The 57671-nt window shown below is 37.0% G+C and carries 53 protein-coding genes, 1 tRNA gene and 1 other RNA gene (1 of these 55 running past the window's edge); 30 read left to right on the forward strand and 25 right to left on the reverse strand.

The window, feature by feature from the left end; translation table 11 throughout:
* The 11 genes from A9G08_RS11745 to A9G08_RS08855 form a co-directional block, all read left to right on the forward strand.
* The coding region (locus A9G08_RS11745) for a hypothetical protein (RefSeq protein ID WP_176701541.1) at positions 1-1317 on the forward strand (1317 nt) is incomplete at its 5' end.
* A gap of 352 nt (positions 1318-1669) precedes the next feature.
* The gene (gene rnr / locus A9G08_RS08810; RefSeq protein ID WP_065563339.1) at positions 1670-4072 is read left to right on the forward strand and encodes a ribonuclease R; all 2403 of its coding nucleotides are present in this window, start codon (positions 1670-1672) and stop codon (positions 4070-4072) included.
* On the forward strand, positions 4073-4819 hold the full coding sequence (gene rlmB / locus A9G08_RS08815) for a 23S rRNA (guanosine(2251)-2'-O)-methyltransferase RlmB (protein WP_065563340.1): 747 nt from the start codon (positions 4073-4075) through the stop codon (positions 4817-4819).
* A 13-nt stretch (positions 4820-4832) separates the two neighbouring features.
* Positions 4833-5450, forward strand: a complete 618-nt coding sequence (locus A9G08_RS08820) for a hypothetical protein (RefSeq protein ID WP_065563341.1) — start codon at positions 4833-4835, stop codon at positions 5448-5450.
* Positions 5451-5643: 193 nt separating this feature from the next.
* The gene (locus A9G08_RS08825) at positions 5644-7716 is read left to right on the forward strand and encodes a BglG family transcription antiterminator (RefSeq protein WP_065563342.1); all 2073 of its coding nucleotides are present in this window, start codon (positions 5644-5646) and stop codon (positions 7714-7716) included.
* A 42-nt stretch (positions 7717-7758) separates the two neighbouring features.
* The gene (locus A9G08_RS08830) at positions 7759-8061 is read left to right on the forward strand and encodes a PTS sugar transporter subunit IIB (RefSeq protein ID WP_065563343.1); all 303 of its coding nucleotides are present in this window, start codon (positions 7759-7761) and stop codon (positions 8059-8061) included.
* A gap of 21 nt (positions 8062-8082) precedes the next feature.
* The gene (locus A9G08_RS08835; RefSeq protein ID WP_065563344.1) at positions 8083-9372 is read left to right on the forward strand and encodes a PTS sugar transporter subunit IIC; all 1290 of its coding nucleotides are present in this window, start codon (positions 8083-8085) and stop codon (positions 9370-9372) included.
* A gap of 14 nt (positions 9373-9386) precedes the next feature.
* On the forward strand, positions 9387-9794 hold the full coding sequence (locus A9G08_RS08840; RefSeq protein WP_065563345.1) for a hypothetical protein: 408 nt from the start codon (positions 9387-9389) through the stop codon (positions 9792-9794).
* Positions 9795-9805: 11 nt separating this feature from the next.
* On the forward strand, positions 9806-10663 hold the full coding sequence (locus tag A9G08_RS08845; protein WP_065563346.1) for a class II fructose-bisphosphate aldolase: 858 nt from the start codon (positions 9806-9808) through the stop codon (positions 10661-10663).
* Between the two features lie 16 nt (positions 10664-10679).
* The gene (locus tag A9G08_RS08850; protein WP_065563347.1) at positions 10680-11288 is read left to right on the forward strand and encodes an AAA family ATPase; all 609 of its coding nucleotides are present in this window, start codon (positions 10680-10682) and stop codon (positions 11286-11288) included.
* Positions 11289-11526: 238 nt separating this feature from the next.
* A complete protein-coding gene (locus tag A9G08_RS08855) occupies positions 11527-11772 on the forward strand; it encodes a hypothetical protein (protein ID WP_065563348.1) in 246 nt (81 codons plus the stop codon).
* A 239-nt stretch (positions 11773-12011) separates the two neighbouring features.
* Here the strand turns inward: A9G08_RS08855 and A9G08_RS08860 are convergent, their stop codons facing one another.
* From A9G08_RS08860 to A9G08_RS08925, 14 genes are all read right to left on the reverse strand, one after another.
* Positions 12012-13472: a catalase gene (locus tag A9G08_RS08860; RefSeq protein WP_065563349.1), complete on the reverse strand. Its 1461-nt coding sequence runs from the start codon at positions 13470-13472 to the stop codon at positions 12012-12014.
* A 227-nt stretch (positions 13473-13699) separates the two neighbouring features.
* Positions 13700-14239 (reverse strand): 5-formyltetrahydrofolate cyclo-ligase, encoded by a 540-nt coding sequence (locus A9G08_RS08865; RefSeq protein ID WP_065563350.1) that lies wholly within the window; start codon positions 14237-14239, stop codon positions 13700-13702.
* 28 nt (positions 14240-14267) lie between these two features.
* Positions 14268-14450, reverse strand: a non-coding RNA gene (gene ssrS / locus A9G08_RS08870) — 6S RNA.
* Between the two features lie 65 nt (positions 14451-14515).
* Complete coding sequence (gene zapA / locus A9G08_RS08875) at positions 14516-14800, reverse strand: cell division protein ZapA (protein WP_065563351.1); 285 nt, start codon at positions 14798-14800, stop codon at positions 14516-14518.
* A gap of 7 nt (positions 14801-14807) precedes the next feature.
* Positions 14808-16670, reverse strand: coding sequence for a 1-deoxy-D-xylulose-5-phosphate synthase (dxs, locus tag A9G08_RS08880; RefSeq protein ID WP_065563419.1), 1863 nt, complete (start codon positions 16668-16670; stop codon positions 14808-14810).
* Positions 16671-16685: 15 nt separating this feature from the next.
* Positions 16686-17558, reverse strand: coding sequence for a (2E,6E)-farnesyl diphosphate synthase (gene ispA, locus A9G08_RS08885; protein WP_442902917.1), 873 nt, complete (start codon positions 17556-17558; stop codon positions 16686-16688).
* Positions 17548-17787 carry an exodeoxyribonuclease VII small subunit gene (gene xseB / locus A9G08_RS08890; protein WP_065563353.1) on the reverse strand — a complete coding sequence of 80 codons (240 nt, stop codon included), beginning with the start codon at positions 17785-17787 and terminating at the stop codon, positions 17548-17550. Before xseB ends, ispA begins: the two co-directional genes overlap by 11 nt.
* A 76-nt stretch (positions 17788-17863) precedes the next feature.
* Positions 17864-19219, reverse strand: coding sequence for a DNA recombination protein RmuC (rmuC, locus tag A9G08_RS08895; protein ID WP_065563354.1), 1356 nt, complete (start codon positions 19217-19219; stop codon positions 17864-17866).
* A gap of 2 nt (positions 19220-19221) precedes the next feature.
* A complete protein-coding gene (epmA, locus tag A9G08_RS08900; protein WP_065563355.1) occupies positions 19222-20196 on the reverse strand; it encodes an elongation factor P--(R)-beta-lysine ligase in 975 nt (324 codons plus the stop codon).
* A gap of 63 nt (positions 20197-20259) precedes the next feature.
* A complete protein-coding gene (gene mdoH, locus A9G08_RS08905) occupies positions 20260-22614 on the reverse strand; it encodes a glucans biosynthesis glucosyltransferase MdoH (RefSeq protein ID WP_065563356.1) in 2355 nt (784 codons plus the stop codon).
* 21 nt (positions 22615-22635) lie between these two features.
* A complete protein-coding gene (locus A9G08_RS08910; RefSeq protein ID WP_065563357.1) occupies positions 22636-24195 on the reverse strand; it encodes a glucan biosynthesis protein G in 1560 nt (519 codons plus the stop codon).
* Between the two features lie 19 nt (positions 24196-24214).
* The gene (locus A9G08_RS08915) at positions 24215-24871 is read right to left on the reverse strand and encodes a hypothetical protein (protein WP_065563358.1); all 657 of its coding nucleotides are present in this window, start codon (positions 24869-24871) and stop codon (positions 24215-24217) included.
* Positions 24872-25037: 166 nt separating this feature from the next.
* Positions 25038-25277 carry a YecH family metal-binding protein gene (locus tag A9G08_RS08920; protein WP_065563359.1) on the reverse strand — a complete coding sequence of 80 codons (240 nt, stop codon included), beginning with the start codon at positions 25275-25277 and terminating at the stop codon, positions 25038-25040.
* Between the two features lie 192 nt (positions 25278-25469).
* Positions 25470-27413, reverse strand: a complete 1944-nt coding sequence (locus A9G08_RS08925) for an exoribonuclease II (protein ID WP_065563360.1) — start codon at positions 27411-27413, stop codon at positions 25470-25472.
* Positions 27414-27536: 123 nt separating this feature from the next.
* Here A9G08_RS08925 and A9G08_RS08930 point away from each other — a divergent pair, with 123 nt between their 5' ends.
* Entirely contained in the window at positions 27537-28274 is a 738-nt protein-coding gene (locus A9G08_RS08930; RefSeq protein WP_065563361.1) for an alpha/beta fold hydrolase, read from the forward strand.
* On the opposite strand, the gene A9G08_RS08935 is transcribed toward A9G08_RS08930, so the two are convergent.
* On the reverse strand, positions 28271-28972 hold the full coding sequence (locus A9G08_RS08935; RefSeq protein ID WP_065563362.1) for an HAD family hydrolase: 702 nt from the start codon (positions 28970-28972) through the stop codon (positions 28271-28273). The genes A9G08_RS08930 and A9G08_RS08935 overlap by 4 nt on opposite strands.
* Positions 28973-29174: 202 nt before the next feature.
* Here A9G08_RS08935 and A9G08_RS08940 point away from each other — a divergent pair, with 202 nt between their 5' ends.
* Positions 29175-30062 carry a LysR family transcriptional regulator gene (locus A9G08_RS08940; RefSeq protein ID WP_176701542.1) on the forward strand — a complete coding sequence of 296 codons (888 nt, stop codon included), beginning with the start codon at positions 29175-29177 and terminating at the stop codon, positions 30060-30062.
* Here A9G08_RS08940 and A9G08_RS08945 read toward each other — a convergent pair.
* From A9G08_RS08945 to A9G08_RS08960, 4 genes are read right to left on the reverse strand one after another with little or no spacing between them, the layout of a single operon-like run.
* A complete protein-coding gene (locus A9G08_RS08945) occupies positions 30034-30372 on the reverse strand; it encodes a type IV pilus modification PilV family protein (protein WP_176701543.1) in 339 nt (112 codons plus the stop codon). The two genes, A9G08_RS08940 and A9G08_RS08945, sit on opposite strands and share 29 nt — an antisense overlap.
* Positions 30365-30805 (reverse strand): DUF2509 family protein, encoded by a 441-nt coding sequence (locus tag A9G08_RS08950; protein WP_065563364.1) that lies wholly within the window; start codon positions 30803-30805, stop codon positions 30365-30367. Before A9G08_RS08950 ends, A9G08_RS08945 begins: the two co-directional genes overlap by 8 nt.
* On the reverse strand, positions 30789-31352 hold the full coding sequence (locus A9G08_RS08955; RefSeq protein WP_065563365.1) for a prepilin peptidase-dependent protein: 564 nt from the start codon (positions 31350-31352) through the stop codon (positions 30789-30791). The genes A9G08_RS08950 and A9G08_RS08955 overlap by 17 nt, the downstream gene beginning before the upstream one ends.
* Positions 31346-31822 carry a prepilin-type N-terminal cleavage/methylation domain-containing protein gene (locus A9G08_RS08960; protein ID WP_065563366.1) on the reverse strand — a complete coding sequence of 159 codons (477 nt, stop codon included), beginning with the start codon at positions 31820-31822 and terminating at the stop codon, positions 31346-31348. Before A9G08_RS08960 ends, A9G08_RS08955 begins: the two co-directional genes overlap by 7 nt.
* 218 nt (positions 31823-32040) lie before the next feature.
* Here A9G08_RS08960 and dapD point away from each other — a divergent pair, with 218 nt between their 5' ends.
* From dapD to bglX, 3 genes are all read left to right on the forward strand, one after another.
* On the forward strand, positions 32041-32865 hold the full coding sequence (gene dapD / locus A9G08_RS08965) for a 2,3,4,5-tetrahydropyridine-2,6-dicarboxylate N-succinyltransferase (protein ID WP_065563367.1): 825 nt from the start codon (positions 32041-32043) through the stop codon (positions 32863-32865).
* A 93-nt stretch (positions 32866-32958) separates the two neighbouring features.
* Positions 32959-33450 carry a YajQ family cyclic di-GMP-binding protein gene (locus A9G08_RS08970; RefSeq protein WP_065563368.1) on the forward strand — a complete coding sequence of 164 codons (492 nt, stop codon included), beginning with the start codon at positions 32959-32961 and terminating at the stop codon, positions 33448-33450.
* Positions 33451-33702: 252 nt separating this feature from the next.
* Complete coding sequence (gene bglX / locus A9G08_RS08975; protein WP_065563369.1) at positions 33703-35976, forward strand: beta-glucosidase BglX; 2274 nt, start codon at positions 33703-33705, stop codon at positions 35974-35976.
* A 157-nt stretch (positions 35977-36133) separates the two neighbouring features.
* Here the strand turns inward: bglX and A9G08_RS08980 are convergent, their stop codons facing one another.
* Positions 36134-36598 (reverse strand): NfeD family protein, encoded by a 465-nt coding sequence (locus tag A9G08_RS08980; RefSeq protein WP_065563370.1) that lies wholly within the window; start codon positions 36596-36598, stop codon positions 36134-36136.
* Between the two features lie 73 nt (positions 36599-36671).
* Positions 36672-37580: an SPFH domain-containing protein gene (locus tag A9G08_RS08985; protein ID WP_065563371.1), complete on the reverse strand. Its 909-nt coding sequence runs from the start codon at positions 37578-37580 to the stop codon at positions 36672-36674.
* Between the two features lie 565 nt (positions 37581-38145).
* On the opposite strand from A9G08_RS08985, the gene A9G08_RS08990 reads away from it, so the two are divergent.
* The 11 genes from A9G08_RS08990 to truB all read left to right on the forward strand — a co-directional run bounded on the left by A9G08_RS08990 (position 38146) and on the right by truB (position 51254).
* The gene (locus A9G08_RS08990; protein ID WP_065563372.1) at positions 38146-39708 is read left to right on the forward strand and encodes an anthranilate synthase component 1; all 1563 of its coding nucleotides are present in this window, start codon (positions 38146-38148) and stop codon (positions 39706-39708) included.
* Positions 39708-41339, forward strand: a complete 1632-nt coding sequence (gene trpD / locus A9G08_RS08995; protein ID WP_065563373.1) for a bifunctional anthranilate synthase glutamate amidotransferase component TrpG/anthranilate phosphoribosyltransferase TrpD — start codon at positions 39708-39710, stop codon at positions 41337-41339. The genes A9G08_RS08990 and trpD overlap by 1 nt, the downstream gene beginning before the upstream one ends.
* Before the next feature lie 15 nt (positions 41340-41354).
* Entirely contained in the window at positions 41355-42737 is a 1383-nt protein-coding gene (trpCF, locus tag A9G08_RS09000; RefSeq protein WP_065563374.1) for a bifunctional indole-3-glycerol-phosphate synthase TrpC/phosphoribosylanthranilate isomerase TrpF, read from the forward strand.
* A 23-nt stretch (positions 42738-42760) separates the two neighbouring features.
* Complete coding sequence (gene trpB, locus A9G08_RS09005) at positions 42761-43954, forward strand: tryptophan synthase subunit beta (RefSeq protein WP_065563375.1); 1194 nt, start codon at positions 42761-42763, stop codon at positions 43952-43954.
* On the forward strand, positions 43951-44757 hold the full coding sequence (gene trpA / locus A9G08_RS09010) for a tryptophan synthase subunit alpha (protein ID WP_065563376.1): 807 nt from the start codon (positions 43951-43953) through the stop codon (positions 44755-44757). Before trpB ends, trpA begins: the two co-directional genes overlap by 4 nt.
* Positions 44758-44975: 218 nt before the next feature.
* Positions 44976-45052, forward strand: a tRNA-Met gene (locus A9G08_RS09015).
* Positions 45053-45237: 185 nt separating this feature from the next.
* Entirely contained in the window at positions 45238-45699 is a 462-nt protein-coding gene (gene rimP, locus A9G08_RS09020; RefSeq protein WP_065563377.1) for a ribosome maturation factor RimP, read from the forward strand.
* Between the two features lie 16 nt (positions 45700-45715).
* Positions 45716-47191 carry a transcription termination factor NusA gene (gene nusA / locus A9G08_RS09025; protein WP_065563378.1) on the forward strand — a complete coding sequence of 492 codons (1476 nt, stop codon included), beginning with the start codon at positions 45716-45718 and terminating at the stop codon, positions 47189-47191.
* 17 nt (positions 47192-47208) lie between these two features.
* Positions 47209-49857 (forward strand): translation initiation factor IF-2, encoded by a 2649-nt coding sequence (gene infB / locus A9G08_RS09030; RefSeq protein ID WP_065563379.1) that lies wholly within the window; start codon positions 47209-47211, stop codon positions 49855-49857.
* 64 nt (positions 49858-49921) lie between these two features.
* On the forward strand, positions 49922-50299 hold the full coding sequence (rbfA, locus tag A9G08_RS09035) for a 30S ribosome-binding factor RbfA (protein ID WP_065559531.1): 378 nt from the start codon (positions 49922-49924) through the stop codon (positions 50297-50299).
* A gap of 64 nt (positions 50300-50363) precedes the next feature.
* Complete coding sequence (gene truB / locus A9G08_RS09040) at positions 50364-51254, forward strand: tRNA pseudouridine(55) synthase TruB (RefSeq protein ID WP_065563380.1); 891 nt, start codon at positions 50364-50366, stop codon at positions 51252-51254.
* 25 nt (positions 51255-51279) lie between these two features.
* On the opposite strand, the gene A9G08_RS09045 is transcribed toward truB, so the two are convergent.
* Entirely contained in the window at positions 51280-52326 is a 1047-nt protein-coding gene (locus A9G08_RS09045; protein WP_081299551.1) for a LacI family DNA-binding transcriptional regulator, read from the reverse strand.
* Positions 52327-52500: 174 nt separating this feature from the next.
* Here A9G08_RS09045 and A9G08_RS09050 point away from each other — a divergent pair, with 174 nt between their 5' ends.
* Genes A9G08_RS09050 through dnaB form a run of 3 tightly spaced genes read left to right on the forward strand, consistent with a single transcriptional unit; the run spans position 52501 to position 55747 of the window.
* Positions 52501-53508, forward strand: coding sequence for an aspartate-semialdehyde dehydrogenase (locus A9G08_RS09050; RefSeq protein WP_065563382.1), 1008 nt, complete (start codon positions 52501-52503; stop codon positions 53506-53508).
* Positions 53495-54286 (forward strand): tRNA pseudouridine(38-40) synthase TruA, encoded by a 792-nt coding sequence (truA, locus tag A9G08_RS09055; protein WP_065563383.1) that lies wholly within the window; start codon positions 53495-53497, stop codon positions 54284-54286. Before A9G08_RS09050 ends, truA begins: the two co-directional genes overlap by 14 nt.
* A gap of 33 nt (positions 54287-54319) precedes the next feature.
* Positions 54320-55747, forward strand: coding sequence for a replicative DNA helicase (gene dnaB / locus A9G08_RS09060; protein ID WP_267362479.1), 1428 nt, complete (start codon positions 54320-54322; stop codon positions 55745-55747).
* A gap of 35 nt (positions 55748-55782) precedes the next feature.
* On the opposite strand, the gene A9G08_RS09065 is transcribed toward dnaB, so the two are convergent.
* The 3 genes in view from A9G08_RS09065 to A9G08_RS09075 are tightly spaced (each overlapping or abutting the next) and all read right to left on the reverse strand, a layout consistent with a single transcriptional unit that may run on beyond the window.
* Positions 55783-56613 carry a metal ABC transporter permease gene (locus tag A9G08_RS09065; protein WP_065563385.1) on the reverse strand — a complete coding sequence of 277 codons (831 nt, stop codon included), beginning with the start codon at positions 56611-56613 and terminating at the stop codon, positions 55783-55785.
* Positions 56610-57464: a metal ABC transporter permease gene (locus A9G08_RS09070; RefSeq protein ID WP_065563386.1), complete on the reverse strand. Its 855-nt coding sequence runs from the start codon at positions 57462-57464 to the stop codon at positions 56610-56612. The genes A9G08_RS09065 and A9G08_RS09070 overlap by 4 nt, the downstream gene beginning before the upstream one ends.
* Positions 57465-57671 carry the final stretch of a manganese/iron ABC transporter ATP-binding protein gene (locus tag A9G08_RS09075; RefSeq protein WP_081299552.1) on the reverse strand. The gene runs 690 nt beyond the window's last position, so 207 of the gene's 897 nt are visible here — the last part of the coding sequence; the start codon falls outside the window, past its right edge; its stop codon occupies positions 57465-57467.

The raw sequence follows: 57671 nt of genomic DNA on the forward strand, positions 1-57671 counted from the left end.
CATGCATTGACATCACAGACAACTAGGAATGCGATACAGGGTAGTGTACCTTATCTGACTTTCGACGGTGGTCGTACTCGTGCAGTTGATGCTAACGGTCTGCTTGGGATTACACTATCTAACGGAACTAATTACACGCCTTCTACCAATTTATCATCTACAACCCCAATCGTCTTGCCGGTTGAGGGGCAGAGTTTTGCTGATATTCGTATGTTCGTTCCTACTGATACTAATTCAGTCGATTTAAGTACTCTTATCGGTCCTCCTAATAATTATTGGGGGGATGATGATGGTGATTCAGACGTTACTGCTACAGGTTCTTTAAGTTTATCTATCGTCGATAAAAACGGTCAAACGGTATCACGTAATTCCGTGTTAACAATTTGTAACGCACCTTATAGGATTAAGTTATCCAGTACTAACGGTACATTATCAACTCGTTATGGCGTTCCTAATCGTAGTGATTTCAGTGCCCGTAGTGAGACTTATTACGTCAATCCAAAGGCTTCGCCTGTGGTTTGTTTCGTCAGACCTAATTTAATGTATGGTAAGCTTGGTGATGATCCTTATGACCCATCTTGGGATTTTGCTGGCCCAGCTTCGATGTGGGACCCTGATAGGGGGTTTCTCACTCAAAAAACAGACCCTCTCTATTACGGTCAAAACTTTCCTACTACAGGTCTTAATGGATTGTACTTTGATTTAGATATTAGTGGTAGTAGTCAGCCATTGTCTTGGTCTCCTGTTTCTCTGGGTGGTATCACAGTCACAATGTCTAATCCTACTGCTACAAGCGTACGCGTTACTTTAACTGGTCCTTACGCTACTCTATCCCAGCATACTTCATCCAGTCCTAGTCCTATTTCTAAACCTACTTTGCCTCAGACCTTCGAGTTGGTCGGTCGTGATACTAATGGTACTCCAGTTGTTAAATATGGTTTTACTTTGAAGCAGTGGTTCGTGAACCGTGGTTCTAAGAGGGACACTTATTCTAATACATTATTTTGGTGTAATCGTATTGGTTATCGAATGCCTAGCGTAAGGGATTTAACCAACGCGGTTCGTACAGAATCTCCTGCTATCTCTGGCGCCACCCCTTCCTCACGGGATAATCATTATATGCGTCATATAGGTTCTGGTTTTTTCGCTGAGTGGGGTCGTATGTTTGATTATTCAACCATTGGCCTCACCAACTATTGGCTCTGGACTAGTGACCCGAGTGGTAGTAGCCAGTTTATCGTGTACACATACGACGGTATCGTGGGTTGGGCCTACGACAACAACGACTACAGCTACGGCCTTTGCTCCCATCCTTAGTTTTTATTTCTTCGTCCTTAATCCTTAGGCTGGGGGTGGGAGTGATAAAAAATAGTATTAGGTGATTAAAAGTAAGCTGACTCAAGGAGTCAACGTCGTTTAGCCATAAAAAGCGATTTTGCGGCTAAGCGACGCTTCAATTACCCGCCTCGGCGGGTTTATTTTTGAGTTTTTTATCGCAAAAAAAGTTGAGGAGCGGGGTTTTTGTAACGATACAAAGCCGAACAACCCTCTTTTCATCCCCTCAAACATTAAGTAACCCTTTTTTTAAAGTTCCAAAAAGTAATCTCCATTTTAAGTTATACAACTCTATGTTATCCTTAACGCAACATTCGATCACAGGACGTTCTATATGATAAAAGATCCATTTTATGATCGTGAGGCGAAAAAGTATGAATCGCCGATCGCCAGTCGTGAACTGATTTTGGATTATCTTACCAAAGAAGCAAAACCAGCAAGTTTAGAAAAAATAGCTAAAGCCGTATCAATCAAATCTGACGAGCAAAAAGAGGCTTTACATCGCCGATTGCGAGCGATGGAACGTGATGGTCAGGTGGTTTACACGCGTCGTAAATGTTATGCCTTACCTGAAAAATTCGATATGGTTAAGGGCAGTGTTATTGCACATCGTGATGGTTATGGCTTTTTACGGGTTGAAGGTAAGCCGGAAGACTATTTTTTGTCACACGAGCAGATGAAAAAGGTTTTACAAGGGGATGTTATTTTGGCTCAGCCAATCGGTAGTCAATACCGTGGTAAGACTGAAGCGCGAGTGGTGCGGATTTTAGAGCCACGTACTAATCTGATTGTTGGTCGTTATTTTATTGAGCAAGGTGTTGGTTTTGTGGTGCCGGATGATAGCCGTTTGAATTTTGATATTTTAATCGCTGGCAAGCCAAATCGTACGGTTAGAATGGGCTCAGTTGTTGTGGTTGAATTGCAGCAAAGACCTGAACGACGCCAAAAAGCGGTCGGAGTGATTAAGGAAGTGCTTGGCGAAATAATGGGCACGAATTTAGCCATCGATATTTCATTACGTAATCATGAGATCCCTTATGAATTTCCAAAAGCGGTTGAAAACGCGGCTAACAAGTTTAGTGAGCAAGTGCCTGAAAGCGCTAAGAAAGGCCGTAAGGATCTACGTGATTTGCCGTTAGTAACCATTGATGGTGAAGATGCACGAGATTTTGATGATGCGGTCTATTGTCAAAAGAATCGTGGTGGTGGTTATCGTTTGTGGGTAGCGATTGCTGATGTGAGCTATTATGTACGAACCGGTAAGGCGCTTGATAAAGAAGCTTGTTTGCGTGGGACTTCAGTCTATTTTCCGTCGCGCGTGGTTCCGATGTTGCCGGAAGTTTTATCCAATGGCCTTTGTTCGCTCAACCCACAAGTTGATCGCTTGTGTTTAGTGTGCGAAATGACCGTGTCGAATAAAGGGCGTTTGACCGGTTATCAATTTTATGAAGCGGTGATGAATTCACACGCGCGTTTAACTTATACCAAGGTAGCTAAGATTTTGGAAGGTGATAAGGATTTGCGTGAGCATTATCGTGAGTTGGTTCCTCACCTTGAGAATCTTTATGGTCTTTATAAGGTGCTTAATAGTGCTCGAATTGCCCGTGGCGCAATCGGGTTTGAGTCGGAAGAGCCTAAATTCATCTTCAATGCTGATAAACGTATTGAGAGCATTGAGTTAGTTCAGCGAAATGAAGCGCATAAGATCATTGAGGAGTGTATGATTTTGGCCAATGTTGCCGCAGCAAAATTGGTGATTGATGCTGAGATTCCGTCGCTATTTCGTGTGCATGATAAACCGGATGAAGATCGCATAAATAATTTACGCAGTATTTTAAGTGAACTTGGTTTGTCTCTCGGCAAGGGTACCAGTCCAAAAGATATCGCTAAGTTGATGGTTGAGGTTGAAGCAAGACCTGATCATGAGATGTTGCAAACGGTCATTTTGCGCTCAATGAAGCAAGCAATTTACGATCCTGAAAATCGTGGGCACTTTGGGTTAGCACTTGAGGAGTATGCGCACTTTACTTCGCCAATTCGTCGTTATCCTGATCTGTTATTGCATCGTGCGATTAAATGGGTTATTGCTGATCAGCAACATAGTAAACAACATGATAAAACCGGTGGACACCGTTATACGACTAGCGAGATGCTCTATTTTGGTGAACACTGTTCAATGACTGAGCGCCGAGCGGACGAAGCGATTCGTGATGTCGTTGATTGGTTGAAATGTGATTATATGCAAGATCATGTCGGCGAGGTATTCAATGGCACTATTTCGAGTGTTGTTAATTTCGGCTTTTTTGTGCGATTAGATGATCTATTTATTGATGGTTTAGTGCACGTTTCATCACTCGAAAATGATTATTATATTTTTGATGCATCACGTAATCGTTTAATTGGTGAAAATACCCGTTTTATTTATCGTTTAGGTGATAAAGTTCAAGTAATAGTCGTAAATGTTAACCCTGACGAGCGTAAAATTGATTTTTCATTGGTTGGCAGTAATAATAAGTCACAACGCCAAGGTAAGACAGCCAAAGATAAGGCGAAGAAAGTCGATAGTGATGCTGAACTGCCAGTTAAGCGCAAAAATAAAAGCCAAGCTAATAGTAAAAAAACGGGCGCAAAGGTTGTCGTAAAGAGTAAAAAACGCAGTAAGCCAAAAACAGCTGCTAAAAAAACGTCTAAATCAGCATCGACCTCAAGCAATCAGAGAAAAAAGAGTAAAAAATAGATGAGTGAAACAGTTTACGGTATCCACGCGATTGAAGCTTTGTTAGCGCGTGCACCAGAAAGAATTATTGAAGTTTTTATCGTTAAAGGCCGAGAAGATAAGCGCCTTAATGCCCTTGTTCGTGAGTTGGAGCAGTTGGGTTTAGCAGTAAAAGTGACCAATAGGCAGTATTTAGATGAAAAAACGAAAAATGGCGTTCATCAAGGTATTTTGGCGATGGTTAAACCAAGCCGTGGTTATCAGGAAAATGATATTCCATTATTAATGGAGCAAAATTCCAATCCAATTATTTTAATTTTAGATGGTGTGACTGATCCACATAATTTAGGCGCTTGTATTCGTACTGCCGATGCCGCTGGTGTGAGCTTTATTGTTGTGCCTAAAGATCGTTCAGCACCACTTAATTCAACCGCTCAGAAAGTTGCATGTGGCGCGGCTGAAAGCGTGCCAGTGGTTAGAGTCACCAATCTGGCGCGTACTATGCGTATGTTACAAGATGAATATCAAGTTTGGATTGTGGGCACTGCCGGTGAAGCAACCAGCACACTTTACCAAACTGACTTTTATAAAAATTCAACAGCATTGGCCTTAGTGATGGGGGCAGAAGGTGAGGGGATGCGTCGATTAACCAAAGAGCATTGTGATGAGTTAGTCAGTATACCGATGGCTGGTATTGTTTCTTCGCTTAATGTGTCTGTTGCTACCGGCGTTTGCTTATTTGAGCTTGTTAGACAAAAAAATAAATAGTTAGAGTTATAGTATGTTAGGATTTTTGAAAAAGCTTTTATCAGGGAATAAAGAAAAAAATGCTCCGTCGCTGTCTGAGCGAGATTTGAATGGTCGTAATCGTGTCGGATATCCGACAATGCAATTATCGCGTGAGATTGATAATTTAGTTAAATTGAAATACCGTCCTCTTAAACGTGTAATTAAGGTGTATAGAGACACGCTGTTTTTTAAATGGGGTCCTGCAGTTATCAATAATACTTTATCAGATGAGCAGTTGGCTAATTTGTCCGGACGGAACGTTCAGATGGTTTATTTATTGCTGTTTCGTGATATGTTAAGACATATTTCAGGTTTAGCTAAATTTAGGCATTTTGCCGAAGATTGGCCGGAACAATTTGCGAATGAGTTATTAGATAATTGCAAAATGCTAGGCGATAGTGATGATGTTGATGTCGCTAAAAAAGAAGCGTTATTTGCTAACACTGAGCTTTATAATGTTGATACTCCCATCGATCCTAAACACCCAGAAAATACGCAAATCCCTGATTGGACAGTACCATTAGCGGAATTAATTATGCTGCCACCGGATATGATTTATAAGTGTCATCGTCCTTTAATGGCTGCAATTGACCGTCGCAAAAAGCGCTAACTTTAACGATTGATTGAGTTGAAGCTGTAATATCGATTCACTCAATCAATTTTGTTAACTTAATTTACTTCCTTCCTTAAATAGCACTATTTATTACCAACAATTTTGCAATTTATCTTTGCAAAAATACCCACTAGGTAAGCAAATTCATCTCACTTATACTTAAATTAAGAAGTAAATAGGTGAGAAGTTTATGCGAAGTAGAACCATTGAATTATGTAAAAAATTCATTTCAATCGACTATCCATTAACCATTGAAATGCTTACAGAAGAGTTTCAAATTAGTGCTCGAACTATTCGTAATGAAATTCAAGAAATTAATGAGTTTTTATCTAAAAGACATTTCACTTTAATTACTACTGTGCGTAATAAAGGGTTTATCATCAATGCTGATCAAGAGCAGAAACAGCTGATTCACGATGCGTTATTGGGTGTGCCATCCTCTACCGTTTTAAGCAAAGATGAGCGACAGTTTGATTTGTTATTGTCGATTGCTTTTGCTAAAACGCCTGTTATTTTAAGCCATAAAGAAGCTGTCTATTTTGTTTCAAAAAGTGTATTAGATGAAGATATTCGTAAAATCAAAGTACGATTAAAAAAATATGATATTGAATTAATTAGCCAACCGAAGCAAGGGATGCAATTTGTTGGATTAGAGCGCTCGATTCGCTTAATGATGTATGAAGCTATTAACCAATTTGCCGGCAATTTAGAACTAGATAAGCCTTTACCTGAATTAAGCTCAATACAGCAACATTTGTTTAATTATATTCCTCAATCACTGATTGATAACTTATTGCAGTTAGCGCATCAAACTATCAGTCAGATACATGATGAAATTTATGTCCAACAAATTGTGATTTTTACCGCTATTTGGCTTGTTCGTAATCAGAATCAACATCATCTGACAATGGTCAGGACTGACTTTAATAATAATGAACAAGGACAAATAGCGAACTTTATTCAGTTGGTGTGCCAGTACTTTGCGTTGCAGGTAAATTGGCAAGAACGCCAATATATCATTTACATGCTAGAGGCATTTAACACTAAGGATATCAATAATTATGTCGAATGGCTTAATGCGCAGTTATTAGCCATTAAATTAGTTAATTATGTAGAAGAAAAAACGCTAATCCCGTTTTCAACTAAACAAGAACAGTTATATGAAAACCTTTGTAAGCACTTAGCCGGGCTGATTGCCAGAGTGAGTAATAATATTCATATTATTAATCCATTGCTCGATAGTATTAAACAAAATTACGGTGAAATTCATGCTGCGATTACCACTTTTATGCATGAACTTGAAACAAAACTTAGCCATAAGATTTCCGATGATGAAATTGCTTTTTTGACAATTCATTTTTCAACCTTTGCCAGTGCCATTAACCAAGATCGTAGTTACTATTTTAAAGCAGTGGTGTTGTGTTGTCATGGTATAGCAACTTCTAATCTGCTGGCACAGACACTTAAAGAGTTTTTTAGTATAGATGTATTAGCAATCTTAGGGCGTAACGATTTAAATTTGTTGGAGCAACTTGATTTTGATTTAATATTTTCTACCTTTCCTTTGCAACATTTTGCTCATCCAGTATTAGTTTTAGAACCCATATTAAAAGAAAAAAATCATCCTATCATTAAAGATTTTTTAACTAAACATCGTGCTAATCAACGTATCAATTACCTAACGGATGCAACGGATCTGTTCTATTCACTTGTTAATTTAATTAAAGAAAGTGGCGGTATTGTGTCCGAGCCTATCTATAACCAACTTGAAAAGTGTTTAGCTCTCAATAATCTTAAAATCAATAAAAGGAAAATCCAGCCTATGTTGAAAGATATTCTTACTGATGATGACATTTTATTACATCAAGATTGCCATGATTGGCGAAAGGCTATCCAAATTGCTGCTGAACCATTATTAAAAAAACAGTTTATTTTACCTTCTTACGTCGATGCCATGATCACATCGGTTGAACAATATGGTCCTTATATTGTGATTGGGAAAAATTTAGCTTTAGCGCATGCTCGACCTGAAGACGGAGTAAATCAATTAGGTTTGAGCGTAGTGACGATGAGCCGCCCAGTAGATTTTGGTAATGATGAAATGGGGCCAGTGAAAATTATATTTTGTTTAGCCGCTATCGATTCGTTTTCTCATCTCAACATTATGCGCAGTTTGATTGAATTAATTAATGATGAACAAAAACTGGAGCGTTTAACCAACTGTCATAGTGTAGCGCAATTTAAGTCAATTTTATTTAATTAAGCAAAATCGGATTAAATACCTAAATCTGAAGGAGAATAGAACATGAGTAATTTAACCATTATATTTGTTTGTGGTGCAGGGTTAGGCAGTAGTTTTGCTGCACAAATGGCAACCGAAGATGTTTTAAAAGCTAAAGGTATTGACGCTAAACTAGATCATACCGATATTTCATCAGCAGCCTCAACTAAAGCCGATATCATCATTACAGCCGAAAATTTCCGCCCTCAGTTTGCTAAATTCAATATCAGTGAACAAACCGCAGTGGTCTATCTTAAAAATATAGTATCTAAAGCGGAAATTGATGAGAAGTTAAGTCCAATATTGCAACAAAAGGGATTGCTTTAAATCCATTAGAAGGAGAATACCATGAATGTGATTAACTTTATTATCGACAATATTTTAACTCAAGCTTCGATAACCATTAGCTTAATTGCTATGTTTGGGTTGATTTTACAACGTAAATCTGTTGGACAAATTATTTCAGGCTCACTGAAAACCTTATTGGGTTTTCAAGTGCTCAATGCCGGGTCAAGTATTATTGTGGGAAGTTTAACCTATTTCGGTCATATTTTTACCGCTGGATTTGATATGCAAGGCATTATTCCTTCTATTGAAGCGATTAACGGGCAAGCAATGAATCAGTTAGGATTAGGCCGTGATATTGCACTAACATTTTTGATGATCTTTATTTTTAACATCCTTATTGCTCGTTTTACCCGTTGGAAATATATTTTTCTAACAGGGCAGGCCATTTTATGGATGGCAACAATGACAACGGTATTTGGTAGTTTTGCCGGATTGTCTGGGGTAACACTAATTTTGGTTGGCGGTTTTATTGGTGCACTTTTTGCTGTATTTATGCCGGCCATTGCCCAACCCATTATTCGTAAAGTGACAGGATCAAATGACATTGCATTAGGACACTTTTGTACAATCGGTTATTTATTCGAGGCTGGTGTAGCTTATCTGGTAGGGGAGCGAGGTGAAAACAAGCGCTCAATTGAAGATATGAAGTTGCCTAAGTCATTTGAATTTTTGCAAGATACTTATTTATCCGTCATGGTGGTTATGATCCCACTTTATATTATTACCGCTCTTTTCGCCGGTGAAGCGTATGCTTCAACCTTATCCGGCAGTCAAAATTACGTCATTTACGCCTTTACCCAAGCGATAATTTTTGTCGTCGGAATCTATGTATTACTTGCCGGTGTGAGGTTATTACTCGGTGAAATTGTGCCGGCATTTAGAGGAATTGCCATGAAAGTTGTTCCGAATGCAATTCCGGCACTTGATTGTCCAGTATTTTTCCCATATAGCCCTAATGCAGTTATCTTAGGTTTTATTACGACATCTATAGGTACAGTGATTGCAATGTTGACTTTACCGGCATTTGGATTGGCGATGATTTTACCGGGAATGTTAACCAACTTTTTTGCTGGTGGAACGGCAGGTATCTTTGGTAATGCAGTTGGTGGTCGCCGTGGGGCGCTTATCGGCGGTATTGCTCATGGGATATTCATTACGCTGTTGCCAGCATTACTTGTCACCATTTTTAATCAAATGGGGTTTATCAATGCAACAGCAACTGATGTTGATACTGTCACAGTGGCACTGCTTTATGCGTGGATATTAAGCCCAATATTGAAGCACTTTTAGTTGAGGAGTATGACATGTTTAACTTTTTTAAAAAAAAGGCGCCTAAAACAAATTTAGCCCCCGACTCAGAGGTTAAAAGCAGTCTGACAGCACAGCAAATGGAACAGATTGAGCAAAAAATTAACCAATTATTACAGCAGCTCGAAAAGAACGAAGACTTACTGATGTTAGCCTCATCATGTGAACAAATCGGCCTGCTTTATCATCAATTAAATCATATTGATTTGGCTATTGAGTATTTAGAAAAGAGCCAACAGCATAAGAAATCAATTGGCGACGGTTATAAAACATTAATGAATTTGTATAACTCTAAGCGAGCTCAAGCCGCTCAGCATGGCTCATTGGCTGATATCGATATTTGGATGAACAAAATGGATGCTATGCGTAATATTGCTAAACAGATGACTATTCAACGAGATTAAAGGAAATAATTATGTACACCACACTTAAAGATGTAACTTTATTAGCCCAAAAATTAAATTTCACTGTTGGTGCGTTTAATACGCATAATTTAGAAATGTTACCTGCGATGTTACAGGCTGCAAAAGAGGTTGGCGCACCAATTATCATCCAAACAAGCGTTGATACTGCAAGGTATATTGGCTTTAAAGTTTTAGTTAATGCAGTAAAAGCTATTGTAGATGAAGAGATAGTGGATGCGGTATTACACCTCGATCATGCTAAAAATTTTGATGATATAAAACAAGCAATTGATAGTGGATTCACTTCGGTTATGTTTGATGGCTCTTCACTACCATTTAAAGAAAATATATTAAAAACCCGTGCAGTGGTTGAATATGCTCATGCTCATGGTGTATCAGTTGAAGGAGAATTAGGAACAATCGGGGGGACCGAAGAGGGAATTCATGTTGATGTTAACGATAAAGTTTATACCAAACCGGAAGATGCACTGGCATTTGTAAAAGCAACGGGAATTGATGCTTTAGCCATTGCTATAGGTACTAATCATGGACAATTTAAGTCAAAAACAGAGGTAAATATACCGTTATTGAAAGAAATTCATGCTATGGTTGATATTCCTTTGGTCATTCACGGTGGAACAGGGGTCAAAGAGGAGGACTATCCGGAACTGATTAATAACGGTATTCGTAAATTTAATGTTGGCACGGAGTTATTAGTTAACTGGACACAAGTTGCAAAAGATAAATTTGCCCAAACTGAAATTAATCGATCATTACGTCATAATATTATTCCAGCTAATGAGGCCGTGAAAGAAATAGTGAAGCATAAAATGCGTTTATTTCTTAACAGTAATAAATGTCTAAACTAAGAGGAGGCGAGTTGATATGCGTAAATATCTAATTTTACTCGCTGGCTGCCCCTGTACAGGAAAGACTTATCTGGTTAATAAATTGCAACAACAATTTACAGACAGTTTTGTGATAACACCCGATGAGGCTAAAGTTTTATATGCTGACTCTGTCGGTTTCAATTCGAAAGCTGAAAAGCAGGCGCTTGAGCACAAAGTTTGGCATTTTTATTATGGTGTTTTACAACTGTATATGGATGCAGGTAAACACGTTATTATTTCTGAGTATCCCTTTAGTGATAAGCAGAAACACCGGTTGAGTGAGTTGGCGCAAAAGTATCATTATCAAGTGATCACAATTCGCTTAATTGCTGATTTTGAGGTGTTATGGCAACGTCGTTATCAACGAGACCGCTCACCGGAACGGCATTTGAGTCATATTATGCAGCACTATCACTATGGAGATAAACTTGAAGATCGTAGTTTGGCCGACGATTTAGTCACTAAATCACAATTTTATCAAATCTGTCAAACTAGAAAGTACGACGAGTTTGCTTTGGGGCAATTGCTCGAAGTGGATGTTACCCATTTTAATCAAGTTGATTATTCGGGTTTATTGGAAAAATTGAAACAAATCGTTAAATAGTAATTTTATTAGATCATAAATGCCGATTAACGTTAATCGGCATTATATTTAGGGTGATAAGCAAATAAATCAGATTTGATTGTAGGAATATGCAGTTATGGATCAATAGTGAAATAGGTTAATTTTATATCTTCGTTTATCTTCTCAATAACATTTTAAATACAAAAAATTCTTTCAATTTAGCAATCAAAGATTATGATAAGCCATTTCTAATCAGTCAAGTTGAATGAGCTAAACAATGAAAAGACTGCTATTTATTTTTATTGTTTTTATGTTTGTAGTAAATGCTAAGCCTCATTTGGATCATGAAAATTATGGCAAGTGGGAGATGTTGACCGAGTTAAATAATAAAAATGTGATTTATGAGTCTTGTTATTGCGGTAATCGTTTTATAAATTATCAAAAAGGTAAACTGGATGATTATACCGGGCAAGAAATGATTTCATGTGAGATAAAATCGAGCTACTTTAAAGGCGGCAAATAATTTATCGATTTAGAATCAAAATGTAGCTACTCTGATAGCATAAGTTATGAAGTTAAGGATGAAAATACCTTAATTTGGCATTTATACAATTCAATTTCTTTAGTAATGACTAATCAGCCCGATAAGTTTGACAAGGTCTTTGAAACATGTGATGAGAGACAGTAAAGCTATTAACATTTATCTCTATCAAGTCAAAGGTCAATGCCGACACAATGGTGTCGGCACGATTATTTTACTTTTTAGCTTTTGATTAGATCAACTTCAACACCTAACCCTTTTGCTACACCTGAACCATAATCGGGATGGACTTTATAGAAGTGTTTAAGCTGTTTAATTTGAATATCACGATCGACGTTTTTCATTGAAGTGACAATATTATCAATCAGCAGTTGTTTTTGATCTGGACGCATTAAATTAAATAATGCACGTGGGTGCGAATAGTAATCACCATCAACACGATGATCGTATTTATCCATTGTGCCGGCAGGGACATGCATCGGTGGCTCAGCATACTGGGGTTGTTGTTTAGGTGCACTATCAACACTATTTGGCTCATAGTTTGGTGCATTATCTGGCGTATAAAAGCGCATAGCTCCGTCACGTTGATAATTGTGTACCGGGCATTTAGGTGCATTGATTGGTAATTGTTGGTAGTTTGTACCGATACGATAACGGTGCGCATCAGCATACGCAAAAATTCGCCCTTGTAACATTTTATCCGGTGATAAGCCAATACCAGGTACAATATTACTTGGTTCAAATGCGGATTGTTCGACTTCAGCAAAATAGTTTTCCGGATTACGGTTAAGCTCCATAACACCGACTTCAATAAGCGGAAACTGTTTTTGCGACCAAACTTTAGTGACATCAAACGGGTTTTCTGGATGGTTATTGGCTTGTTCTTCACTCATCACTTGTATATAAAGTTGCCATTTAGGGTAGTTACCTTGTTCAATGGCATTAAAGAGATCTTCTTGCGCTGAATCAGGGTTGCTACCGTCGAGTTCTGCGGCTTTTTTAGGATGAATATTTTTAATGCCTTGTTCCGTTCTAAAATGCCATTTTACCCAAGTTCGTACATTATCTTTGTTGATTAAACTATAAGTATGGCTACCAAAACCATGCATATGTCGAAATCCGTCTGGAATGCCCCGGTCAGAAAAAAGAATTGTTACTTGATGAAGTGATTCTGGCGATAAAGAGAAAAAGTCCCACATCATTTGCGGATCTTTTAAGTTGGTCTTAGGATCGCGTTTTTGGGTGTGAATAAAGTCTGGGAATTTGAGTGCATCACGAATAAAAAATACTGGCGTGTTATTACCGACGATATCCCAGTTACCTTGATCTGTGTAAAATTTTACTGAAAATCCACGTGGATCACGTGCCGTGTCAGATGAACCACGTTCACCGCCAACAGTTGAAAATCGAGCAAAAACGGGAGTTTGTTTGCCAACTTCGGCAAAAATGCTGGCATAGCTATATTGAGTAATGTCATTGGTGACGGTAAATGTTCCGTGTGCGCCAGAGCCTTTGGCATGGACTCGTCTTTCCGGAATATTTTCACGGTTAAACTGAGCGAGTTTTTCGATTAATTGATAGTCGTCAATCAATACCGGTCCACGAGGGCCAGCAGTGCGAGAGTTTTGATTGTCGGCAATAGGGGCACCATTATTGGTGGTGAGTTCTTTTTTTTCTGACATTGCAATACTCCTTATTAGATTGTAACTTTATAGTTAAAGAGTTGTGATTGATTTTATTGAAAAACTAATTTACTAAGGAATAAGATAAAGACGGTGATGCGTGTAAAAAAAGATATTGCTCGATTTATTATATAACTAAATTGGCTGTTAATTGTAGAAAAACGAATTAATTATTTTTTAATCTAGTAATGAGCGATAGTGAATATAAAAATGGGTCCTTAACCAGATTAAGCATAAATGATTTCCGGTAATTTAACATCCCAATGCTGATTATCAACATGATCAACTTTTTGGCAGGCAAATGCTAGCCCAATAGGATAAATTTGCTGTTGTTGGTAGTTTTCAAGCAAGCGATCATAATAGCCACCGCCCATACCGATACGAAATCCTCGGTCATCAAAAGCCACAAGTGGCGTAAAGATGATATCAAGTTGTTCTATATTTATGATTTTAGTTTTATCGATTACTGGTTCTAAGATACCAAAGCTATTTTTTACTAGTGGTGTATTTGGGGTGTAATTTAAGAAGATTAGTTTATGTTCAGCAACTGGGACAGGTAAATAGACCGATTTATTTTGTTGCCATAGATATTCAATAATCGGTTTAGTATCGACTTCTCCATCAAATGATAAGAATATTGCAATATGTTGTGCTTGGCTGACGGCTGGATGTTTTTTTATTTTTTGGTAGATTATGGCTTGTGCGTTGTCGCGTTGTGCCTGAGATAATTCACGTCTTTTTTGACGTATAGTTTGCCGAATGTCCATAAGTTTTTATTTGAAAGAGAGAAGGAATAAAGACTCCAAGATGCCGTTAGGGGCGTAACCCTTGAACCCGAGGTTCAAGGTGAATAGCATGTTTTAATTTTTAGGTTTCCTAAGTTAATTAGGCATACACACCAATTAAAAATCACACCATTCTAAATTAAAGATTATCGGCTCAGGGGACTAACCCATATCGCGAACATCTCAGAGATGTTTACTATGATACAAAATTTAGAAAATCATACAATAGTCTTTGTGGTTTATTTACATTTCATCTAACTAATTGTTAGTATTTAATGCGGAATCAAGTAATTGCTGTAGCATTTTTAGTCGATTTGCAAATTCATCGCTTTTTTCTTTTTCTTTCGTTAGTTCGTAAGAGATATTCAATGCAGCAGTCATGATAAGTTGATCGCTTCCAACTTGGGGGGATTTTTCTCGTAAATTTGTTAATCGCGCATCTAAATCTTTAGCTGCATTTGTAAGTGCGTCAACTTCATCGACTGGACAATTAAATTTTAACGTTCGCCCAAAAATCTGAACGGTGACAGCTTGATTTTCCATATTTAACCTATAGTTTGATAAATTTATTAATTTTGTCGATTATATGTTTAGCGTTTAATCCGACTTCATCGCGCATTTCTTGCTGTGAGCCTTGCGGGATAAAAATATCAGGCAATCCGATATTTAAAATATCACATTTTATTTTTTTCGATAACAAAAATTCATTAACAGCGCTTCCTGCTCCACCTTTGATGCTGTTTTCTTCGATGGTGACCAGTATATTATGGCTTTGGCTAATGTGCAAAAGGACTTTTTCATCAAGTGGTTTTACAAAACGCATATCTATCACTGTAGCATTTATTTGTTCGGCTACTTGTAAAACTTCAGGTAATAGTGTGCCAAAATTGAGTAAAGCGATCTCTTTGCCCTCTCGACAGCATTTTGATTGCACTAGTGGTATTGTTTTTAGTGGCTCTAAATGTGCGCCAGTGCCTTCGCCTCGAGGGTAGCGTACTAATGCTGGTCCATCATGTAAATAGCCTGTGTAGAGCATTTGTCGGCATTCGTTTTCGTCACTTGGGGTCATGATGACTAAGTTTGGAATACAGCGTAAAAAGCTTAGATCGAACGCACCTTGGTGGGTTTCACCATCAGCCCCCACAATGCCTGCTCGGTCTATCGCAAATAAAACCGGTAAGTTTTGGATGGCAATATCATGAATGACTTGATCGTAAGCTCGTTGCAAAAAGGTTGAGTAGATAGCAACCACTGGTTTTAATTCGCTAATAGCAAAGCCGGCAGCTAATGTAACTGCATGTTGTTCAGCAATGGCGACATCAAAGAATTGATCTGGAAATCGTTTAGCAAATTCAGTCATGCCAGAACCTTCGCTCATGGCTGGCGTGATTGCCATTAGGCGTTTGTCTTGCTCTGCTATTTCACATAGCCAGTCACCAAAGATTTTAGAATAAGTTGGGGTAATTTTATTTGTGCTTGGTAATATTCCTTCATTTGGATTAAATTTAGGAACGCCGTGCCATAAGGTTGGGTTTTGCTCGGCTGGAGCATAACCTTTTCCTTTCTGGGTGATAATATGCAGTAATTGTGGGCCTTTTAGTTGTCTGACTTTTTGTAAGGTGGCAACTAATGTTTCAATATCATGTCCATCAACAGGACCAATATAGTTAAAACCTAATTCCTCAAATAAAATAGCCGGAGTGACTAAGCCTTTTAGGTGCTCTTCCGTTTTTTTGAATAGTTCTTTTAATGGTGGAATATTGGAAAGCACTTTTTTACCACTTTCACGAAGTGAGGTGTAGGCTTTGCTTGATAATATTTGTGCCAAGTGTTGATTAAGTGCACCTGTGTTTTCTGAAATGGACATATCGTTGTCATTAACGATAACTAGCATATCTGGTTTTATGTGCCCAGCATGGTTCATCGCTTCAAATGCCATACCAGCAGTTAAGGCCCCATCACCAATAATAGCGGCGACTTTTTTACCTGACTGTTTTTTTTGCTCTGCGATGGCAATACCCAGCGCTGCACTTATTGAGGTTGATGAATGCCCTGTTGTTAATACATCATATTCACTTTCATTTCGGTGAGGAAACGGGTGTAATCCGTCTTTTTGGCGAATAGTTAGCATCTGATCGCGTCGACCCGTTAGAATTTTATGTGGATAAGCTTGATGACCTACGTCCCATATAATTTTGTCAAATGGTGTCTGATAGACGTAATGCAACGCGACTGTTAATTCGACCACACCAAGACCTGAAGCTAAATGACCACTAGATTGGCTGACACTGTCTAATAAAAATTGTCGTAGTTCCTGACTAATTGCTGGCAATTGTGCGAGAGGATATCGCCTAAGATCCGCAGGTGAATTGATTTGCTTTAATAGAGGATATTTGTCTAAATTCATTTTTATCATCTAGTTATTTAGTTAACTATTTCGATTAATAATAAAACCAGCAAGGTCTTGTAATGGTTGGCTATTATAAGGTATTTGCGTCAGACTATCGATAGCTTGTTGATATAACTTGTGTGTCATGTCGATGGCATTTTGTAAACCCATCAATGCTGGATAAGTGCTTTTTTCCAACTTAAGATCAGAGCCTTGTGGTTTACCCATCAGCTCTTGTTCACCAATGACGTCTAATATGTCATCTTGTATCTGGAATGCTAGTCCAATTGCTTTAGCATAGTTGTCTAACATTGGGTAATAGAGTTGAGCTACCTCATCGCATGAATAAGCACCGAGTCTTACTGCCGCTTGAATTAAGGCGCCAGTTTTATAGTTATGGATAGTTTGTAAGTGTTCCAACGTGACTGTTTGGTGTTCTGCTTGTAAATCCAGTGATTGACCTAAACACATTCCAGCAAGGCCACTTGCACTTGCTAGTTCAGTAATCATTTTTATTTTGCTTTGGTTGCTGATTTGTTGGTTTTCGGATAATAGGCTGAATGCTAGTGATTGTAGTGCATCACCAGCGAGGATGGCTTGTGCTTGGCCAAATTTTATGTGGCAGGTTGGTTTTCCTCGCCTTAGATTATCATCATCCATTGCGGGTAAGTCATCATGAATTAATGAGTAGGTATGCATCGATTCAATGGCAGCAGCAACTGAATCGAGTTTGGTTAGCGGACAATTAAACATTTGTCCGGTTAAATAGACCAGAATAGGGCGTATTCGCTTGCCACCAGCAAGCAGGCTGTAACTCATCGCTTGTTGCAAATTAGATGGTGCAAACTGCGAAATATATGTTGTTAGATAGTTATCAATACGTTCTTGTAATGGTTTTAGGCTATTCATTATTATCAATGGAAAATTCAGATAATTGTGCATCACTGTTTTCAGATAATAAAATTTGGATGCGTTGCTCAGCTTCATTAAGTTGTTTTTGACCAGAACGAGCTAGTTTGATGCCTTTTTCGAATTCATTTAGTGCTTCATCTAATGGTAAATCACCATTTTCAAGTTGAGTGACAATTGCTTCAAGTTGCTTGATGGTTTCTTCGAAACTGACTTCATTATTGTTTGACATATCGTACTCCTTCTTATACCAAATGAGTATACACGTATTTTTTATGATGGTGAATTAAGATGTTTTAGTTAACAATTTAACTAAGCTGTTCTTTTTCATTTTCAAGTTCATCAACTGATAGTTGAGCTATATCTGGATTAATTGGTTTTTTTACTTCAATCCCTAATTCCCTAAATCGTTCTATTTGACCAATCACGTTACCACGCCCTTTCGAGAGTTTGTTCATTGAGTTTTGATAGGTTTGTTGGGCTTTATCCAAACAGTTGCCTAGATTTTCCATATCTTCGATAAATCCACGTACTTTGTCATATAGTTTGCTGGCTCTATCAGCAATAAGCTCAGCATTGCGATTTTGGTATTCAAAACGCCATAAATTATGAATAGTTCGCAAGGCAACCAATAGGGTAGTTGGGCTAACAATCATGATGTTACTTTTTAATGCATCATTGATTAATGACGGATCTTGATCGATGGCGGATAAAAATGCCGGTTCGACAGGAATGAACATTAGAATGTAGTCTAATGATTGAATGCCATTTAGTTTATGGTAATCTTTTTGACTAAGTTGTTTTAAGTGATTACGCACAGCAATTAAATGATCAGCAATGGCTCTAGTTTTTGTCTCTTCGTCATCACTATTAAAATAACGTTCATAGGCAACTAAGGTGACTTTGGAATCGATGACCACATCACCGCCTTGGGGTAAGTGAACAATTACATCTGGTTGTAGACGTCGGTTATCTTCATTAGTTAGATTAACTTGAGTGTGATATTCGTAACCTTGACGCAATCCGGAATTATCCAATATTTGACTAAGAATAAATTCACCCCAATTACCTTGGGTTTTGTTATTGCCTTTTAACGCATTGGTTAAATTGGTGGCTTCTTTCGTCATGAGTTCGTTGAGCTGTTGCAAGTTGCGAATTTCGTGAGTTAGGGTATGGCGTTCTTTGGCTTCTTGACCAAAGCTATCTTGAACTTGCTTTTTAAAGCCTTCTAATTGTTGTTTAAGTGGTGAGAGTAAAAACTCTAAGCTTTGTTTATTTTGTTGCTCAATTTTTTTGCCACTGTGCTCAAAAATTCGATTTGCTAAATTTTCAAATTGCGTGGTTAATCGTTGCTCGCTTTGTTCTAAAACTGTCTGTTTTTCATGAGCGGCATTGATAATCTCTTCTAAGCGCGTTTTTAATTCACTAATTTTGATATTTTGAGCAACATTTTGTTGTTGGTATTGGCTCAACTCTTGTTCTAATTGAGTGATATTTGCCATTAATGACTGATTTTCTTTATTTCTTTGATTAAGTTGTAAATCATATATGGCATGTAGGTTATTCGCTTTAAATTGCGCTTTTAGCATGGCAATTAGTAAAACAAAGGCGATAATGGCAATAATTATAACTGCCCATTCACTTAAGCCTAAACTTCCTAACATGATTAAGCCCTTTCAAACGTGAATGAAATCACATCATCTAAATTCATTGCATCAAGTGCTAACATAATTAAGCGGTCAAGCCCAACGGCAACACCTGCACAATCGGGTAAACCCGCTTCCATAGCCGCGATTAATTCAATATCGATGTTTTGTGGTGGTAAGTTTTGATTTGCTCGATCAATATTATTTTGTTCAAAACGCATCTTTTGTTCTTGCGGATTGGTAAGTTCTTTAAATCCATTAGCTAGTTCAACCCCTTTGTAATAAAACTCAAAACGGCTTGCTACACGATGATCTTCTGAACTGATCGCTGCTAAAGCTGCCTGTGAGGCAGGGAAGTTATAAACAGCGATAGGTTTTTCTTGTCCAATATGCGGTTCAACGCCAAAACTAAATAAACATTGTAATAAGGTGTCGCGATCATAATCATCAGTATTGAGTTCAATATTTAGCTGTTTGATAGCTTCAACTAAAGTTGCGTGATCAGCTTCTAGTGGGTCAATATTAAGATGACGTTGGAATGCCTTTTGGTAAGAGATTCGTTCCGCAGGTTCACAATCTAGGATGCTTTGCAGTAGATCATCGACTTCGTTGATCATTTGCATCATATCAAATTGAATACGATACCATTCGAGCATTGTAAATTCAGGGTTATGATAACGGCTTACTTCTTCATGATTGCGAAAACATTTACATATTTGATAAATCGGTCCACTGCCAGCAGCTAATAACCGTTTCATATGATATTCAGGGCTGGTGATTAATGACATTTTTCGCCCTTGTTGTTCATCGTTTTCACCAGGTTTTAAAAATAAGGTATGAAATGAACTAAGATGTACATCGGTTACCGCATATTGACTTAGGGTCGGGGTTTCCACTTCCAAAATACAGCGGTCAGCAAAAAACTGTCTTACTTTAGATACAATTTTAGCGCGCTTAAGTAAATTATTAATAGATGCAGTAGGTTGCCAAGTCATAAAAAATATCCATGCATATTGATTAATTTCTAAAAGACGAAATAGGGCATTAAGCCCTATTTCTTATTTCTGGCATTCATTTTGCCACAATGTGAACAAATTGTCGTATTTTTCTTGTTGATGCCAGATATGGCGATGAAGTGCAGAAAGAATAATTGGATCTTCTAAGATCGCTAATTGTTGTTCTTTACTAATTTTTTCTAAATCTACTTGTTGATAATGCTCAATGAGTTGTTTTCGCAACTGCTGATTTTTTGAGTTAGGTAAATGACGAGAAGTCGATAATGCACAGGCTAACGCATTATAAATAGGATCGACAAGCGCCATAATAAAGCCATGTTCAATAAAAGCAGCTTCGGTTTGGACTAAATAGTCACCAGTTAGTTTTACTGCTCGCGACGGATGGGTTTCTTCCGGTGTTAAGAATAACCCTGCTTTTTTGGCTTTCATACCAATACTTGATAAGCCTGAAATACGAACAACTAATGGTGAAATGGTTAATGGAATTAATATCGCTATATACCAATAAGTAAATTGAGGATTTAACCAAATAATCACACATAACCAAACTATGCCTAGTAGCGATAATGGCCAACAGAAGTAGAATGATTCGCCCCAAGTTAAGGCATCATCGTTTCTTGCTGGTGATTTCCATTGAATTTTGCTACCCAGCCATGCTTTAACCACAAACTTGCTGTGGAAGATCATGCGGATTGGTGCAAGGATCATCGACCATACCATTTCAATTAAAATCGATAATGATAATTTGAATATTCCACCCACATCTTTTGCACCTGTTCGAGCAATAATAATGCCATAACTAAACAGTTTAGGTGCAAAAAGTAATACCATTGTGGTTGAAAGTAATTGAATAGCTAATTGTTCATCCCACTTTGGCCACGTTGGATAAAATTGGTTAGGTTGGAAGAAGTATTGTGGTTCAGATATATTGAACACTAATAATAAGAGTGTTGAGAAGATCAAGAAGATTAACCACAATAGTGACGAGATGTAAGCCATACCACTGGTTAAAAACATTACACGGTGAGTTAAAGTAATTCCACTTTTGAAGATTAATCGCAAATTAATCAAATTACCCATACACCAGCGATTATCGCGTTTGAGATCTTCTATCATGTTTCCTGGTAGCTCTTCATAACTACCATTCATATCATACGCAATCCATACGCCATAACCCGCACGACGCATTAACGTCGCTTCAACTAAATCGTGCGATAAGATATGAATAGGGCCTTTACGTTTTTGTAATGGCGATAAAATACAGTGCTCAATAAATGGTTTCAGGCGAATCATAGCATTGTGACCCCAATATTGGGCTTCACTTAATTGCCAGAAGTGAGTACCTGAGCAAAAAATATCACTGTATATTTGATTAGCAAATTGTTGAATACGACCATATAAGGTTGTCATTCTGACCGATTTAGGCGGAGACTGTAAAATACCTGCTTTTGGATTCATTTCCATCATTGCGATCATTTTTAAGATACAATCACCGGTCATAATACTATCGGCATCAAGAATCATCATGTATTCATATTGGTGCCCCCAACGACGGCAGAAGTCATCGATGTTACCACTTTTACGTTTCACGCGACGCTTACGGTGGCGATAAAAGATATTACAACCATTGTCAGCTTTTTTAGCGTTAAATTCAGCCCATGCTTTTAATTCATTGACATAGAGATCGGGATCATTGGTGTCGCTTAGAATATAAAAATCACAACACTGCGCATGTCCTGTTTCAACTAGCGATTCATAAGTTGCTTCTAGCCCTGCAAATACCCGTGAAACATCTTCATTACAAATTGGCATGACTAATGCAGTACGATGTTTGGCGTCAATGTGGTTAGCGGGATCATTGGGGATGGCAATAGTGTAGCGATCTTTTTTGATCACCGACAAAATAAGCCCCATGATGCTAGTCCAAAATCCAATTGAAATCCAACAAAATAGGATAGCAAATAAGGCAATGATAAAACCTTGTATGATATAAGGAATGATGCTGTAAATGGCAAGTTCTGGGTTGATATCCCAATTTGCCATAAAATTGATTTGTTGCCAGCTTTGATAAGGTAATAAGGTTGATAAGTAAGTTGTGCCGTAATAAGTTTGTATGGCAATAAGCACAAACATAATTAAACGACGAATAAGTGCGATGATATTCAGACCAGGTTTGGATTGAGGACTATAACGTTCATTCCAAATTTGTGGTTGAACCGAAACACGCTCAACTTTTGGATAAGTTGGTTGTTGTTTTCTTTCATCATTAAAATGATCAGTATTGCCAACTTGATTGAGTCGATATTTTAGAAATTCGAGTTTATCGTTTGGCAAGTCTTCCGATTTCTGACGCCAATATTCGGCGTCAGATAGGTTTTCGAAATAATCTTTTTTCATGTTATGTGCTTATTATTAAGATCATTGAGCCGGAAATTGTCCGCTCCAAGTTTCGGACACGATCGTATGTGATTTTTTCGACGATAATTGAAGGCGAATGTCAGTTGGTTTTTTGTTATCTTCAACGTTGAATCGCACTAGTACTCGCCAACCTTTTGTTACAGAGTTGTATTGTGTATCACAGCTAACTATTGAACCATTATTAATACTTGAAATAACGTCAACTGGGTCTTGCTCTGATAAGTTTGGACCAACAAAATCCACAACATAAGCATTAGAACCATCAAGTTTACGTATTAAGTTTGCTTGTTTTATATCACCTAATGATAAGCGCGTACTTTCTGCTCTAGCTTCATTTTTTGGATAACGTTGTTGTTCGTTGAGTGAATAATGTAATCGATATTTAACATCTAACACATCACCAGCTTTATATTGTTTTTCGGGTACCCAGTAAGTAACGATGTTGTCGTTGGTTTCATCTGCGGTGGGGATTTCAACCAATTCAACTCGACCTTTATGCCAATCATTCAATATTTCAACCCATACACTTGGACGAAGTTCGTAATGGTCGTCGAGATCTTGATAGTCATCAAAACCTTTGTCACGTTGGATTAAACCAAATGCTTTAGGGCTTTCTAAACTATATGATGAAAAAGATAAGCGTTTAGGATTATTTAATGGACGCCAAATCCACTCATTTTTGGCCTGGATTGAAAGTCCATTAGAATCGTGCATTGCTGGACGATAGTTTAATAGTGGTGATGGTTGGTTAGGGCCAAATAAGAACATACTAGTCAATGGTGCCACACCAAGTTTTTTAACTGAATCACGGAAGAATACTTTGGCTTCTACAGTAATAGTAGTATCAACACTTGGGATTAAGGTAATTTTGTAAGCCCCTGTTACACTTTTAGAATCAAGTAGGGCATAAATGACTAAATGTTTTTGATTTGGTTCTGGGCGTTCAATCCAATACTCTTTAAAACGTGGAAACTCTTCGCCAGACATTTCGCCTGTATCAATCGCAAGCCCTCGCGCTGAAAGACCATAATGCTGATTTTTACCAACAGCACGGAAATAGCTACCACCTAGTGCGGTAAATATTTCATCGTCGGTTTTTGCTGGGTTATTGATTGGATAGTGCACTTTAAATCCAGCAAAGCCTAGTTTTTTAGTATCTAACTTATCTAAATTAATAGGACTTAAATCGAAGTAATCTGGGCTAAATTTAATTTCATTAACTTGATTGTTTACAATCTCATTAATTTTGACAGGTACATCAAAATACATGCCTTCATGATAAAATTCGAGTTTGAAACGACTTTTGCGATCGCTCCAATATGCTTTATCATGCTTAAAATAAATCTTTTGATAATCGGCAAATTGTAGTGACGATAATTCACTAGGAATATTTTTAGATGGTTGGACATAAGCTTTTTTTGATAGTTTTTCTGCTTGTGTCACAACATCGTTAAATGTAAAAGCCCATGAAGAAAAACTTAAACAAGATAAAGATGCGATACAAACTATCTTGCAAGTTAATGTTTTACTAAATCGACTAATAGGTAATAAATTGTACATAAAAAGACTCACTTGAGTATTATCTAAAAATATTGTTGTAATTGATAATATTGTCTTTAGGGCTACTTAAGCATTTTTCCATAAAGTCGCTTCTCATCTCTTGAAGAATACTTGGGTTTTCATCAATCAAAAAGTGAGAGTAGTTATCTTTGAGAATTTTAGCTTTTAAAGCGGCCAAATCTTGCACTGACATCTTAAATAAAGTTTGATAACTTTGGGTTATATTATTGATATCATTGGTATAAACTGCTTCAATAAAATCTGCTGACCATTGACAGTAATTTTTAACATTACCATCAGTTGGTGTGATTTTTTTCAACTCAAGATTATGTTCAGCTTGGTTTTCCTCGACGACTCTTTTAAGTTGAATGTCATATTTTAGCTTGTAGAATTCTTTGAGATAAAAATTAAGCACACAGGAAGATTGGTTGCTGTCACCTTTACAGTTTAAAATACCGTGTTTGGTTATATAGCTGTCAAAGTGTTTGTCTCCAACGAGTTGAAGTAATTGTTTTTTTGCGTCCACAACAAACGAATTATTTTGTTCAGATTGTTGCTTTAAAATCGCTAACTGATCAACTTCAGTTTTACCATCGGTTGAAGACGTATTGTTTTTTACACAGCCTGCGGCAAGAATAGAGACAATGGCGCATGTAAGGATATTACTTATTTTCATATATCAAATTCCACGAACATATTCTTGAGTTGTAATTTCAGGATGAGCAACTTACACTTTTTAGTGGAGCCGTAGCGCGAAATTATATACTCTTATTCTTTTAAAAACACTAGATGATTACATTAAATTTATAAAAACGCATTTATTATTCTTTTGTAAGTTTTTATTAATGTCGACATATTTTTCGAACATCGACGGTAAATTGTGAATCATCAATTGAAGCCGGCTTAAATTTTCCTTTTGCTTTTAAAAAGGCAATAAGTTGCTCGGCATTCATATCGGAGTTGGAACAGGTATGAAATTTAGCCTCGGTACCGAATTTTTTGTGTATGGCTTCAAGTAAAGATGATTCAGTATAATCATTCCCATCCATCATTTGTAACACTTCGTGGCCGTGAATTGACATCTTTTTTCCTCTCCATATAGCAGTTTAAACTAGCTTTATTTTTTATTTTTTTGAGCGGTGAAAGATAGCAGATATTATTATTAAAAAAAAGAGGATAAATGTTAAAAATATTATTAATATTTTTTAGCTTAACCCTGATAATTATCAGGGTTATTAATCATAGTTTGTAACTGATTAAATTGACTAGGGAATTTAAGAGTTAGATTCATTCAGTTTCACAATAACCGATAGATTTTCCATTTTAATTTCATGAATTTTAACAGTGATCAAATCAGCAATTTTGTATGCAGTTTCGCCTTTAATTTTAATTAGCCCTTCATCCGGACTAGTTGATATTTCATCGCGTACGGCATGAATCATTGACAGTGGTAAAAATGCTAATGCGCCAATATCATTTAAACGAACTCTTGCTCCGCCACGGTTGATATCTAATATTTCCGTTGCAAACTCTTGTCCTATTTTGTTAGATAAATATTGGCAATAAAGGTTTTCGGCAATATCACGCTCAGCTAAACGTAATTTTTTACGTCTATCAGCCATGCTCTCTAATTGTTCGTTGGATGGAGCTGTTAAGGCTTCTGCTTTAAGCGAGGCTTTAAGTATACGATGGTTTATCATATCACCATATTTTCGAATTGGTGAAGTCCATGTTGCATAAGCATCAAATCCTAAACCAAAGTGAGGTTCTGGTTTTATAGAGAAATCAGCAGGTGTTTGGAACTTTCTTAATCGTGTTGATAAGAAGTCATTATCATCACTTAATCGGCGGAATTTAACATAGCCTTCAAATGAAGTAAGAGATTCTTTATCAAAATCTGTAATGCCATTGTCTGCTAATATTTTTAATATTTGTTCAATGTATTTGGTATCAAAGCCTGAATGAGTGTTAAATACGCCAGTACCTACGTTTTCTTTCAAATACATGGTGAGCGCTAAATTAGCGATAATCATCACTTCTTCAACAATATTATTGCCGATGCCACGTGATTCTTTAATGATTGTTTTTACTTGACGATTATTATCAAGGATAAATCGATAATCATTGTTCACTTTGAAAACTAACGCATTTTGTTGGCGCCAATTTATCCGTGTTTTTGCCAATTCTGATAATAATTTTAGTTGGTTTTTTATTGCCGCGTCATCGATATTTAAATCACCACGATTCTCTAAAAATTCAGACACATTGTGGTAAGAAAGCTTAGCTTTCGATTCAATCCATGCGGGTAAAAAACTGATATCATCATTCGTAAATTCGCCATTTTTATCAATTTTAATTTTACAAACCATAGCTGGACGTTTTTGATTAGCTTTTAATGAACAAAGATCGTCCGCTAACTGTTTTGGTAACATTGGAATATTAAAGTCGGGCAGATAGGTGGTAAAGTTTCGGTTTTTTGCGATATTGTCGATTTCACTATCTTGCTCAATATATGCGGTTGGATCAGCGATGGCTATCATCAGGTTATAATTACCCATATCATCTTGTGAAATGGTAATCGCATCGTCCATATCTTCGGTATTTTCACTGTCAATTGTAAAAAATTGAATATCCGTTAAATCTTGACGATTTTCTTTTTCAGTCTCTGAAATTGTTAAAGATTCAGCTTGTGGAGCTTTGTCTTCTAAATTATAACGAGCCAAAGTTTTAAGCCATAGTTGATAAATTGAATCAGCACTGGCAATAAATTTTGTTATTTCAGCAAGAAAATGATTTTTATTTTTTTCTAATGGATGAGATTGTAAGGTGGCAACAACCCAATCACCTTCCTTTAATTTTTGCGTTACTTCAGGATTAACTTTACAGCGAATGACAAAATTGACAGGTATATTTTCGGGATAAATGACCATCGCATTATCTAAAAAACCAATTTTGCCAATAAATTTTTGTAAACTACTTTCAATTAATACTTCAGGTTCAAATGATGTTTTATCGTTAATGGTGGAAATAGTGCCAGAAACTTTATCACCATGACAAACCATTTTCATTTTCGAAACAGCAATAAAGTAGTCAGTTTTGTTGTCAACATTTAGAAAGCCAAAACCTTTTTCATGTGCTCGGACGATACCTTCAACACGAGGTTTTTGTTCATATAATTCTTTTTTTAGTTGGGCTAGTAAAGGGTTATTTTGAAACATAGTTTTTAATATTAATTGAAAAATTTGAACTAAATTCTATCATAGTTATGCTTTTGGGGTTATTGAATTGTTTATTAGTGATGACGAAACATTCTTAATTACAATAAATTGTAGAGTGGCATAATGAAATTAAACTATAAAATACAGGGTGATAATCAACCAATTTTATTGATGCATGGTTTATTTGGAAGCCTAGATAATTTAAATATGTTAGCTAAAGATCTGTCTAGTCATTACCAAACTATTCAGGTTGATTTGCGCAATCATGGTCAATCTCCATGGTCAAATGTCATGAATTATGAAGTGATGGCTGAAGATGTTGCTGAGTTATGTCATGATTTGCAGTTACAAAATATTATATTAATCGGCCATTCAATTGGAGGAAAAGTTGCCATGCAATTAAGCCAACTTATTCCTGTTTCTAAAATCTGTGTCATTGATATTGCGCCAGTTAAATATACTCAAACGGCAAATGCACCTGTTCTTAACGCTTTAGAAAAATGTATTAATCAACAATTAACTGATAAAAAGCAGATTATTGAACTTATGCATGATTTAAGTGCCCCGACCATTTCATTTTTACTTAAATCTTTTAAACATCAGCATTGGTTGTTTAATGCTCAAGTCATTATTGATCAATATGACAATATATGCGATTGGCACACAATTTCACCTTGTAACGTAGCGACATTATTCATCCGAGGTGGAAATTCAAACTATATTACTGATAAGGATTATCCAGCAATATTTAGCCAATTTCCAAATGCTCAAATTGAAATAGTAGAAGGTGCTGGTCATAATGTTCATGCAGAAAAAACTCAGCAAGTTTTACAACTTTTACATACAAAAAGCTTCATCTAATCGATTGTGGTTGATGCATTGTTTAAAATGAGCTTATGGTCGTCATCCAACACAATAATGCTATCATTTATCACTTTAACTTTTGAAAAGTCTGGGATCGCAGTTTGTGCTCCGTGTTTGATAAGCTCAGCATCGCCTATTCCAACACAATAGGCGTCAGCTTCAACTGCTGAAGTCACGCCACTTATTGAGTCTTCAAATACTAACGTTTCAGCGGGTGGTAGCATAAGGCGTTTAGCGCCAAGAAGATAAGGATCGGGGTAGGGTTTTCCACGAGCCACATCGTTTCGTTCCACTATCACAGAAATACATTCCTGAATATTCAACATTGCCATTATTCGATCTATTTTTTCGCGCCAACCACTGGTTACAATCCCCACCCTAATTTTAGCTTTCGCTAAGGCATGTATTAATTGTGCAACACCTGGTATTGGATCATAATCAGCAGTATTTTCAGCGTGCATGATATAGTCTTGAACACATTTTTGCGCTTCAGTTGATAGATGCCCAAACAGTGCTTTAATCGTATGTGGCCCGGGTTGGCCATGAATATGTTTAACAATATCGTCATCCTTGACGGTTATTTCATATAACTTGCCAGCCTCAATCCATGCTTTTTCAATAACGGTATTTGAATCAATTAGAACCCCATCCATATCAAATAAAACCGCAGAAATTTTTTTTATTGACTTACTCATAAGTTTTTTACTCCGTGCGTTAACCTTAGCCAAGAATTTAACTATTTACATTGAATCTTTGGGCTATAGGAGAGAGTCCATTTAACAATAAATATCTTAATTTTATTCATAACTAATTGTGCTTATTGAAATTAATATAAATAGTAAAAGTAATTATGTATAATGAAAAAAATGACTGATTTGATAACAATTAGGAATGGATATGGACATTGAAATGAAGTTGCTACGAGCTTTCGTCGCACTTGTAGAGGTAGGGAATTACCGTATCGCTTCTGAGCAATTATTTATAACACAACCCGCGTTAACTAAACAAATTCAAGCATTTGAACGAGCAATTGATCGAAGACTGTTTATTCGTGGTCGAAATGGCGCAAAATTAACTGAAGTTGGGAAGGTGCTATATCCTGAAGTAAAAAAGCTATTACAACAGAATAAGAAATTTTTACTTTTTGCTAATAATATTAAAAAAAACATGAATGGAGTTCTTTCAATCGGTTTTGGCATATCTTGTTTTCAACATGTTCCTAAATGGATTCGAACTTTTTCTGAAAGAAATCCGCAATGCCATGTTTCAGCAAAACAACTTCCTTCAAACGAGCAAATTACTCTGCTAATGCAGGGGGAATTAGATATTGGTTTTCTCCGTATGCCTGTGCCAGAGTCATTGAGTTCAATTATGTTATTTAAAGAGTATATCGTGCTAGCAGTTCCAAATAATCTAAAAGTCAGTAGGAACAATCTTAAAGATGTACTAGAAACGCATCCCTTATTACATATAAACCCCTGCTTGGTGCCTTGTTTGACCGAGCAAACAAAATTATTACTTGAGGCTATAAACGCTATACCAAAACAGGGTGGGGCGACGAATGATCTTCCCTCTCTTTTGGCTTTAATTGCTGCCAAAAATGGCATTGCTTTTGTGCCCGCTAGTGTTTATCATTTTCTACCTAAAGGTGTAAAACTTGTCACGCTTGAATTAGCTCAAACGGGATGGGATATTGCGGTTGCATGGAATGAAAAAATTGAAAATAAACAGCGTAATTTATTTTTAGAAATGAACATCAATCACATAACAAACGTTGTTGTTTAATCGTTTTATGATTCGGTGGGGTGATATCAATAAAAACCATTTTACAAGGTGCAATATAAGGTTGGCTGTAAACTTGATATTGCCACTCTTTTGGTATGATTTTATCTACCGTATGAGGGTAACTATCAAGTAAAGCAAATGCCATTTGCTGTGCTTTGAAATGTTGATGAAAATAGTGGTGTTGATGAATAATTGAGGTTAAATAACGAATAAAACCCAGCATGATGATGGCAAACATTAAACATGACAACATAACTTCAATTAAACTAAATCCAGCTATTTTGTTATTACTGATATTTTTACTATTCACAATCAATCATCTTCTTTTCAGGGCAATAATCTAACCAATGACCTTTTTCAACAATAAGTTGGTTATCTTCAAAATGCGTTAACATATAAAGGTAATAATCATCATTAGCCTGTCCACGTACTAGGGTGTAGTTATCCACTTTTAATCGCGATTTTTTTATACATGCTTTTAATTGATATTGAGTATCAGATAAGCATTGCCACTCTTCGGTTGGCGGTTGCCAAATTTGTTTGGTTGCCCAATTTAAACTGGAACTAGCTTGATTAAACTGACGATAATATTGGATTTCAATCAAATAGCTCCTTTTTATCGAATCAATGGTAATTTGAAACCCCGTTAGCAAAAGAAGTCCAACAATGGTCAATATGATCACCATCAAAAGCGTGCTAAAGCCATCATATTGAGTTACTGAACGATTAAAAGGGATTTTCATTTTTAATAATGGTTGTTGTTTGATATTTAATTTTTTTGTTTTTCTTCAATTGAGCACTAATATCTATCTCAAAATGATTATTTTGTTTTTTGATTGAAAATTGAGTGACTTTAATGTCGTGAGGATCGAAAATTTTCTCCCAATTGACACCTTCGCAATTGATTGTTCCAACCTTATATTCCAAATTATTATTATAAAGCCGATACGCAAAGATATCTGATTTGGTTGGAATAGTCGTATTATGAACCCAATCATTACGGATCTCGCTATCGTAACGGAAGATATAACAATTTTTTGCTGGGTTGATTTCAATTGGTTGCTGACTCATCTTTTCTGGTTTATTGGCGATAAATCCAGCACGTTTCAAATCTTTGGAAATACTAACAATACCTTGATGAATATTCCTTTGTAGATGGGTATTAAGATTTTGCTGAAGTATAATCGATTGTAATTTACTATAAAAAGCTGTGATGCCAATGAAAATTAAGCTAGAAAAGGTGATGCTTAACATCATTTCAAATAACGAAAATCCATCTTGCTTTAACATCGCGGCAGCCCTGGTAAATAACTATTTTTCTTACAAAACCGAATCCGCCCTCGATATGAAATAATAATTTGTGTGGTGCCAATGGCATTATGCAATTCGAATGTACCGGTTTGAGCCATATTTTTTCGCCCCCAAAAAGAGATGGTTTTTTTATCGGCTAAATCATTTAATTCAACAGAATTGTTGGGTTTAATAAAATAGCTAGAGCCTTCTTGGCAAGTCGCTGGTTTTTCGCCTTTGCTGGTGCTTAAGCACCAAGGCGTCAAAAAATAATAGATGTGGACATTTTCGTTAGCGTAATAAGCTTTGGCTTGGACTTCCTCCAGAAAATAGGCTAGCTGTTTTGTGGTAGTAGTAAGTTCGTTACGGAGCTGTAATTCCTTCCAATGTTGCACGCCTATTGAAGCCAAAATAGCACCAATACAGATAACAAATAAAAGTTCTACTAAAGAAAATCCATCGTTTTGCATTATTTTTTGCTACAAGATTTAATGAGAATTCAACTTTATATTCAAAGAAAACAACTGTATTAAATATTGTTCAGATTTTGTGAAAGGTATTCCAAATAATTTATCCTTTTTGAGAAATCTCAATGATACGATAAACCACTTAAAAATAACTGCATATTATATTATACTATTTGCCCAATTAAATTTGCTAACGGACTTAAAGTTAAAGGAAACGAGAAATGCAACAATTACAAACTATTATTGAGGCAGCATTTGAACGTCGTGCTGAAATTACACCTTCAAATGTTGATACTGTAACACGTGATGCAATTAATCAATGTATCGCTCTATTAGACAGCGGTAAAATGCGTGTCGCGGAAAAGATTAATGGCGATTGGGTGACTCATCAATGGTTAAAAAAAGCGGTATTGCTCTCTTTCCGTATTAATGAAAATCAACTTATTGATGGTGGCGCAACAAATTATTATGACAAAGTGCCATTAAAATTTGCTGATTATGATGAAGCTCGCTTCCAACAAGAAGGCTTCCGTGTAGTTCCATCAGCAATTGCGCGTAAAGGTGCTTATGTTGCTCGTAATACCGTATTAATGCCATCTTACGTCAATATCGGTGCTTATGTTGATGAAGGCACTATGGTTGATACTTGGGTAACTGTTGGTTCATGTGCACAAATTGGTAAAAATGTTCACTTATCTGGTGGTGTTGGTATCGGTGGTGTGTTAGAACCATTACAAGCAAACCCAACTATTATCGAAGATAACTGTTTCATTGGTGCTCGTAGTGAAATCGTTGAAGGTGTGATTGTTGAAGAAGGCAGTGTGATCTCAATGGGCGTATTTATTGGTCAAAGTACTAAAATTTATGATCGAGCAACTGGTGAAGTTCATTACGGGCGTGTTCCAGCTGGTTCGGTTGTGGTATCAGGTAACTTACCAACTAAAGATGGCAAATATAGCCTTTATTGTGCAGTTATTGTGAAAAAAGTTGATGCTAAAACTTTAGGTAAAGTTGGTATTAACGAATTACTTCGTACTATCGACTAATCCTAATAATAATGCCGCCGTAAATATTGTGGCGGCAATTAAAAGAGTTGTTTAAAATAAGTAATATTTATAACGATTAGAAGAGGAAACTTTATGCCTTCTTTTGATATTGTGTCAGAAATTCAAATGCCAGAAGTTAAAAACGGTGTCGACAATGCGACTCGTGAACTGACTACTCGTTGGGACTTCAAAAATGTCGAAGCATCTTTTGAGCTCAATGAAAAAAATGAAACCATCAAAGCAACTAGCCAATCCGATTTCCAAGTTCAACAGCTATTGGATATTTTACGTGATAAGTTGGCTAAACGTGGTATTGATGGCGGAGCGCTAGAAATTCCGGAAGAGCTGGAACATAGTGGCAAATTTTATAGTATTACTGTCAAACTCAAACAAGGTATCGATAAAGAGTTAGCTAAAAAAATAGTTAAGCTGATTAAAGACAGTAAACTTAAAGTACAAGCTCAAGTACAAGGTGAGCAGGTTCGCGTTACAGGTAAGTCTCGTGATGATTTACAAGCAACCATGGCATTAGTCAAAAATGGTGAATTAGGGCAACCTTTCCAATTTACTAATTTCCGCGATTAATCGATCTTCATTCATTATTATTGCCGACTTGCTGACGCATTTTTGAAGCATTTTTGGCAATATTTTTTATCTATTTTCTTAATAAATCTTAAAAAAAGTTGAGGAACGCACTTTTTGAGGCTTATCTTTTTAAGAATAAATGCTTTTATCTTTATTTTTAGGGATGCTATTTCTAAATAACGAGATTTTTTTAGTTAAATACGTTATGCTATTCGCTTGTCTATCCTCTTAAATTTAAAAATACTTATTATTATGAAAAAATTCGTATTATTTCTCGTTTTTTTTATTTTTTCATCTCCTTTATTTGCTCAAAATCCCAATAGTGAAGAAAAGAAAGCATTTATTGATGACTTGATGTCAAAGATGACGATTAAAGAGAAAGTAGGGCAACTGCGATTAATCAGTGTGGGTGGTGATCTTACACTAGACAAAGTCCTTGACCAAATTGAAGCGGGTGAAATTGGTGGTATTTTTAATACTGTAGTTGAGCCTGATCTATCTCGAATGCAAGAAAGAGCATTAAAATCGCCGAATAAAATCCCTGTTTATTTTGGTTTTGACATTATTCACGGTCATCGCACGGTATTTCCTATTAATTTAGGGATTGCTGCAACTTGGGATCGTGATGCGATAGGTAAGGTTGCTGAAGTATCGTCTGATGAAGCAACTTCTGATGGGCTTAATGTAACTTGGGCGCCAATGGTTGATATTACGCGAGATCCAAGATGGGGGCGAGTGTCAGAAGGATTTGGTGAAGATCCTTATTTAGCGTCGGAAGCAGGACGTATTTTTGTCGAAAAAATGCAAAAACAGTCTCTTGAGGATAAAAAATCATTAGTGACAACTGTTAAGCACTTTGCGCTATATGGTGCGGTTGAAGCTGGTCGTGAATATAATAGTACGGATATGAGTGAACGAAAAATGTTCCAAGAATATCTTGTACCATATAAAGCGGCTGTAGATGCAGGTAGCCGAGCGGTTATGGTTGCACTTGTTAGTGTAAACGGTATTCCTGCTACCTCTAATCATTGGTTATTAACCGAGGTACTGCGTGATCAATGGCATTTTGATGGTGTAGTGGTTAGTGATCATGGTGCTATTCGTGAATTAATTAATCACGGTGTGGCAAAAGACGCTAAAGATGCAGTTAGAATTGCAATCCTAGCTGGTATTGATATCAGTATGAATGATGAGTATTTTTTACAGTTTATACCAGAACTAGTTAATGAAGGTGCAATCTCTCAAGAGCAGATTAACCAAGCGTGTCGTCATGTATTAGAACTGAAATATGATATGGGATTATTTAAAAATCCTCATCGAAATTTAGATCCTAATTTTGATATTGAAACCATGTTCGCCAACGATCGTTTACATCGTGCAGAAGCAAGGGATGTTGCGCGTCGTAGTATTGTATTGTTAAAAAATGAAAACAATGTTTTACCGTTGAGCAAAAATAAAAAAATTGCGGTGATTGGACCGTTAGCAGATTCAAAACGCGATATTTTGGGTAGTTGGTCTGGTGCTGGGCGAGCTAATTTAGCCGTAACCCCTTTGGAAGGGATTAAGAATGCTGTGGTTAATCCAAAATTAGTTAGCTATGCATGGGGTGCCAATATTTCAGATGATCCAAATCTTTATAAATTCTTAAATTTATATGAAGAGATCACTAAATTTGATAAAAGACCTGCTGATAAAATGATTGCCGAAGCGGTTGCTCAAGCGAAAAGATCTGATGCTGTTGTTTTATTTGTTGGCGAAGCCGAAGGGATGGCGCATGAATCATCAAGCCGAACTGATCTCAATTTGCAAGCAAGCCAAAAACGTTTAATCACAGCATTAAAAGCAACAGGTAAACCACTAATTATTGCATTGATGAATGGGCGCCCACTTACCGTGAAAGAAGAATATGAACAAGCCGATGCGATGCTCGAAACTTGGTTTTTAGGTACTGAAGGTGGTAATGCTGTAGCTGATGTTCTCTTTGGTGATTATAACCCATCAGGTAAATTACCGATGTCTTTCCCAGATAATGTTGGTCAAATTCCTGTTTATTATGGTCAATTAAATACTGGTCGACCTCATGGTACGGTCAATATGGGTAAATACACCACTTCTTATTTTGATAGTCCAAACGAACCGTTATTTCCATTTGGTTATGGTTTGAGTTATACCAATTTTACGATTGATTTTTCACTATCAAAAACTGAAATGTCGCCAAATGGTGAAATCGAAGTGATAGCCAATGTAGAAAATACTGGTGATAGAGAGGGGACGCAAGTTGTCCAATTATACTTGCAAGATGTGACTGCTTCAGTTAGCCGTCCTGTCAAAGAGTTAGTTGGATTTGAGAAAATAGCACTTAAACCTCACGAAAAAGGCCAAGTAAAATTTGTTATCAAATATGACATGTTAAAATTCTGGAATGACAAAATGCAATATGTTGCAGAACCAGGTAAATTTAATGTGTTTGTAGGCTCAGATTCGACAACCAAACAAAAGCAAACATTCACTTTACTTGATAAGTAAATACAAAAACCGTCGGTTTTAATCGACGGTTTAGTTCTTTTATTCAATCTTTCAACCTTTAAGACTAATATATAAGATTATTTACTGATATCGTTTACGTTTTTAAGGTAAAAAAATACGAGTCAATGACTCGTATTTAATCCATTTATTATTACAATTATCTATTGAGTGCTTTTACTTTCAGAACTAATCCATCAACAGCAATCACTTCAACAGGTTGTCCAACTTCTAGATCTTGGTTACATTTTGCTGACCATGTGCCATCTTTTATTTTTACCCGACCCGAACCATTAATTATCGCCTCGGTAACGATGGTTTTGATTCCGATTAATTCTTGTTGGGGTTGATTTATTTCACTTTTACCAGATTTATCTTTACCATGTTTTTTTAACCACACCCACCAAAGATAAGCCGATACCAAAGTAAAAATAGCAAATAAAATCCATAGAATTGGCCAAGATAAAGGGACAACCCAAGCTATTAAACCAACAACAATGGCTGCAATTCCACTCCAAAGCCCATATCCGGAAGTTCCCAATAGCTCAAGGATCAGTAAAATACCACCTAAAGCAATAAATACCCAGTGAGGATAATCATAAATAACCGTTAAAAAATCAGTCATTGATTGTTACCTAATTTATTGAAATATAATATCTTCCTAATTAGATTAGGAAGAATTGTTTCACTAAAGCAAATTATTTAGAGTTTTTAATTAATTCTGCAATACCGCCAATGCTACCCATTAAGCTAGAAGCATCTAGTGGCATCATCACTACTTTACTGTTATCTGAAGCACCGATTTGTTGTAAAGCTTCAGTATATTTTTGAGCAACGAAGTAGTTGATCGCATTAATGTTACCAGCAGCAATCGCTTCTGAAACCATTTGTGTAGCTTTTGCTTCGGCTTCGGCAGCACGTTCACGCGCTTCTGCTTGTAAAAATGCAGCTTGTTTTTCACCTTCTGCTTTTAATATTTCTGACTGTTTTTCACCTTCAGAGCGTAAAATAGCCGCTTGGCGGATACCTTCTGCTTCAAGGATCTCAGCACGTTTGTTACGTTCAGCTTTCATTTGCGCGTTCATGGCTGCAATAAGTTCTGCTGGTGGGCGAACGTCACGAATTTCGATACGGGTAATTTTAATTCCCCAAGGGCTAGTTGCATCATCAACAATGCTAAGAAGTTTTGAGTTGATGTGATCACGTTGTGATAACATTTCATCAAGTTCCATACTACCAAGTACGGTACGAATGTTTGTCATCATCAGATTAATAACCGCACGCTCAAGTTGATTAACTTGGTAAGCAGCTCTTGCAGCTTCTTGTACTTGAATAAAGCAAACCGCATCAATTTGTACATTCGCATTATCTTTAGAAATAACTTCTTGAGATGGGATATCAAGAACTTGTTCCATCATATTAATTTTGCGACCCACACCATCCATAAATGGGATAATGATGTTTAAGCCAGGCTCAAGCGTATGAGTGTATTTACCAAAACGCTCGATGGTATATTGGTATCCTTGTGGAACAATGGTAATAGCTTTAAAAACGGTTACGATAGCTAATAAAACTATTATCGCAATAAGAATATAAAATATTGGCATATATCAAAATCTCTAAATTTTATTAATGTATTGATTATTCTAATTGGTATTAGGATATTTGACAAACTATTAGTTTTTAACCATGTGAAATCAAAATAGCCTAATAGATCATTTGTTAAATACGGCAACGTGGAAAATTATCTTGAAAAGATCAACCTAGCTCCTCGATTTTAATTTCATCATAAGTTATTGAGCACTGCTTTATTCGCTGGTCTGAAATCATATAGGTTAAAATCGTTCAATCATCAATGTCATTAATTTAAAAAATGAGTCTAAATAAACCTATTTTTTATAAAGGCTAATTTTATTTATTGAATATAAAATATTCGCTTGACAACACACTAATGAACTAGTTTAATAGTACAACATCTTTTTTAAGCAGATATAATAATGATAAATCATCAAAATCCTTTAACTCACTATAAAAAAACTACTGTTTTGAGTTGGTGGCGCATCACTTTCTGCGGGTGATGTGATGATGTCCTTTTTTCACAAGACCCGCTAAATGCGGGTTTTTTAGTTTAAAAAAAAGATAAAAAATAATTTTATATAAAGAGAGTCAACAATGAATAAGCCTACATTAACACAAATAATCAAAACCATTGGTTATTATCAGGATCCGACTCAGGTATTTTATCAACTTTGTGATAATAAACCGGCAACATTGTTGCTTGAATCTGCCGAAATTGATAATAAACAGGGGATTAAAAGCGTAATGATCATTAATAGCGCTTTAACTATTTCGGCCCTAAACAACGAAGTGACTTTTCAAGCTTTAACCAGCAACGGACAAAAATTATTACCTTTGTTAGAGCAAGCATCTCCTGATAACGTCACTAAAACAAAAATAGATGAACATAATCTTAAGTTAGTGTTTCCACCTATTGATGGTTTGCAAGATGAAGATTCTCGCTTGAAGTCATTATCGATTTTTGATGCATTAAGAACATTATTAAATATCGTTAATATTCCCGAAAAAGCGAGTTCAGATGCCGTTTTTGTCGGTGGATTATTTGCGTATGATTTAGTGACAAATTTTGAACATTTACCAATATTACCAACTGAACAACGTTGTCAGGATTTTCGTTTTTATTTAGCTGAAACTTTATTGGAAATTAATCACAAAGATCGCGTTTCATTATTAAAAGCAACGGCCTTTACTTCTTGCACTGATGAGATTGCACGCTTAAATCAACGATTAGATGAATTTCAAAATAAACTCAATCAACCAATGAGCACAATTAAAAGGCAATCGTTGGCTGAAATGGATGTTGCTTGTAATAAGAGTGATGATGATTTCAATACCATTGTTAAGAAAATGCAAGATGCGATTCAACAAGGTGAAATCTTCCAAGCTGTTCCATCTAGACGTTTTTCATTACCTTGTCCTCAACCATTATCTGCATATCAAGTCTTAAAAAATAATAATCCAAGCCCTTATATGTTTTATATGCAAGACGAGGATTTTGTTTTATTTGGTGCCTCACCTGAAAGTGCACTCAAATATAATAAAGCCAATAATCAAGTTGAAATTTATCCAATTGCTGGTACTCGCCCACGTGGTTTAAACACTAATGGCGAGATTGATTACGATTTGGATAGTCGATTAGAGTTGGAAATGCGCACCGATAAAAAAGAGTTAGCTGAACATTTAATGTTGGTCGATTTAGCACGAAATGATTTAGCTCGAATTTGCCAGCCAGGGACGCGATATACCAAAGAGTTATTAAAAGTTGATCGTTATTCTTACGTTATGCATTTAGTTTCAAGAATTGTTGGTCAACTACGTCAAGATCTTGATGCACTACATGCTTATCAAGCTACCATGAACATGGGAACATTAACTGGAGCGCCAAAAGTTAGGGCAATGCAGTTAATTGCCGAATCGGAAAAAATAAAACGGGGTAGTTATGGTGGGGCAGTTGGATATTTTACTGCCAATGGTGATCTTGATACTTGTATCGTTATTCGCAGTGCTTATGTGGAAGATGGTGTTGCAACCGTACAAGCTGGATGTGGCGTGGTTTTAGATTCAGAACCACAAGCAGAATCGGATGAATCACGTAACAAAGCACGTGCTGTTGTTCGCGCGATTATGGCAGCACATAATGTAGAAGGTGTATTCTAATGGCTAATATCTTATTTCTTGATAACGTTGATTCGTTTACTTATAACTTAGTCGATCAGTTACGTCACAATCAACATAACGTGACAATTTATCGCAACACAATTCCAGCTGATGTGATCATCGAAAAATTATCACAAATGCAAAATCCTATCCTAATGTTATCACCAGGACCTGGAGCACCGAGTGAAGCAGGTTCAATGCCTGAATTACTTAAACGTTTAAAAGGTAAATTACCGATCATTGGTATCTGTCTTGGACATCAAGCGATTGTTGAATCTTATGGTGGTATGATTGTCCCTGCGGGCGATATTTTACATGGAAAAGCTTCATTAATTGAACATGATGGGCAAGCGATGTTTAAAGACTTACCCAATCCATTACCGGTTGCGCGCTATCACTCATTAAAAGGTGAAAACATACCGAAAACATTAACCGTCAATGCCATGTGTAATAACATCGTTATGGCAGTACGTAATGACCAAGATCGGGTTTGCGGTTTTCAATTTCATCCTGAATCAATTTTAACGATTCAAGGGGTAAAATTATTAGAACAAACCATTGAATGGGCACTGAATCCACCACAAAAACAGCCAGAAGCAAAACAAGAAGCTATTGTTGATAAGCAAGAATACAATATTCAACCGATTTTAAATAAATTGTACTTAGGGCAAGTATTGTCTCAAGAAGAGAGTAAAATACTGTTTAATTTAATTATTCAAGGTAAAATAGAACCAACGGTACTAGCAACCGCTATCATTAGTATGAAAGTTCGGGGTGAAAAACCTGATGAAATTGCCGGAGCAGCTCAGGCCTTACTTGAAAATGCTGATCCATTTGAAGTGCCTGATTATGATTTTACCGACATCGTTGGGACTGGTGGAGATGGAACTAACAGCATCAATATCTCCACAGCCAGTGCTTTTGTTACTGCGGCATTAGGGTATAAAGTTGCTAAGCATGGTAACCGTGGTGTGTCGAGCAAATCAGGATCATCAGATGTTTTATCCGCTTTAGGTATTAAACTAAACATGTCAGCGGAAGCATCTCGAAAAGCGCTTGATGAATTAGGTGTGTGTTTCTTGTTTGCTCAGCAATATCACTCAGGATTCCGCCATGCTGCACCAGTACGTCAGCAACTTAAAACACGAACAATTTTTAATGTTCTTGGGCCGTTGATTAATCCATCACGACCAAAACGTATTTTACTTGGTGTTTATCATCCTGACTTGATAAAACCGATTGCAGAAACATTAAAAATGTTAAACTATACCCATGCTTATGTGGTACATGGCTCAGGGATGGATGAAGTCGCTATTCATGGCGAAACTCAAGTTGCCGAAGTAAAAAATGGTGAAATTCGCTATTTTACTTTGACACCAGAAGATTTTGGTCTACAGCAATATACTTTGAAAGATATTGAAGGTGGAACACCAGAAATGAATCGTGATTTATTGTTAGCGATTTTACAAGGACATGGTAAACCCGCGCATGAAGCAGCTATTGCTGCAAATGTGGCGATGTTAATTAGCCTATTTGGTGAACCAGACTTAAAACAAAATGCTAAGCGTGCAATAGAATTAATGCGTAGCGGTAAAGCTTATGAGCTATTACAAAAGTTAGCAGCAAGATAATGAGTGGAGAATAAGATGGCAATTGCAGCATTAACTGAAAATGTTGAAATGGCAACGGTCTTAAAAAAGATCATTGAAGATAAACAGCTATGGCTTGCCGAGCAACAAATTAAAAATCCACTGGCTAATTTTAAAAATAAAGTTGTACCTAGTGATCGTGATTTTTACCAAGCGTTAAATCAACCGAAAACGGTATTTATTTTAGAATGTAAAAAAGCATCGCCATCCAAGGGATTAATTCGAGATGATTTTGACCCAGCAAGTATAGCCAAAGTTTACAAAGATTATGCTTCGGCAATCTCAGTTTTAACTGACGAAAAATACTTTCAAGGTCGTTTTGAGTTTTTACCAATAGTACGTAATGAAGTCACCCAACCCGTACTTTGCAAAGACTTTATTATCGATGAATATCAGATTTACTTAGCACGTTATTATCAGGCTGATGCCATCTTGTTAATGTTATCGGTAGTCAATGATGATGAATATCGCCACTTAAGCCAAGTTGCTCACCAACTTAATATGGGGGTACTGACGGAAGCTAGTACCGAACAAGAAGTTGAACGAGCTATCAAACTTGGCGCTAAAGTGATTGGTATTAATAACCGTAATTTACGCGATCTGTCGGTTGATCTCAATCGGGTAAAAACTTTATCAAAAACAATCCCTGATGATCGAATCATTATTAGTGAATCAGGTATTTATACGCACAATCAAGTTAAAGATCTTAGCCATTATGCTAACGGTTTTTTAATTGGTAGTGCACTTATGTCTGAGCCAAACTTAACCTTAGCTATCCGTAAAGTAATGCTAGGTGAAAATAAAGTTTGTGGCTTAACCCAACCACAAGATGCAATAACCGTCTACCAAGCTGGTGCGGTTTATGGTGGATTAATTTTTGTGCCTAAATCACCAAGATATATAACACCGACTAAAGCGCGTAGTGTTATCGCATCGGCACCCTTGAATTGGGTTGGTGTTTTTAAAGATAGTGATATAGATGAAGTATGCGAAATAGCTAAACAACTATCACTTTATGCAGTGCAATTGCATGGTCATGAGGATGATAACTATATCAAAACACTTCGCCAAAAATTACCCTCAACCTGTCAGATCTGGAAAGCGTTAAGTATTAGCGATAACATCCCAAATCATGATAACCCACTAGTATCACGTTACATATTTGATAATGGTGCCGGTGGAACAGGTAAAAGTTTTGATTGGTCACTTTTGCGTGACAAAGATTTAAGTAATGTCATTTTGGCTGGAGGTATTAATCCGCAAAATGTGAGTGAGGCGCTCACTACCGATGTTATTGGTGTTGACCTTAATTCGGGCGTTGAAGTTTCACCAGGAATTAAAGATAAACAAAAAATCAAATTAGTATTTGAGCAAATTTAACTGATTACATTAAAGGAATGGTTATGTCTAAATTAAATCCTTATTTTGGCAAATTTGGTGGTCAATATGTGCCACAAATATTGATGCCTGTGCTTGAACAACTTGAGGATGCTTTTATATCGGCGATACACGATCCAAGTTTTCAAAAAGAATTTAACGATCTTTTGGTTAACTACGCTGGTCGCCCGACAGCATTAACACTGTGTAAAAATCTTACCGCAGGGACCAAAACAAAACTATATCTAAAACGTGAAGATTTAGTTCACGGTGGTGCGCATAAAACTAATCAAGTATTAGGCCAAGCATTACTCGCTAAAAGAATGGGTAAAACTGAAATTATTGCCGAAACTGGCGCAGGTCAGCATGGCGTTGCTTCAGCATTGGCGTGTGCATTATTGGGTTTAAAATGCCGAATATATATGGGGGCTAAAGATGTTAAACGCCAAGCTCCGAACGTATTTAGAATGCGACTCATGGGGGCAACAGTTATTCCGGTTGAAACCGGCTCTGCAACCTTGAAAGACGCTTGTAATGAAGCATTGCGAGATTGGTCTGGTAGTTATGAAACCGCTCACTATATGTTAGGTACAGCTGCTGGACCGCACCCATTCCCGACTATAGTGCGTGAATTCCAACAAATAATTAGCCGTGAAGCGAAACAACAAATTTTGGAAAAAGAGGGTCGATTACCTGATGCTGTCATCGCTTGTGTTGGTGGCGGTTCAAACGCAATTGGGATGTTTGCTAATTTTATTGATGATAAGTCAGTAAAATTAATTGGGGTTGAACCAGGAGGTCATGGCATCGAAAGTGGCGAACATGGTGCATCACTTAAACATGGTAAACTCGGTATTTACTTCGGTATGAAAGCCCCAATGATGCAAACCGAAGAAGGCCAAATTGAAGAGTCTTATTCGATTTCTGCAGGCCTTGATTTTCCAGCTGTTGGACCTCAACACGCTTATTTAGATAGTATTGGTCGGGCAGATTATGTTTCTATCACTGATGATGAAGCGCTTGAAGCGTTTCAGGCCTTATCACGCAATGAAGGAATTATTCCGGCTTTAGAGTCATCTCATGCCTTAGCCTATGCACTTAAGATGATTAAAGAAAATCCAAACAAAGAACAACTATTAATTGTCAATTTATCAGGTCGTGGCGATAAAGATATTTTTACGGTTTACGATGTATTAAAAGCAAAAGGAGAAATAGAATGAGCCGTTATCAAAAACTGTTTGACCGCTTAACAGTCGAAAAACGAGGTGCATTTGTTCCTTTTGTTCCAGTTGGTGACCCTAATCCACAGCTTTCCTATCAAATTATTCAAACAATGATTGATGCAGGGGCTGATGCGTTAGAACTAGGCATTCCTTTTTCTGACCCAATGGCAGATGGTCCAACTATACAAAATGCTAATATTCGTGCTTTTAATGGTGGCATAACCGTTGCCAAATGCTTCGAAATCTTAACCAAAATCCGCGAAAACAATCCTGATATTCCAGTTGGATTATTAATCTATGCCAATTTAGTATTTAAAAATGGTATTGATAACTTCTATGCGAAGTGCGCTAAAGCAGGGGTGGATTCAGTATTAATTGCTGATTTACCTGTAGAGTATGCTGAAGAGTTTACGGGTGCTGCTGAAAAACATAGCATCGCACCAATATTTATCTGTCCACCTAATGCGGACGATGAAGTGATTAAAAATATTGCTAAACGAGGCAAAGGTTATACTTACTTAGTATCACGAGCAGGAGTAACCGGTACAGAAAACCGTGCTAATAAACCACTCACTCATTTACTCGAAAAACTAACTGAATTTAAAGCACCACCAGCAATTCAAGGTTTTGGTATTTCAGAACCCGCTCAAGTTAGTGAAGCAATTAAATCGGGTGCAGCGGGAGCTATTGCTGGATCGGCAACGGTTAAAATCATTGAAAACAATCTTAACAATCCAGACAAAATGCTGAGTGAATTAACAACTTTCGTTAAAACCATGAAAGCAGCAACGCAAAAGTAACATCAACCAATGATTAATCCGCTGAATATTAGGCGGATTAATTCACTTGAAAAACGAATAATTATACATATATAAAACCCAACTATAGATTAATCATAATTGTTCACCAGTTAAAAATCATAGCCCCTTAGTTTCAATAACTTTAAGCTTTTTGTGAATTCTGATATGATTTTGGGTTGCAATTTTTACAAAATACAGTATAATCTTCAGCCATCTATCGCGGGGTGGAGCAGCTTGGTAGCTCGTCGGGCTCATAACCCGAAGGTCGTTGGTTCAAATCCAGCCCCCGCAACCACTTAAATTTTCATTCATATTAATCTATCCTATTTTTATTGTCTGAAAGTTCGAATCAAGTGGCTTCATTATATTATGTTTTATATGTAGCCTCGCTTGTCGGGGTTTTTTTATATTATTTAAACGTTAGTTTAAAAGGAATGTTGGGCTTTATGCCCTTTTTTATTTTCTGCAGTGGAGGTTTGTTTGGCTAATTTAGAACAGCAATTGACCGAAATCATCCAAGAGCCTGTTAATGCACTTGGCTTTGAGCTAGTTGGGGTTGAATACATTCGTGGTCGTTACCCAGTTTTGCGCGTATATATTGATAGTGAAAATGGTATTACCGTTGATGATTGTGCTGATGTTAGTCGACAAATTAGTGCGGTACTTGATGTAGAAGACCCAATTAAAGATGCTTACAATCTCGAGGTCTCTTCACCAGGTATGGATCGACCTTTGTTTACGCTTGAACATTACCAACGTTTTATTGGTGAAGAAGTCACAATAAGTTTGCGTATTCCTGTTGCCAATCGCCGCAAGTGGAAAGGAAAGATTAAATCCATTGATAATGAAATGATTACATTAATCGTGGATGAAAATGATGAAGTGTTTGCTTTTAGTAATATACAAAAGGCGAACATTGTACCTAATTTTAACCTTAAATAGAGTACGGGTGTAAAGGATGAATAAAGAAATTTTAGCTGTTGTTGAAGCGGTATCTAATGAAAAGGCACTTACACGTGACAAAATTTTCGAAGCGCTAGAAACCGCGTTAGCAACGGCCACTAAAAAGAAACATACTGTTGATATAGATGTTGTCGTAAAAATTGACCACAAAACGGGTGATTATGATACGTTCCGCCGTTGGTTAGTGGTTAATGAAGTGACTCAACCTACTAAAGAAATCACATTGGAAGCAGCTCAATTTGAAGATCCTAATGTAAAAGTAGGTGACTATGTTGAAGAACAAATTGAATCAGTCGCATTCGACCGCATTACAACACAAACAGCTAAACAAGTCATCGTTCAAAAAGTACGCGAAGCTGAGCGTGCTATGGTTATTGACATGTTTAGAAACCGAATTGGTGATATCGTAACGGGTATTGTTAAAAAGACCAACCGTGATAGTGTTATCCTTGATTTAGGTAATAACGCTGATGCAATGATGTCTCGCCATGATATGTTACCACGTGAAAACTTCCGAATTGGTGACCGTGTTCGAGGTATTTTATATCTTGTAGAACAAGATAATAAACCAGCACAGCTCTGTGTTAGTCGTTCAAATCCTGAAATGATGGAAGAACTATTCCGTATAGAAGTACCTGAAATCGGCGAAGAGATGATCGACATCAAAGGTGTTGCTCGTGATCCAGGTTCTCGCGCTAAAATTGCTGTTAGCAGTAATGACCGCCGTATTGACCCTGTTGGTGCATGTGTTGGTATGCGAGGTGCTCGCGTTCAAGCTGTTTCAAATGAATTTGGTGGTGAACGTATTGATATTGTTTTATGGGATGATAACCCAGCTCAATATGTTATTAATGCTATGGCACCAGCCGATGTAGTATCTATCGTAGTTGATGAAGACAAACACACTATGGATGTTGCCGTTAATGCCGATACCTTACCGCAAGCTATCGGCCGTAATGGACAAAATATCCGTTTAGCATCACAACTTACTGGTTGGACGTTAAACGTCATGAGTACTGAAGATCTTCAAGAAAAACACCAAGCAGAATCTTTCGCAGCAATCAATAACCTAATGAAACATTTAGATATTGAAGAAGATCTTGCACAACTTTTAGTTGAAGAAGGATTTACTTCACTTGAAGAGCTTGCTTATGTACCAGTAGATGAGTTACTTGAAATTGAAGAACTTGATGAAGAACTGGTTGATGCATTAAGAAATCGAGCAAAAGATGCCTTAACGACTATCGCACTTGCTCACAGTGGTGATAAACGACCTGCACAAGATCTATTAGATCTACCAGGTATGACACAAGAATTAGCCTATCAATTAGCACAACAAGATATTGTGACTCTAGAAGATTTAGCTGAACAAGGTACAGATGATCTTACAGACATTGAAGGTTTAACAAGCAAACAAGCTGGCGATTTTATTATGGCTGCCCGTAATATTTGTTGGTTTGCAAATGAATAATTGAGGGAAAGTTATACATGACCAAAGTATCAATCGAAACACTGGCTCAAGAAATAAATACACCAGTGCAAACACTTTTGCAACAGTTTGCTGATGCGGGAATGAAAAAGACTGCATCAGATACTGTTACTCAAAAGGAAAAAGAAGCTTTGCTTGCGCATTTAAAACCTCAGCAAGGCCCAACAAAATTAACTTTACAACGTAAAACACATTCAACACTAAATGTGTCAAGCGGTGGTGGCAAAAGTAAAGAAATCAAAGTCGAAGTTCGTAAAAAACGCACTATCGTGAAACAAGATCCTGCTGAATTAGAAAAAGCGCGTCTTGAAGCGGAACAAAAAGCGAAACAAGAAGCTGAATTGAAAGCACGTAAAGAGGCTGAAGAAAAAGCTAAACAAGAGGCTCAAGAGCAGAAGAAACGCGAAGAAGCCGAAGCTAAAAAACGCAATCAAGAAGAAAAAGCGAAAGTTGCTCAAGAACAAGCAGCTGATCCAAAAGTCAAAAAAGCGCAAGAAGAAAAAGCTCGCTTAGAAGCCGAAGCAAACGAAATCAAGCGTAAAGCGGAAGAAGAAAACCGTCGTAAACTTGAAGAAGAAGCCAAACGCATGGCGGAAGAAGCGCGCAAACTTGCTGAACAATATAGCGATAGTGATGAAACAGATAACAGTGATGATGATGACTATCATGTCACTACATCTAAATATGCTCGTGCAGCTGAAGATGATACCGACCGTGAAGTTGAAGGTGGTCGTGGTCGTGGACGCGGTAGCAAACAGACTAAACAGAAAAAATCGAGCAAATTATCAGAAGGTAAAGCAGAACGTGAAGAAGCGCGTGCCGTAACGCGTAGTAGCCACAAGAAGAAAGGCAAAAGTACTTTACAACAAAGCTTTACTAAACCGGTTCAAGCGATTAACCGCGATGTGGTTATTGGTGAAACCATCACTGTTGCCGAACTTGCTAACAAAATGGCAGTAAAAGGTTCAGAAGTGATCAAAACCATGATGAAAATGGGTGCAATGGCAACCATCAATCAGGTTATTGACCAAGAAACCGCTCAACTTGTTGCTGAAGAAATGGGACACAAAGTGGTACTTCGTCGTGAAAACGAACTTGAAGAATCACTAATGAGCGACCGTGATACTGGTGCAGAAAAAGTTTCTCGCGCACCTGTTGTGACTATCATGGGCCATGTTGACCATGGTAAAACCTCACTACTTGACTATATTCGTAAAGCAAAAGTTGCTTCAGGCGAAGCTGGTGGTATTACTCAGCACATCGGTGCTTACCATGTTAAAACCTCAAGCGGAGAAATCACATTCTTAGATACTCCAGGCCATGCTGCATTTACATCAATGCGTGCTCGTGGTGCTAAAGCAACTGACATCGTGGTATTAGTTGTTGCAGCTGATGATGGTGTGATGCCACAAACTATTGAGGCGATTCAACATGCGAAAGCGGCAAATGTACCAATCGTTGTTGCAGTAAACAAAATTGATAAACCAGAAGCCGATCCGGAACGTGTCAAAGGTGAACTTGCTCAATATGGCGTGATGTCAGAAGATTGGGGCGGTGATACTCAGTTCGTTCATGTTTCAGCAAAAGCTGGTACGGGAATTGACCAACTACTTGAAGCGATTTTATTACAAGCAGAAGTACTTGAACTTACTGCTTATGAATCAGGTATGGCTAGCGGTGTCGTTATCGAATCATTCCTTGATAAAGGTCGTGGTTCTGTTGCTACAGTACTTGTTCAATCAGGTACCTTACGTAAAGGTGATATCGTATTATGTGGATTTGAATATGGTCGTATTCGTGCAATGCGCAACGAATTAGGTAAAGAAGTTACCGAAGCGGGCCCATCAATTCCGGTTGAGATTTTAGGTCTTTCAGGTGTACCGTCAGCAGGTGATGAAGCAACAGTTGTACGTGATGAAAAGAAAGCACGTGAAGTTGCCTTATATCGTCAAGGTAAATTCCGTGATGTTAAACTTGCACGTCAACAAAAAGCGAAACTTGAAAACATGTTTACTAACATGACTGAAGGTGACGTATCTGAACTTAATATCGTCCTTAAAGCTGACGTACAAGGTTCGGTTGAAGCAATTTCTGATTCATTACTAAAACTATCAACAGATGAAGTTAAAGTTAAAATCATTGGTTCAGGCGTAGGAGGTATCACCGAAACTGATGCATCACTTGCAGCAGCATCTAATGCTATCATCCTTGGTTTTAATGTTCGTGCCGATGCTTCAGCGCGTAAAGTTGTTGAAGCTGAAAACTTAGATTTACGTTACTATTCAGTTATTTATGACTTAATTGATGAAGTTAAACAAGCCATGAGCGGTATGCTTGCTCCAGAATACAAGCAAGAAATTATTGGTCTTGCTGAAGTGCGTGATGTATTTAAATCACCTAAATTTGGTGCAATCGCTGGTTGTATGGTAACTGAAGGCGTAGTTAAACGTCATAACCCAATTCGTGTATTACGAGATAACGTGGTTATCTATGAAGGCGAACTTGAATCATTACGTCGCTTCAAAGATGACGTTAACGAAGTTCGTAATGGCATGGAGTGTGGTATTGGTGTTCGTAACTACAATGATGTTCGCGTTGGCGATACTATCGAAGTCTTTGAAACTGTCGAAATCCAGCGTACTATTTAGTTAATACGCTAAATAAGCAAGGTTTTTATAAACCTTGCTTATTCACATTTTAAGGAAAATAGATATGGCAAAAGCATTTAATCGATCGTCTCGGGTCGGACACGAATTACAAAAAGAGATTGCGATTATTTTACAGCGTGAAATCAAAGATCCACGTTTAGGCATGGTAACGGTTTCGGGTGTAGATATTTCACGTGATCTCTCTTATGCAAAAGTGTTTGTAACGTTTTTAAACGATGATGATCCACAAGTTATCGAGCAAGGATTGACTGTCTTAAATGATGCTAAAGGGTATATTCGAACACTCATTGGTAAAGCAATGCGTTTACGAATTATTCCTGAAATTAAATTCTTTTATGATGAATCACTTGTTAAAGGTATGCAGATGTCTAGTCTAGTATCTGATGTTATTAAACAAGATAACGAACGTCATAAAGATTAATAATAAAATTGCTCAATATTGTAAAAAATATTGAGGAGTGTGATCCGTTTCAAATAAAATATCGATGATGAATATAAAAAAAACTCGCCGTGATGTTCACGGCGTTTTGTTATTAGACAAACCACAAGGCATGACATCTAATGATGCCTTACAAAAAGTGAAAAGATTATTCAACGCAAAAAAAGCAGGGCATACTGGCGCGCTAGATCCATTAGCCACTGGAATGTTACCTATCTGTTTTGGCGAAGCGACGAAATTTTCACAATACTTGTTAGATTCTGACAAACGCTATCGCGTGATCGCCAAATTGGGTGAGCGTACTGACACGTCTGATGCGGATGGTCAAATAATTTCAACTAGATCGGTTAATATTACTCAATCACAAATCGAAGAAGCATTAACTCATTTTCGCGGTGATATTTTACAAGTTCCAACCATGTTTTCGGCTTTAAAATATCAAGGCAAACCACTTTATGAATATGCTCGCCAAGGTATTGTTATAGAGCGAGAAGCTAGACCCATTACAATTTATGACAACCAGTTTATCCAATACGATTCAACTAAGCACGAATTAACCTTAGAAATCCATTGTTCAAAAGGGACTTATATTCGTACCATTATTGATGATTTAGGTGAATTACTTGGCTGTGGTGCACATGTAATTTATTTAAGACGTCTACAAGTATCAAATTATCCTATCGATAATATGATCACCCTAGATGAATTGCAAAATGAACCAATGCTTATGCCAGTCGATAGCCCACTACAAGACCGCCCTAAAGTGGTATTAAGTGAAAGCCAAGGTAAAGACATTTTATTAGGTAGAACCGTAATTGTTGAAAATAGTGTAAGCGTTGAAACATTAGTAAGAATTTATCAAGGCCAACAATTTATTGGTGCAGGAACTCAAATCCTTAATAAATTGTCACCTAAAAGATTAATTTCAACATCCTAATTAAATCGTTAATCAATTTAAAATATTAGCAATTAGTAAAAAACATTTCTGTATCAATAGTATGGCATTGTGATAATGATGTCATATTATGTTCAAGAAGATCACATAACAATTGTGCTGATTTACATCCCATTTTGTATAAAGGCTTATTGACTCTACTCAATTGATCTAATTCATTATATTGAAGATCATTGGTATGGCTAATATAAGTAATCGCCAGCGGATGTAGTAATTGTGATTGGCTCTTTTTGACTTGGTGTAATGCGCCAAAAAGTGAACGATAATTCGATAAATAATTTTGCGTATGATAACAATCATAACAAGAGAGACTACTCAAATCCTCAAAAATAACGGCTGTCGGCGGCTTATTGCTTTGAAGTAGTGTCTTAATGGCATCTCGCCCATGTTCATACGTAAGGCAACCTTGAATGACATAATCACTATCGATCGGCATATTGATTCGTTGAAAAGCCTGTTGATAGCCTTGCAAGAAAAATGAGGAGTTAGTATTTTTATCGCTATTAATAAAAATTGCGATCTTATTATGCCCCTGCTCAATTAAATGCTGAGTGGTTTGATATCCAATTGTCAGATGATCGAAATGAACACAGGTAAAATTCTTCTTAAAATGATTAACAAATACAATGGGTGGTAATGAATTTTTATAACTATATAGCTGGGTAAGGTAGGGAGCTTGATTTATAATGATAATGCCAATAAAACAATTTTGCTTAATATATTGAATTAAATAATAGAGATCATTTTTAACCTTATAAGGAAATTGTAAATAAAACAGTTGAAACCCAGCTTCATGTAAAACTTGCTCAATACCAAAATTGATTAAGCTTTTAGAGATAAGCTGATTATCAACAACTAAAATTTTATTGCTTTCATGAACGGGTTGATAATCTTTTAAATTTTTTGATAGATCAACATTTAAAGCCTTCATCGCCTGATAAACCAGAAATTGAGTTTGTGGAGATGTTAGGTTGGGTGTTCTTAATACTCTTGATACAGATGCGATTGAAACCTTTGCCTCTTTCGCTATCATCGATAATGAGATCTTCGCCATAATTATAAATTTAGTTAAATATAAAATTACTTTAACGAGGATTATTAAAATTGTAATCAACTAAAATTCAATTTTTCGAGCAAGATTCCAAAATTTAGAAAATATCTTTTTTCCAAAATCTTTAACAATAAAGTGGTATAATTGCCATTAAATACTTTAATTCGGGTTTATCATATGTCTGCATGGAATATCGCCATTGTTGGTGCGACAGGACAAGTAGGTTCTGCGCTAATTGAGTTATTAAATGACTCAAAAACTATTGAAATTGAAAATCTTTATTTAGTCGGTAGCGACAATAGCGCTGGCGAAGTAATTCGTTTTGCCGGTAAAAATTTAACCGTCATTGATAGTGAGCAAATGGATTGGAGCCAATGCCATTTTGCCTTTTTTGTTGCAGGTACTAAAACTAGCGAAAAATATGCTCAAACAGCTGCTCAAGCAGGCTGTATCGTTATTGATGCGAGCGGATTTTTTGCTGATCAAGACCATATCCCATTAATTGTACCTAAAGTAAATAACAGCGTATTAACCGAATATCGCAATGAAAATATCATTGCTGTTGCAAGCCCAACCGTATCTCAATTATTACGTTGCGTTGCATCACTAACCGATATTCAATTACTGACTAATCTTCATTTAACCAGCTTTATTCCTTCATCATTATATGGCAAGCCAGGTGTGGATGAACTGGCAGGACAAAGCGCTAGATTACTCAATGGAATGCCAGTTGATAACGAGCTATTTGACAATCAACTTGCCTTTAACTTATTACCGCTTTCGCATGAGTCTGATCACCAAAGTTTAGGTGAACACACTCAAATTAACCAAATTCGTAAAGTGATAAGTAATTATGATTTACCTATCTCAATTGAATCCGTTATTGTGCCGGTATTTTATGGACTAGCTCAAGCGGTGAATGTTTCCAGTAGCTTGCCCATTGAATTAGACATGGCTCGTTTTAGTGAATTTGGCGTTGAAGTAAAAAGTGAAGATTTACCAACCCCAGTAACCGAAGTCAATACCGAAGGTGAAAAGAACTTAACCATTAAACTCGCTAATTTACGACACAGCTATGGAAATTATGAACAAATTCAATTTTGGTCAGTAGCAGATAATATCCGTTACTTAGGTGGACTAATGTTAATCGAGACACTTGAGATCCTGATTAATGACTACCTCTAAAATTGCATTAGGTATCGAATATGATGGTAGTGGCTATTTTGGTTGGCAACGACAACAGCACGTTGACTCTATTCAAGAAAGATTAGAATCGGCTTTGTCTGTCATAGCTAACGAGCCAATAGCCGTATTTTGTGCAGGACGAACCGACGCTGGTGTACATGCCACAGGGCAAGTAATTCATTTTGAAACCAACGCTCAGCGCGGTGAGGCAGCATGGACAATGGGCGTAAACTCTCATCTTCCTGACAATATCGCTGTACGGTGGTCAAAAAGTGTGGATGACAGTTTTCATGCTAGATTTAGCGCAACGGCTCGACGTTACCGATATGTGATTTATAATCATCGTTATCGTCCAGCAATTTTGGCCAAAGGCGTAACGCATTATTATCTGCCATTAAATGAAGAACTGATGCACCAAGCGGGGCAATATTTATTAGGTGAAAATGATTTCTCATCATTTAGAGCTGCACAGTGTCAATCGCGAACGCCCTGGCGTAATATTCATCATATTAAAGTTACAAGACAGGGTGAATATGTTATTGTCGATATCAAAGCAAATGCCTTTGTACATCATATGGTACGCAATATTGTCGGAAGTTTGTTAGAAGTTGGTGCAGGTAATCAACCACCGCAGTGGATTGATGAGCTATTAAAAGCGAAAGATCGTACTCAAGCTGCAGCAACCGCGAAACCTGAAGGTTTATATTTGGTTCAGGTAGATTATCCATTAGAATATCAAATTCCTGATTGCGCTTTAGGGCCATTATTTATAAAGTAAGCAAATTAGCTATAGATTAAATTAAATAAAAAGATGAATGCAATGAATACTGATGATTCAAATAAAGAACTCAAAAATCAAGACGCAAAAAAATCAAAAGTACAAAATATAAAATTACCACCTCACTCAATCGAGGCAGAACAAGCTGTGCTTGGTAGCCTAATGCTGGATAATCAGCGTTGGGATGTTGTTGCTGAAATGATTACCGACCGTGATTTTTATTCTCGTCATCACCAACTCATATTTTCAGAAATGCATACCTTAGTCAGTCGTGGTACCCCGATTGACTTAATCACTTTGTCTGAAAGCTTAGAAAGTAAAGACTTACTTGTTGATGTGGGGGGATTTGCTTATTTAGCTGAGTTATCGAAAAACACACCAAGCGCCATTAACGTAGTGGCTTATACCGACATTATTCGCCAGCAAGCGATATTGCGGGAACTGATTAGTGCTTCAAATGAAATTGCTGATAACTGTTACTCAACTGAAGGCCGAGACAGTACCGAAATTTTAGACTTAGCTGAAAGCAAAATCTTCCAAATTGCCGAAAGCCGTACTAAGCAGGGTGAAGGACCGAAAAATATTACCGATGTGCTAGAAGCTACCGTCGCAAAAATTGAAGAGTTATTCCAGCGTCCACATGATGGCGTGACAGGGGTCTCAACCGGCTTCCTTGATTTAGATAAAAAAACCGCAGGATTACAGCGTTCAGACTTAATTATTATTGCCGCTCGTCCATCAATGGGTAAAACCACATTTGCGATGAACCTTTGTGAAAACGCCGCTATGATGCAAGATAAGCCGGTACTAATCTTTAGTTTAGAAATGCCATCAGAACAGATTATGATGCGTATGCTGGCCTCGTTATCACGTGTTGATCAGACTCGTATTCGTACAGGCCAACTACAAGATGATGATTGGGCAAGAATATCGAGCACCATGGGATTACTGCTGGAAAAGAAAAACATCTACATTGATGACTCATCAGGATTAACCCCTATGGAACTACGCTCACGAGCAAGACGAATTTACCGTGAACATAAAGGATTAAGTATGATCATGGTCGATTACTTACAGCTGATGCGAGTACCAAACATATCAGAAAACCGAACTCTTGAAATTGCAGAGATCTCACGCTCATTAAAAGCATTAGCCAAAGAGTTACAAATTCCGGTTGTTGCTCTTTCACAGCTAAACCGAAGCTTAGAACAACGCGCCGATAAACGACCAGTTAACTCCGACTTACGTGAATCAGGATCTATCGAACAAGATGCCGATGTAATTATGTTCATCTATCGTGACGAAGTATATAACGAAGCATCAGAACATAAAGGTATTGCAGAAATCATCTTAGGTAAACAGCGAAATGGTCCAATTGGTAAAGTACGCTTAACTTTCCAAGGTCAATTCTCAAGGTTTGATAATTACGCTGATGCGGGTAAATATTTGGATGACGAATAATTGAAGTATCGTAAATGTGAAAAACAATACTTCAATTAACGCCTTATTTTTTTATTAGCGTAGATCCGATAAAACTGGGCAAGAGTAAAAATCACTGCTTGTAAAATCACAATACAAGCACTGGTTGACGCATCTATATGAAAACTGATTAAAGTACCAGTTACCGTTGAAAATACCGATACAATTACTGCAATCACTAACATCTTTTCAAAACGTTTAGTCAATAAAAATGCGGTTATGCCCGGCGCAATTAACATCGCAATCACCAAAATAACACCTGCAGCTTTAAGTGATCCAACAATAGTCAATGCTAAAATACTTAATAAACCGTAATGTAATAATTTAACTGGCAAACCAACTACTCTTGCTTGTACGGGATCAAAACAATACAGCATTAAATCACGGCGTTTAATGATAACTAAAATCGAAACAATGCTTGCAATCGTAATAATTTGGATGAGTTCTTGATAGCTTGTTCCCAACACACTACCAAATAAAATATGATTCAAATGTTGCGACGTTTCCACTTTAGAAAACAGCACTAAACCAAAAGCAAACATTCCCGAAAAAACGATGCCCATCACAGTATCTTCCTTTATTCGACTGTTATCTTTAATGTAACCAGTAGCAACCGAACAAAATAACCCCGACGCAAATGCACCAATTATTAAAGGGATCCCAGCTAAATAAGCAAGTACAATACCGGGTAATACCGCGTGAGAAATAGCATCGCCCATCAACGACCAGCCTTTTAACACTAAAAAACATGACAGCAGGGCACAAACAATACCGGTAGCGAGGGCCGCTAGAATAGCACGTTGAACAAAAGGAATTGTAAGAGGATGATAGATAAGTTCCCATGTCATACTGAACCTCCTTGTCTTGCTTGGCTGATTCGGCGTGAAACCAACCCTTGTCTTGGTGCAAATAAAAATGCAGCCAAAAAGACTAAAGTTTGTAATGTCACAATCACACCACCTGTTTCACCATTAAGGAAATAACTGATCCAAGCGCCAATTGCACTCGTCAGCGCACCGATGATAACTGAAATAATTAACAACCGTGAAAATCTATCGGTAAGTAAGTAAGCTGTCGCGCCAGGGGTTACTACCATCGCTATGACCAAGATTGCACCGACCGTTTGCAGTGCAGCAACAGTACAGGCACTTAAAATAGTAAAAAAAAGAATCTTTAACTGTAATGGTTTTAAGCCAATTGAACGAGCATGAGTTTCATCAAAAAAGACCACTAACAGATCCTTCCAAAAAAACAGTAGCAAAATCAGTGAAACTAAAATAATAATTTGCACTTGCCACATATCACTATCATCAATTCCCAAAATATTACCAAAAATAATAGTTTGCACATTAACAGAAGTTGGATTTAGTGAAATGATTAAAAGACCAATAGCAAAAAAGGTCGAAAAGATAAAACCAATAATAGCATCTTCTTTTAAACGAGTGAAAGCACGTACAATTGTTATTGATAAAGCTGCTAACAAACCGGTAAAAAAAGCGCCCACTGAATAAGGTAAGCCAAGCGCATAAGCACCTGCCACACCGGGCACTACTGAATGCGAAAGGGCATCGCCCATTAAAGACCAGCCTTTTAACATCAAAAACGCCGACAAAAATGCGCAAGCTGCACCAACAATACTACTTACCCAAATGGCTTTTAACATAAAGCCATAAGTAAAAGGTTCAAGAAGCAGTTCCATTTAGTGTTGCCCTTTAGTTTCAATAACAGTTGGTTCGACTAGAAAATCTTTGTGAGCCGAGTCATCATTGCCTTCACCATAAAATATAGCTGCCCGCTCATCATCAGTTAAAATAGACATTTTACGAGGATCTTCATCTTGATGTAATTGCTCACCAGACAAGCTTAAATAACGTAGTGCGCCACCAAATGTCATCATCAAATTTTG

It is taken from the genome of Gilliamella sp. wkB195 (genome assembly GCF_001690445.1).
Classification (GTDB): Bacteria; Pseudomonadota; Gammaproteobacteria; order Enterobacterales; family Orbaceae; genus Gilliamella; species Gilliamella apicola_E.

Bases quoted from the DNA above. Each gene is read 5' to 3' on its own strand.
- A9G08_RS09070 (WP_065563386.1), bottom strand. From the start codon at position 57,464: ATGGAACTGCTTCTTGAACCTTTTACTTATGGCTTTATGTTAAAAGCC.
- A9G08_RS08840 (WP_065563345.1), top strand. From the start codon at position 9,387: ATGTTTAACTTTTTTAAAAAAAAGGCGCCTAAAACAAATTTAGCCCCC.
- A9G08_RS08955 (WP_065563365.1), bottom strand. From the start codon at position 31,352: ATGTTAAAGCAAGATGGATTTTCGTTATTTGAAATGATGTTAAGCATC.
- trpD (WP_065563373.1), top strand. From the start codon at position 39,708: ATGGCTAATATCTTATTTCTTGATAACGTTGATTCGTTTACTTATAAC.
- A9G08_RS08940 (WP_176701542.1), top strand. From the start codon at position 29,175: ATGGACATTGAAATGAAGTTGCTACGAGCTTTCGTCGCACTTGTAGAG.
- dnaB (WP_267362479.1), top strand. From the start codon at position 54,320: ATGAATGCAATGAATACTGATGATTCAAATAAAGAACTCAAAAATCAA.
- dapD (WP_065563367.1), top strand. From the start codon at position 32,041: ATGCAACAATTACAAACTATTATTGAGGCAGCATTTGAACGTCGTGCT.
- A9G08_RS08830 (WP_065563343.1), top strand. From the start codon at position 7,759: ATGAGTAATTTAACCATTATATTTGTTTGTGGTGCAGGGTTAGGCAGT.
- A9G08_RS08850 (WP_065563347.1), top strand. From the start codon at position 10,680: ATGCGTAAATATCTAATTTTACTCGCTGGCTGCCCCTGTACAGGAAAG.
- truA (WP_065563383.1), top strand. From the start codon at position 53,495: ATGACTACCTCTAAAATTGCATTAGGTATCGAATATGATGGTAGTGGC.
- rnr (WP_065563339.1), top strand. From the start codon at position 1,670: ATGATAAAAGATCCATTTTATGATCGTGAGGCGAAAAAGTATGAATCG.
- zapA (WP_065563351.1), bottom strand. From the start codon at position 14,800: ATGGAAAATCAAGCTGTCACCGTTCAGATTTTTGGGCGAACGTTAAAA.
- xseB (WP_065563353.1), bottom strand. From the start codon at position 17,787: ATGTCAAACAATAATGAAGTCAGTTTCGAAGAAACCATCAAGCAACTT.
- truB (WP_065563380.1), top strand. From the start codon at position 50,364: ATGATGAATATAAAAAAAACTCGCCGTGATGTTCACGGCGTTTTGTTA.
- bglX (WP_065563369.1), top strand. From the start codon at position 33,703: ATGAAAAAATTCGTATTATTTCTCGTTTTTTTTATTTTTTCATCTCCT.
- trpB (WP_065563375.1), top strand. From the start codon at position 42,761: ATGTCTAAATTAAATCCTTATTTTGGCAAATTTGGTGGTCAATATGTG.
- trpA (WP_065563376.1), top strand. From the start codon at position 43,951: ATGAGCCGTTATCAAAAACTGTTTGACCGCTTAACAGTCGAAAAACGA.
- trpCF (WP_065563374.1), top strand. From the start codon at position 41,355: ATGGCAATTGCAGCATTAACTGAAAATGTTGAAATGGCAACGGTCTTA.
- A9G08_RS08990 (WP_065563372.1), top strand. From the start codon at position 38,146: ATGAATAAGCCTACATTAACACAAATAATCAAAACCATTGGTTATTAT.
- A9G08_RS08920 (WP_065563359.1), bottom strand. From the start codon at position 25,277: ATGTCAATTCACGGCCACGAAGTGTTACAAATGATGGATGGGAATGAT.
- A9G08_RS08860 (WP_065563349.1), bottom strand. From the start codon at position 13,472: ATGTCAGAAAAAAAAGAACTCACCACCAATAATGGTGCCCCTATTGCC.
- A9G08_RS08825 (WP_065563342.1), top strand. From the start codon at position 5,644: ATGCGAAGTAGAACCATTGAATTATGTAAAAAATTCATTTCAATCGAC.
- A9G08_RS08930 (WP_065563361.1), top strand. From the start codon at position 27,537: ATGAAATTAAACTATAAAATACAGGGTGATAATCAACCAATTTTATTG.
- A9G08_RS08960 (WP_065563366.1), bottom strand. From the start codon at position 31,822: ATGCAAAACGATGGATTTTCTTTAGTAGAACTTTTATTTGTTATCTGT.
- A9G08_RS08935 (WP_065563362.1), bottom strand. From the start codon at position 28,972: ATGAGTAAGTCAATAAAAAAAATTTCTGCGGTTTTATTTGATATGGAT.
- A9G08_RS08855 (WP_065563348.1), top strand. From the start codon at position 11,527: ATGAAAAGACTGCTATTTATTTTTATTGTTTTTATGTTTGTAGTAAAT.
- rlmB (WP_065563340.1), top strand. From the start codon at position 4,073: ATGAGTGAAACAGTTTACGGTATCCACGCGATTGAAGCTTTGTTAGCG.
- A9G08_RS08985 (WP_065563371.1), bottom strand. From the start codon at position 37,580: ATGCCAATATTTTATATTCTTATTGCGATAATAGTTTTATTAGCTATC.
- A9G08_RS08970 (WP_065563368.1), top strand. From the start codon at position 32,959: ATGCCTTCTTTTGATATTGTGTCAGAAATTCAAATGCCAGAAGTTAAA.
- A9G08_RS08845 (WP_065563346.1), top strand. From the start codon at position 9,806: ATGTACACCACACTTAAAGATGTAACTTTATTAGCCCAAAAATTAAAT.
- A9G08_RS08915 (WP_065563358.1), bottom strand. From the start codon at position 24,871: ATGAAAATAAGTAATATCCTTACATGCGCCATTGTCTCTATTCTTGCC.
- rbfA (WP_065559531.1), top strand. From the start codon at position 49,922: ATGGCAAAAGCATTTAATCGATCGTCTCGGGTCGGACACGAATTACAA.
- A9G08_RS08835 (WP_065563344.1), top strand. From the start codon at position 8,083: ATGAATGTGATTAACTTTATTATCGACAATATTTTAACTCAAGCTTCG.
- mdoH (WP_065563356.1), bottom strand. From the start codon at position 22,614: ATGAAAAAAGATTATTTCGAAAACCTATCTGACGCCGAATATTGGCGT.
- A9G08_RS09050 (WP_065563382.1), top strand. From the start codon at position 52,501: ATGTCTGCATGGAATATCGCCATTGTTGGTGCGACAGGACAAGTAGGT.
- A9G08_RS08925 (WP_065563360.1), bottom strand. From the start codon at position 27,413: ATGTTTCAAAATAACCCTTTACTAGCCCAACTAAAAAAAGAATTATAT.
- A9G08_RS09065 (WP_065563385.1), bottom strand. From the start codon at position 56,613: ATGACATGGGAACTTATCTATCATCCTCTTACAATTCCTTTTGTTCAA.
- A9G08_RS08980 (WP_065563370.1), bottom strand. From the start codon at position 36,598: ATGACTGATTTTTTAACGGTTATTTATGATTATCCTCACTGGGTATTT.
- nusA (WP_065563378.1), top strand. From the start codon at position 45,716: ATGAATAAAGAAATTTTAGCTGTTGTTGAAGCGGTATCTAATGAAAAG.
- infB (WP_065563379.1), top strand. From the start codon at position 47,209: ATGACCAAAGTATCAATCGAAACACTGGCTCAAGAAATAAATACACCA.
- epmA (WP_065563355.1), bottom strand. From the start codon at position 20,196: ATGACTTGGCAACCTACTGCATCTATTAATAATTTACTTAAGCGCGCT.
- rmuC (WP_065563354.1), bottom strand. From the start codon at position 19,219: ATGTTAGGAAGTTTAGGCTTAAGTGAATGGGCAGTTATAATTATTGCC.
- A9G08_RS09045 (WP_081299551.1), bottom strand. From the start codon at position 52,326: ATGGCGAAGATCTCATTATCGATGATAGCGAAAGAGGCAAAGGTTTCA.
- A9G08_RS08865 (WP_065563350.1), bottom strand. From the start codon at position 14,239: ATGGACATTCGGCAAACTATACGTCAAAAAAGACGTGAATTATCTCAG.
- A9G08_RS08910 (WP_065563357.1), bottom strand. From the start codon at position 24,195: ATGTACAATTTATTACCTATTAGTCGATTTAGTAAAACATTAACTTGC.
- A9G08_RS08820 (WP_065563341.1), top strand. From the start codon at position 4,833: ATGTTAGGATTTTTGAAAAAGCTTTTATCAGGGAATAAAGAAAAAAAT.
- A9G08_RS08950 (WP_065563364.1), bottom strand. From the start codon at position 30,805: ATGAAAATCCCTTTTAATCGTTCAGTAACTCAATATGATGGCTTTAGC.